The sequence below is a fragment of the Candidatus Amarolinea dominans genome, assembly GCF_016704685.1.
GTDB classification, from domain to species: Bacteria; Chloroflexota; Anaerolineae; order SSC4; family Amarolineaceae; genus Amarolinea; species Amarolinea dominans.
The window spans coordinates 1-57671 of record NZ_JADIZS010000006.1; the positions used below are offsets into that span (position 1 = coordinate 1).

Here is a 57671-nt window from a genome sequence, read left to right on the forward strand (position 1 = left end):
GCGGTGAGTCAATCGGCGTGCCAGGCGTGGTGGACAAGCGGGCGCCGCGGCCGACGATGAATGCGGCCAGCCTGCCATATCCCCACGGCCGCGGTGCTGCCAAAGGCCAATGCGTACAACGCCAGGAAGGGCGCCGCGCCCAGGTTGTGGCGTAGCACGGCCACGACGACGGCCGTCAGCGCGTAGAGTGCCAGCACGATCTCACCCACGGTCGTCCAGTCGAGATGCAGCGCGTAGGCGCTGTCTGTCCACGCATCGGCCTGCTGCTTGACATGAAATTTGGGCGTGCGCTGAAAAGCGCCGCCGCGACCGGTCAGCCCTTCGATGGCGGCCTGCGTGCAGTTGAGCGTCAGGCCGATGCCCAACAGCATCAAGCCGGGAAAATAGGCGAAGCGACGTAACCAGCCCCCGGACTGATCGGCGTAGAGATGACGCTGCGCCAGGGCGAAGAGCAGCGGCGGCCCCAGGCTGGCTAACCCGAACAACCCCAGCGTGGCCTGCGTGGTCTGACCCAGCCACAGCATCGGCAGCGACAAGAGCAGCACCAGCAGCATCAGGGGATGCACCAGGTAGCCGCTCAAATGCAGCAGACCCAGCAGCCGTATTTTGTAGGAAAGCGAGGCCGGCTGTCCGCCGGGCGCGGTGAGGCTGGCGCCTTGCGCCACGCGCCGCCCCAACTTGCGCAGTGTCTGCACGGAGCCTTTGGCCCAGCGGAACTGTTGGCGCTTGAAGGCCAGCAGTTGCGGCGGCAGCTCCGCGGGCACGGCAATGTCGGGCCGATAGACCCCGCGCCAGCCCAACAACTGGGCGCGGTAGCTCAGATCCAGGTCTTCGCACAGGGTATCGGCCTGCCAACCGCCGGCCGCCTCGATGCAGGCGCGCCGCCAGATGCCGGCCGTGCCGTTGAAGCTGATGAACGCGCCGAGCTGTTGCCGCGCCGTTTGCTCGATGACGAAGTGACCGTCCAGCGCCAGCGCCTGCGCGCCCGTCAGGCCCGAATAAGTGGCGTTGAGATGCGCCCAGCGCGTTTGCACAAAGCCCAGGTGAGGATCGGCCAGCAGGAAGGGCAGCGTTCGTTTGAGAAAATCGGGGGTTGGCACAAAGTCGGCGTCGAAGATGGCGACAAAATCAGCCTCAGTCTGCTCCAGGCCCGCGGCCAGGGCGCCGGCCTTGTAACCGCGGCGATCGTCGCGGTGCAGATATTTCACCTGCAGCCCGCGAGCCTGCAGGCGGCGCACCTCGGTCTGCAACAGAGACGTTGTGTCGTCGGTCGAGTCGTCCAGCACCTGGATGTGCAGCGCGTGATGCGGGTAGTCCAGGCTGGCCACGGCCGCCAGCAGCCGGCGCCCGACATGCCGTTCATTGAAGATCGGCAGTTGCACCGTCACCGTCGGCCACGAAGCCGGGGCGGCGGGGGTTGGTTGCGTCCGCGCACGGCGCCCAAAAACCAGGCTGAAGAACAGCGCTTGCAGGCTGTAGAGCGACAGCCACACCACGGCGACCGTGTACAGCACCGTGAGTCCGCGCACAAGAAAAACGGTCATGATGTCAATCAAACGAACCTCGGACAAGAATAGACCTTATCTGGAATAAGCCGAGTTGTAGTCCGAGCCACAACCAGTAGTTTCTCTTGACGATTTGACTACTGCATGTAGTGGCGCGCCGTTATTCCCGATAAGGTCTAATAAGTGCGACGCACAACTCATGCGTCGCACCCGGATGCAAAATTTGGATTCAGATAGCGAGACACGACCCCGTTGGTGGCGCCTCTGTTGACGTCACGCGAGACGCGAGCGGTTCCACCAGGCAAACAACGTGCGCCAGCCCACGAGCATCGGCGCCACCATGCCGAACGTGACCAGGGCAAAGGTGGGAATGATCTCCCGCTGCAGCCAGGCCGAGCGGATGTAAAGGCCCAGGACACAGGCCGCAATCCAGGCAATCAGCGTTTGCATAGCCATGGGCAGCGGCTGCGTCAACAGGCCGGGCCGGTAAGCGCCCAGCAGCGGGGCCACCGCCAACCAGGCCACCAGGAACGGCGCCGCGGTCTCTACAATCGCCAGCAGCGGCAGCGGTTCTGCATGGGTGGCGCGTCCCCACGCCGCAAATAACAAGAACATCAAAACATCGCCCACAACCAGCGCAACCAGCAGGCTTCTCGCCGGCGCCGTCGCCGTCGCGCCCACCTTCGCTTGTCGTTCAACCGCCGCCTGTTTCACAGATTCCCCTTCACCCTTCCTCATTCAGCATTCACCCTTCCCTTCATCCTTCACCCTTCACCCTTCACCCTTCACCCTTCATCCTTCATCATGTTACCACAGGCGTAGTCAAAACTCAAACCGGTGCAGTTCTGATGTTTTTCAGTCAGACGCCGATTTCAAGCGGCTGTGCTATAATGACAGCCTCATTTTCTCACGCGGAGTAGTGTCATGTCCGATCTGTGGACTCCATTCGCCCTGCCGGTTCGCACCTGGTTTCGTGAAACCTTCGCTGAACCGACTTCGCCGCAGGCGGCGGCCTGGCCCGCGATCCAGGCTGGCGAGCACACCCTGATCCTGGCGCCCACCGGTTCCGGCAAGACGCTGGCCGCGTTCCTGTGGGGCATCAACCAGATTGGGACCCATCTGGCGCCGCCTGGCCCCGGCGATGAACTGAACCGCCCGCGCCTGCCGGATGGCGTGCAACTGCTCTACATCTCGCCGCTCAAAGCCCTGAACAACGACATCGAGCGCAACCTGCACGCGCCGCTGACCGGCATCCGCGCGGTGGCCCAACGGATGGGCGTGCCCTGGCCTGAGATTCGCGTCGCGGTGCGCACCGGCGACACTTCCACGCACGCCCGCGCGCTGATGGTCCGGCGGCCGCCGCACATCCTCATCACCACGCCCGAATCGCTCTACCTGCTGTTGAGCAGCCCTCGCGCCCGCGACATCCTGCGCAGCGTGCGTGCGCTGATCGTGGACGAGATTCATACCCTGTGCGGTAACAAACGCGGCGCGCATTTGGCCCTCAGCCTGGAACGACTGCAGCACCTGGCCGGCCATCCCATCCAGCGCATCGGACTGTCCGCAACGATCAAGCCCCTGGCCGAGGTCGCGCGCTTCCTGGGCGGGCAGGTGGAGACCGCGGACCCGGCCGCGCCCGCGGACAGCTACACGCCGCGGCCCGTCACCGTGGTTGATACTGGCTACCGCAAGGCGCTCGATCTCGCGGTCATCACCCCCGTGGCGGAGTTTCGCGCCATGCCCGGCGATTCGGTCTGGCCGTCGGTCATTCCCCAGGTGCTGCAAGATATCTTGCGCCACCGCAGCACCCTGATCTTCTGCAACAACCGCCGCCTGGCCGAGCGCACGGCCGACCGTCTCAACGCGCAGATCGAAGCCGAAATGTCCGAGGAGATTCCGCCCGGCAGCTCGGAGGGGCTGGCGCCCGGCGGGTTGATGCGCGATCGCGGCCTGTTTGCCATCGGCGCGCAAGGCCCCATCCGCGCGCACCACGGCAGCATGTCCAAAGAGGCCCGCCGCGAGATGGAAGAGGCGCTCAAAGCCGGCCGCCTGCCCGCGCTGGTCGGCACCAGTTCCCTGGAGTTGGGCATTGACATCGGCGCGGTGGATTTGGTGGTGCAGTTGCAGTCGCCCAAGAGCGTCAGCCAGGCTCTGCAGCGGGTGGGTCGCGCCGGGCACCTGGTCGGCCAGACCAGCAAAGGACGCATCTACGCCACCTTCCGCGAGGACATCGTCGAGGCCGCGGCCGTGGTGCGCGGCATGTTGGATGGCGATGTGGAGCCGACGCGCACGCCGTCGAATCCGCTGGATGTACTGGCGCAGCAGATCGTGGCCCTGGTGGCGCTGGAGGATTGGGACACCGCCGCGCTGCTGGCCCTGCTGCGCCGCGCCTACCCCTTTGCCAACCTGAGCCGCCACGCGTTCGAGGCCGTGCTCGACATGCTCTCCGGCGGTTTTGCCCAAAGCGCTGGCCCCACCGTCCTACGCGCGCGCTTGGCCTGGGACCGCGTCAACCAACGCCTGCTGGCCCTGCCCGGCGCTCGTTTGCTGGCGGTTTCCAACGCGGGCACCATCTCCGACCGCGGCGCGTTCAGCGTCTACCTGGCCGATGGCAAGACCCGGATTGGCGAATTGGACGAGGAGTTCGTCTTCGAGAGCCGCCCTGGCGATGCCTTCCTGCTGGGCAGCCAGACTTGGCGCGTCCTGAGCATCGAGGACGATCGTATCGTCGTGGGCGAAGCGGCCGGCGCGATGCCGCGCATGCCCTTCTGGCGCGGGGACTATCCCTGGCGCCCCTACGAACTGGGACTGCGCATCGGCCAACTGCGCCGCAGCGTGGCCGAACGCCTGGCCGCCGACAGTGCGCAGCCCGACGCCATCGAGCAGTGGCTGCGCACCGAGTTCTGCCTGGACGCCAACTCGGCGCGCATCCTGCTGGACAGCGTGCGCCGTCAATTGGAAAGCGCCGGCGTCATCGCCAGCGATCGCACCGTGGTGGTCGAAACCTTCAGCGATGCCATCGGCGATCAACGCATGGTCATCCACACGCCCTTTGGTGGGCGCATCAACGGCGCGTGGGCGCTGGCCCTCAGCAGTGCCCTGGCCGACCATCTGCGCATCACCATCGAGGTGCAGGCCAACGATGACGGCATCCTCTTCCGCTTTCCTGCGGCTCTGCAGGCCCCGCTGCCCTCGTTGGTGGCCCTGGTGCGCATGAGCGCCGATGAAGCGCGACGCCGTATCGTCGCCGAACTGCCCAATTCCGCGGTCTTCGGCGCGCATTTCCGTATGAACGCGGCCCGCGCCATGCTGTTACCCAAGGCGCTGGGGCGCAAGCGCACCCCCTTCTGGCTGCAACGCCTCAAAGCCCGCGATCTCCTGGCGGCCACGCGCCAACTGCCCGATTTTCCCATCGTCATCGAAACCTACCGCGAGTGCCTGCAAGATGTTTTCGACATGCCGCACCTGGAAGAACTGCTGACCGCGATCGCGGACGGGACCATCGAAGTCGTCGCCATCGAATCAGTGGCGCCCTCGCCCGTCGCGGCCGGCCTGCTCTTCAACTTCATCAGCGTCTACATGTACGAATGGGACGCGCCTAAAGCTGAACGCCAGTTGCAGGCGCTGGCCTGGCGCAGCGACTTGCTCGACGATCTCCTGCAGAGCAGCGAGATTGCGCGCCTGCTCAAACCCCAGGCCATCGCCGCGGTCACCAGCCAGGCGCAGCACACCGCGCCCGGCTTTCAAGCGCGCACGGTCGAGGAACTGGCGGTCTACCTGCAGCAGGTGGGCGATTTGACCACGGGCGAAGCGGCCGACCGCGCCACGGGTGATGCCACGGCCTGGCTGGCGCAGTTGGCTGGCCAGGATCGCATCGTTGAAACCCATTTGCCCACTGCGCACGGATCAGAACTGCGCTGGATTGCGCAGGAGTTGTTGGCCGAATACCGCGCCGCGCCGGCGCGTGATGGCGACGCCGAAGAAACGGCCGCCGCCTTCCCTGGCGCGGCCGCCATCCTGCGCCGCCTGCTGCGCCACAGTGGCCCCATCAGCCGCGCTGACATCCTGGCCCGCTACGCCTTCGACTCTGCCTGGCTGGATGACGAACTCGCCCGCCTCATCGCGGGCCGCGACATCGTGCAGGCAAATTTCAGTGAGCCGGGCGCTGAGGCCAACTTGCCCGCCGTCTTGCAGGTGCTCGACCGCCACAATCTGGCCTCGATGCACCGGCGCACATTGACCCTGCTGCGCCAGGAGGTGCAGCCGGTGTCGCTGGCCGTCTTCAGCGACTTTCTCCTGCGTTGGCAACACGTCCAGCCGTCCACACGCCTGGTTGGCGCGGCCGGTCTGCGCACCGTGATGCAGCAGTTGCAGGGCTATGCGGCGCCGACTGTGGCCTGGACGCGCGACATCCTGCCGGCCCGCGTGGCCGATTTTGATCCAGATGATCTGAATGCGCTATGTCAGAGCGGCGCCTGGGCCTGGGTGCTGGCCGGACAGGAGGCGCGACGGGCACGCGCGCGCTTCGTTCCACGCGGCGATGGCCGGCTCTTGCTGGCGCCGGCGGACGACCCCGCGGCGAGCGAGTCAACCGCCGCGGTCTACGCTTTTCTGAAGAACGAAGGCGCATCCTTCCTGGCCGATATTCAGAGCGGGCTGGGCCTGGCAGCCACGGCTGTGCAAGGCGCGCTGGTTGAACTGGCGCTGGCCGGCCTGGTGACGAATGACACCCTGGCCGCGCTGCATGTGCTGCAACAGTTCAGCGTGCCCGGCGCGGCCCCATCTGCCCCCGTCAGCGCGCTGGAGGCGGAGTTGGCCGCACGCCTGGGGCCGCGTCCCGTCATGCTGGGTCAGCGGCCCGGCGTTGGCGCCCTGCGCCGGGCGCGTCAGCAGGTGGAACAACGCCTGCGCCGTGAGGAAGATGCCTCCGCCTGGCCGGGCCGCTGGGTGATCGTGCAGCGGGCCGCGCTGCTCGGCCCACCGCTGACCGATGAAGCCCGCGCCGAACGCCTGACGCGCCTGGTGCTGGCGCGCGAGGGCGTCATCCTGCGCGAACGGCTGGAGCGACCGGAGGCGGCCGGCGTCTGGGCGCTCATCTACCCGGTGCTGCAGCGCCTGGAACTGCGCGGGGAGGTGCGCCGCGGCTACTTCGTCAGCGGCCTGGCGGGCATCCAATATGCGCAGCCAGACGCGGTCGAAATGCTGCGCGCGGCCGCGGCGACGCCTGACGAGGCATTGATCGTGATCAGCGCCAGCGACCCGGCCAATGTGTGGAGCGGTGAAACGGGCGACGAGGCCTGGCGGATTGCGCAACTGCCTTCGACTCACCTGGTGTTGAGCGGCGGTCGCCCTGTGCTGGCGGCCGAGGACAGCGGCGAGCGTCTGCGCCCGGCCGCGGACGTTGACCCGGAACTTGTGCGCCGCGCGATCGCCGCGTATTTGGCGCGGCCCTTTGCCCCGCGGCGGCTGCAGGTCAACCTGTGGGACGGCGCGCCGATTCTGGGCAGCGCGGGGCAGCCCATTTTGCAGGCGCTTGGCTTTCAGCGTTTGCCCGCGGGTATGGAGTGGTGGGCCGGGCGCGTGCCCTGAGATCGCTGAACAAATTATGATCGAATTTATTCGCACGTTCTTTCGGGCCAATCAGATCATCATTCTGTCCATCTACGGACAGGTGTTTTTTGTGTTGGGGCTGGCCATCGCCCTGCAATCGTGGCGCCACAGTCGCCTGCGCCTGGCGCGTAGTCTCAACTGGTTGGCCGCGTTTGGAATAACCCATGCGTTGGTGGAATGGGGAGACGTGTTCATCCCCATCCAGGCCGGCTACCTGTCGGCGCCCATCGTCGAATTGCTGCACAGTGTTCATGTCATTCTCCTGGCGTTCTCCTTTGTTTGTCTCTTTCAGTTTGGCGCCGAAGCGCTGCGCCCCTTGCCGGGACGCCGGCGTTGGTTACGCGCCGTGCCCGCCATCGCCTTCGGGCTGTGGCTGCTGTGGAACTGGGGGCCTGGGCCGCTGTTGACGCCGGATATCCGGTCGTGGTTCAACCTGGCCAACATCCTGGCCCGCTACGGCATTGGATTTCCGGCGGCCTTGCTGGCTGCATTCGGACTGTGGCGCCAGTCACGCGACATGGAAGCCAACCTGCACATGCCGCACCTGCAGCGCACCCTGCGCCTCGCGGCCCTGGCCCTCGTTGGCTACAGCGTGTTTGGCGGCTTGGTGACGCCGCGCGCCGATTTTCTGCTGGCTGCCTGGTTGAACACAGAACGCATGGAACAACTACTGATCGTTCCGGTTCCTCTCGTGCGCAGTCTGCTCGGCTTGATTCTCACTGTCTCGATTATCCGCTCCCTGGAAGTCTTTCGTGTCGAGCTTGACCGGCGTCTGAGCAGCATGGAAGAAGAGCAGGTGCTGACTACCGAACGTGAACGCATCGGCCGTGAACTGCACGACGGCACGCTGCAAACCATTTACGCGGCGGGGCTGCTGCTGCAAGCGGTTGAACGTGAGGTTACCCTGCATGACGGCGCGCCAACCGCGGCACACCTGCAGCAGAGTATGCAACTGCTCAACCAAGCCATCGCCGATATTCGCAGCTACATTGGCGCCTTGCGCAGCCAACCGACCGGTGTCAGCCTGGCGGCCGCCCTGCATGACCTGGCCGGCCATCACCACCTGCGTTCCCTGGGCGACCTGGAGGTCAAGCTGGATTTGCCGGATGAGCCACCCCTGGCGCCGGTGCATCTGGGGCACCTGCTGGCCATTGTCAATGAGGCGCTGAGCAATGTGGCCCGCCACGCACAGGCCACACGCGTGCAACTGAGCGCCGCGGTGGTTGAGCAACAACTGCATCTGCAAATCAGCGACAACGGACATGGCCTTTCACCTGATTACGTTGTGGGGTATGGTTTGCGCAACATGCAGGATCGCGCCCGCCTGCTTGGCGGCTCCATGCAGATCGAATCGCACGGTAAGGGCATGACCATTCGGGTGACAGTGCCCTGGGATGAACAGACAAGGTGACCGGGATGAACAGACAAGGTGACCGGGATGAACAGACAAGGCAAAAAAATAACAGGCGGGCAGCATGACACGTCACTTGCGCTTACTGTTGGTGGATGATCATCACATCGTGCGCTTAGGTTTGCGTGCCTTGCTCGGCGCGGAACCCGATCTGGAAGTCGTGGGTGAAGCCGGCGCCGCGGCGCAGGCGATTGAACTGGCCGAGCGCCTGCGCCCCGACATCATTCTGATGGATGTGCGCCTGCCCGATCAAAGCGGCATCAGCGCGTGCCAACGCATCCGGAGCCTGTGGCCGGAGATCCAGGTCCTGATTTTGACCTCATTCGCCGATGAGGCGCTGGTGCTCGAAGCCATCAATGCCGGCGCGGCGGGCTATGTGCTCAAACAAGTGGGGAGCGATGACCTGGTGCGGGCCGTGCGCGCCATTGGGCAAGGCGACGCGGTGCTGGACCCCACGATTACCCGGAAGGTGCTCAACCGCGTGCGGTTGGCCGAACGCGAGGCGCAGTTGACCGCCTTTCGCGACCTGTCCGAGCGTGAAGTGCAGGTGTTGGCGCAGCTAACCGAGGGCAAGACGAATGCTGAAATCGCGGCGGTGTTGATGCTGAGCGAGAAGACCGTGCGCAACCATGTCAGCGCGATCTTCGAGAAACTGGGGCTGACCAATCGCATCGAGGCGGCCACCTATGCGGTGCGTCACCACATCGAACGCTACACAAAATAAACCGTTTGGCCCGCTCGCGGATGGCGGACCAAACGGCAGATTATCCGGGGAGCCTTAGCGGTCGCTGGTGCTATTCACCTGCCAGCCCCTGGAAAATGGGCGGGAAGGTGAGCAGAAAACCGACGCCGATCAAAACGAGCGTGGTGGTGAAAATCCGCTGCCAGGCTGGATTCTTGTCCTTCCACATGTTGTTGAGGACAAACCATGAGATGAGCCAGACTGCCACACCGACGAGGGTCTTGCCCGTCAGCGGGCCGGCCGGATTGTACCAGTTCAGCGCGTTCTTCAGTCCGGCGCTCAATTCGGCGCCCGTGGTCAGGAGACCGATGACGAGATTACCAATACCGGCGGCGATCAAGGCCGCGGCTGCCGGACCATTCGGAACTTTGTTTGTCATTGCTTGCGTTGCCATGTGATTCACTCCCTATATTGTGAGTAGTTTTCTAAAGAATGGGGGCAGCCTTGGTAATCAGGGCGCCAAAGAGACCGGCGATCGCGGCGGCGATGAAGGCCAACATGAAAATCAGCATGACGAAGCGGCGCAGACGATCATCCTCGGCCAGTTGGGCGCCGTATTTCCAGACGATGAAGGCCACGGCGGTTGCCAGGATCGGTGCAAACCAGGCGACATGCTCCTTCCATTCCATGCCAAACCCATGCCAGGCCTTCAGGCTGTCGCTGGCCAGCAAGAAATAGCGTGGATAATCGGCCAGGTTAGCGCCCTCAGGCGGTTTGGCGCGATACCAGGGATAAACGACGAAGGTGCCGGTGATGACCGTGGCCCAGGCCACCAGCGCCATACCCCAGGCGCCCAGATCAAGGCGACGCATGCGCTCACGAATACCCTGCGCTGTCACCAGTTCTGGTCGCAAGCTGTACAGTCCGGCCATCCCGCCGGCAAACGCCAGTAGGAACAGACCACCCAACCCGATACCGTGGACCAAAGCCCACAACTCTCGACCCGTCAGAGACATAAGAAAGAATCCTCCATCCTCGATCATTCGGTAGGGGAATTTCTGGCTCAACGTACAGGGCAATTATCGTTGGCAGCCGATTCGTTTTCCAGGGGCAGATGACCCATTTTTCAGGGGACATAGACGCGATCCCGTCAAATGGCGCACGGCGTTGCGCTCGCAACAGGGTCAAGGGCGCGGCACATGTGGAGCACCTGTCTGCTACTTGGCTTGAATGACAGTTTTGGGATATAATGAATTCATTGTAATCCTGCCCCCTCGTGCTGATTCCTCCCATGAGCACGCCGCTTGCTGTTCTCATCTATTGTTCCAGATCATTCCGACCGGGAAGGAGCATTATGACCAGATCGAGTCCCTCCGTCTTCAATCCACGTCCTCTGCTGCGTGCATTGGCAATTCCTGCCCTTGCCCTTGTGTTAGCCCTGGCATTAGGCGCCATTCTCATGCTGTTGTTTGGCGACGATCCGCTCAAGGCCTACAAAGGCCTCTTCGATGGGGCTTTTGGGACCGGACGCGCCTGGGCCACCACGGTGCGCAAGATGACGCCCGCGATCCTGACCGGCCTCTCGGTGGCGGTCGCGTTCAAGGCCGGACTTTTCAACATCGGCGCCTCCGGCCAATTCATCATCGGCACCGTCTGCTCGGTCGCCATCGGCATCAACTTCCCCGACATGCCTGCGATCATCCATATCCCGCTGGCCCTGCTCGCCGGAATTGCGGGTGGCATGATTTGGGGCGCCATTCCCGGTCTGCTCAAAGTCTACACCGGCGCGCACGAGGTGATCACCACCATCATGCTCAACTACATCGCCAGCCTGTTCGCCAGCTGGACGGTGTACGCCGGCGGCACGCAAGGCCAGACGCCCGGCCCGCTGTGGGACCGCACGGCCGGCCCGATTTCTGAGACGGCCGATGTGGTGGCCAGCGCCCGAATTCCCTGGATCTTCGGCCCGCCCTACCGTGTACACTGGGGCGTACTGATTGCCATTTTGGCTGCCGTCTTCATCTGGTGGCTGCTCTACAAAACCACGATTGGCTTCGAGATTCGCACCGTAGGCGCCAACAGCAAGGCGGCGCGCTATGCCGGCATGCGTGTGGGTTGGACGGTGGTCCTCACGATCATGATCGCCGGCGGTCTGGCCGGGCTGGCCGGCGGCATCGAAACCCTGGGCCTCAATCACAAATTTGCTCCTGAATTTGGCGGGTCCGTCGGGTTCGACGGCATCACCGTGGCCCTGCTGGGGCAGACCCATCCCTTAGGTGTCGTCCTGGCCGCGTTCCTGTTTGGTGCGCTCGATGCCGGCGCGGCCAACATGCAATTTCAATCGGGCGTCGCGGCTGACATCATCCAGGTGATCCAGGGCCTCATCCTGGCCTTCGTGGCCGCACCCACGATCATCCGTTCCATCTTCCGCATCGGCAAGGCAGCCGATGAGGTCGAACAACGCAATCTCAGTTCCAGTTGGGGACGTTCCTAAGCGAGCCAAGAGCCAGCAAAACTGGTTCTTGCATGGATGGAGGAGACACATGTCCACGAATCGAATCTGGAAGACCACGTCCATCATCTCCATGGCACTAGCCGTGCTGCTCGTGGTGATGGTCATCCTGGTCAACACGACCGGACTAAAAAGTGCAACCTGGCTGCGCGTGCTATTTGGCATCAGCGCCCTCAACTTCACCCTGCGTGCGGCCGTTCCCCTGATCCTCGGCGCACTCAGCGGCATTCTGTGCGAACGATCGGGCATCATCAACATCGGCATCGAAGGCATGATGCTGGCCGGCGCCTTTGCCGCCTTTGTGGCCAAGGTCGCGACCAACCACTGGCCATTGCTGCTCAGCCTTCTCTTTGGCGTCCTGATCGCCCTGGCCGTGGGCGGGCTCATGGGCCTGCTGCATGCCACCCTGTCTACCCGTTTCAAGATGGACCAGATTATCTCCGGCACCGTCATGATTATTCTGGCTACCGGCTTTTCTTCGTATCTGTTCGACCGCAACGCGATTGCGGAGGGCAAGTTCTCTGCCGTACACATTCCGTTCCTGGCCGATATTCCTGTGATTGGGCCGGTGCTGTTCAAGAATCCACCGATTACGTTTCTGACCTTGATCCTGGTCTTCGTCGTTCACTACGCGCTTTTCTACACGCGCTGGGGTTTGCGCACACGCGCCGTGGGTGAGCATCCCCGTGCCGCGGACACCGTGGGCATCAACGTCAACCGCTACCGCTATGTCAACACCGTCATTGGCGGCATGTTGGCGGGCCTTGCGGGTGGGTTCCTGGTGCTGGAGGCCGTGGGCCAGTTTCAGGAAGGCATGACCGCCGGTCGCGGCTTCATCTCGCTGGCCGCCATGATCTTTGGCAACTGGAACCCCTTCGGCGCGCTGGGCGCAGCCATCCTGTTCGGCTATACTCAGGCCCTGCAAAACGAGCTGCTGTTGGCCGGCGTCACCACGGTCCCGCGCCAGTTTATCAGTATGTTGCCATACGTGGTCACCATCATCGCCGTATCTGGCTTTGTCGGCCGGGTGCGACCCCCCGCGGCCGAGGGCAAGGTCTACGAAACAGAAGGTGGGAAGGACTAAAGGGGGTGACGCATGGGCCAGAATTTTCAGAACCAAACACCGGTGCTGGAAGTACGCAACATTACCAAACGTTTCCGCGGGGTCGTCGCGAACAGCAATGTCAATCTGAAGCTCTACCAGGGCGAAATCCTGGGCCTGCTGGGCGAAAATGGCGCGGGCAAATCCACCCTGATGAACATCATCTACGGGCTGTACCACCCGACCGAAGGCGAAATCCTGGTCAACGGCAAGGCCGTGCGCATGAATACGCCCAAGGATGCCATCGCCCTGGGCATCGGCATGGTGCATCAGCACTTTCAGTTGGTGCCGGTGATGACGGTGGCTGAAAACATCATGCTCGGCAGCGAGACCACTAAGAACGGTTTCTTGGACACGCGCACCGTTGCCAAACGCATCCAGGAACTATCGGACCGCTACAACCTGTCGGTTGACCCCTACGCGCTGATCGAGGATTTGCCCGTGGGCATTCGCCAGCGCGTGGAAATCGTCAAGGCGCTCTACCGCAACGCCAGCATCCTGATCCTGGATGAGCCGACCGCCGTGCTCACCCCGCAGGAGATCGAGGGCCTCTTCCAGGTGATGGAACTTCTGCGCCAACAGGGCAAATCCATCGTCTTCATCACCCACAAGCTCAAGGAAGTCCTGCGCATCACCGACCGCATTGCGGTGTTACGCGGCGGCAAGACGGTGGGTGAAGCCGATCCCAAAACGGCCACACAGTCCAGCCTGGCCACCATGATGGTCGGGCGCGAGGTGATCCTGGTGGTGAATAAGAAGCCTGCGACCCCCCAACAGGTGGTCCTCAACCTGCAGCAGGTATCGGCGACCAGTGACACCGGCGGCGCCGGGCTGCACAAGGTCTCGTTCGATGTCCGTGCCGGTGAAATCATGGGCGTCGCGGGCGTACAGGGCAACGGTCAGACCGAACTGGTCGAGGTCGTCACTGGCCTGCGCTCGGTAACGGGCGGCAAGATCCAGATTGGCGGCAGCGACATGACCAATGCCAGCCCGCGGCGCGTCACTGAAGATGGGCACAGTTGTCATATTCCCGAAGACCGCCATGCGTACGGCATGGTCGAGTCCTACAGCGTTGCCGACAACATGGTGCTCAACACCTATTACAAGGCGCCCTTTGCCCGCGGCATCAACGTGCAGCCGCAGGCCATTCGTGAAAACGCCGAAGCGCTGGTCAAGAAATTTGATGTGCGCACGCCCTCCGTCGAAAAGGCGGGCGGCGGCCTCTCCGGCGGCAATCAACAGAAGATGGTAGTCGCACGCGAATTCAGCCGCCCCATCAATCTGCTGATTGCCGCACAGCCCACGCGTGGCATTGACGTGGGTTCCATCGAGTTCATCCACAATCAGATTGTGGCCAAGCGCGACGAAGGCGTGGCCGTGCTGCTGGTCAGTGCGGAACTGGACGAGATCATGGCGCTATCGGATCGCATCGCCGTGATGTACAAGGGCGAGATGATTGACATCGTACCACGGGAGAAAGCCACACGCGAGGGCCTGGGTTTACTGATGGCGGGCGTCCACCCGGAGGGAGAAGTCGCAGGCGCCGCTTCCCCAGTGGCACAGGCGCAAGCATGAGGCGCCGTGCCGGGGGCGCGTAGTTGCCTGAGTCGCCTTGCCCTGGTATCGCACATGCGCTATAATCAGGGAGCTGCGGGCAAGCGCCTGGTGGTACCTTCTCAATGATCCAGGGAGACGGCGGTCGCAGACCGCCTACGAGCCTGTTCAAAGGGGATCTGTGACCCCCATCGCCTCCCGCTTCTTGAGAAGATACTCATGAGTTGTTTTACGGGCCGGCGCCAGGGCAGGCATCACTGCCAGCACAAGAAAGAAGATTAGAAAAGAAGATTAGAAAGGAGGAGTTAGAAAGAAGGAGTTAGAAAGAAGGATTGCCCCAGACGCGATCAAGGTTCAAACGGGGACGGCCATGCGCAATGTCCATCATGCAGAGCCGCCCTCTCGATACTTGCCAGTTGCAGAATTACTCAAAGAGGAGACAGAGAAATGCGTAAGCACGTCTTTACTGTGTTTTCGGTGTTAGTCATTGTGGCCATGCTGTTGAGTGCCTGCGGTGGTGGCGCAACGCCCACCGCAGCACCCAAAGCCACTGAAGCGCCCAAAGCCACCGCAGCGCCCAACGCCACCGAGGCGCCCAAGCCGGCGGCCGGTGGATTCAAGATCGGTCTGGTGACCGATGTCGGTCGCGTCAATGACCGCAGCTTCAACCAGTCAGCCTGGGAAGGTGCACAGCAGGTTGCCAAGGAACTGGGTGTGGCCGATGCGGATGTCAAATACGTCGAGACCCAGGACTCCAAGGACTACGCGGACAACATCCAGCAGTTCGTTGACAATGGCTACAACGTCATCATCACCGTGGGCTTTGCCCTGGGTGATGCCACCACGACGGCGGCGAAGGCCAACCCCAAGATCAACTTCGTGGGTGTGGATCAGTTCCAGGGCGCGACCCTGCCCAACCTGACCGGACTGATCTTCCATGAGGATCAGTCGGGCTACCTGGCCGGTGCGCTGGCCGCCAGCCTGACCAAGACCGGCACGATTGCGGCCGTGCTCGGCACGGACCTGATACCGCCGGTTGTGGCCTTCAAGGAAGGTTACGAGGCTGGCGCCAAGGCCATCAAACCTGACATCAAGATCCTCTCGACGTATCATCCGGGCGAGATTTCGCAGGCGTTCGTGGACCCGGAGTGGGGCGCGGCGACGGCGAAGCAGGCGATTGACCAGGGCGCGGACGTGGTCTTCGGCGCCGGCGGGCAGACGGGCAACGGCGCGCTGCAAGAAGTCGCGACGCATGCCGGGCTGTACTGCATCGGTGTGGATACGGACCAGTGGGAAACTGTCCCCGCGGCGCAACCGTGTCTCGTCTCCAGCGCCATGAAGCTGATCACCCCTGGTGTGGTGGATCTGGTCAAGATGGCGAAGGATGCCAAGTTCCCGGGCGGCAACTACTTCGGCGGTTCGGGTCTGGCTGCTTTCCATGATTTCGATGCCAAGCTGCCCAAAGACCTGAAGGACAAGCTGACCCAACTCAAGGCGGACCTGGACAGCGGCAAGGTCAAGACCGGCTATCCCAAGACAGCCAGCACCGAACCGTTCAAGATCGGTCTGGTGACTGATGTCGGTCGCGTCAATGACCGCAGCTTCAACCAGTCGGCCTGGGATGGCGCACAGCAGGTGGCCAAGGAACTGGGCGTAGCCGATGACGACGTCAAGTACGTTGAGACCCAGGACTCCAAGGACTACGCGGACAACATCCAGCAGTTCGTTGACAATGGCTACAACGTCATCATCACCGTGGGCTTTGCCCTGGGCGATGCCACGACCGCGGCGGCCAAGGCCAACCCCAAGATCAACTTCATTGGTGTGGATCAATTCCAGGAGGAGGCGCTGCCGAACCTGACCGGTTTGATGTTCCACGAGGATCAGTCGGGCTACCTGGCCGGTGCGCTGGCTGCCAGCCTGACCAAGAGCGGCACCATCGCCGGCGTCTTCGGCACCGACCTGATTCCGCCCGTCGTCGCCTTCAAGGAAGGCTACGAAGCGGGCGCCAAGGCCACCAAGCCGGACATCAAGATCATCTCCACCTACCACCCTGGCGAGATCTCGCAGGCGTTCGTGGACCCGGAGTGGGGCGCAGCGACGGCCAAGCAGGCCATTGACCAGGGCGCGGACGTCGTCTTCGCCGCTGGCGGCCAAACAGGCAACGGCGCGCTGCAAGAAGTGGCGACCCATGCCGGGCTGTACTGCATCGGTGTGGATACGGACCAGTGGGAGACGGTGCCTGCGGCGCATCCGTGTCTCGTCTCCAGCGCTATGAAGCTGATCACCCCTGGTGTGGTGGATCTGGTCAAGACGGCGAAGGATGCCAAGTTCCCGGGCGGCAACTACTTCGGCGGTTCGGGTCTGGCTGCTTTCCATGATTTCGATGCCAAGCTGCCCAAAGACCTGAAAGACAAGCTGACCCAACTCAAGGCGGACCTGGACAGCGGCAAGGTCAAGACCGGCTATCCCAAGACGGCTGCCCCCGCGACCGATATTGGCACCGAAGCCAACCCCATCAAGGTTTACTTCGTTCCGTCGGTGGACGCCAACGTCATCGTGACCGGCGGTGACATCATGGCCGCTGCGTTGGAAAAGGCGACTGGCCTGAAGTTCAAGGTCTTCGTGCCCACCTCCTACGCCGCCACCATCGAAGAGATGTGCGCCTCGCCCACGGACAGCATCGGCTTCATCCCTGGCCTGGGCTATGTGCTGGCCAACCAGCGCTGTGGCGTGGATGTCTCCATGAAGGCCGTGCGCCGCGGTCTGGACTGGTACGCCGCGCAGTACATCGTGCGGCGCGACAGCACCATCAAGACCCTGAAAGACCTGAATGGCAAGAAGTGGGCTTATCCCGATGCCGGTTCCACCTCGGGCTATCTCTACCCGCTGTACCAGATGCAGACCGAAGGCGTCACGCCCGGTGAAAAACTGGCCGCCGGCGGGCATCCGCAGGCCGTTCAGGCCGTCTATGACGGCAAGGCCGACTTCGCCACCACCTTCTTCAGCCCGCCGGCCAAGCCCGGAAGGCGAGACCGCCTGGAAGTGGGGCGATGCGGCGGACATTCCGGACGACAAGATCAAGGACTGCCAGATCAGCGAAGACAAGAAATCCCTGATTTGCGGCGGTTGGACTGTGCTCGATGCCCGCACCAACGTGCGCGAGCAGGCGCCCGACGTAGTCGAGAAGATCAAGATTCTGGCGCTGACCGTGCAAATCCCGAACGACACGCTGAGCTTTGGCCCGGACTTCCCGGCCGAGCTGCGCGCGCAGATCGAAGCCGCGATCGTGGCATTTGCCAAGACCGACGAGTGGAAGACCTCCATTGGCGACAGCAAGTTCTACGGCTGGTCCAGTGTGACGGCCGCCACCGATAAGGAATACGACCCGATTCGTGGCGCGGTCGTAGCCAGCGGCCTGAAACTGGAAGACCTGGGCAAGAAGTAAGCTGCACAGGCGTTCTGCCAAATGAACGGAATTGGGCAGAGGGAGTTCTCCTTCTGCCCAATTTTGTAGGCCGTCATCAACAAGTGGTACCGAGGGGAGTTTCACCGTGCTTGAAGTGCGCAACCTTACGAAGGTGTATGACGGCAAAGTCCGCGCCCTGGACAATGTCAGCTTCACTGTCCCGGACGGCCAGTTCCTGGTGGTCATCGGCCTGAGCGGATCGGGCAAATCTACCCTCCTGCGCTGCATCAACCGCCTGGTGGAGCCGACCAGCGGGCAGATTCTGTGGAATGGCGTTGATGTCACCGCGGCGCCGGCGGAAGAGCTGCGCCGCATTCGCCGTCGCATCGGTATGGTCTTCCAACATTTCAACCTGGTCAATCGGTCCAGCGTTTTGACCAATGTGCTGGCCGGGCGCCTGGGCTACATCAACCCCGCCTTCAGCCTGATCAACCGTTTTCCCAAAGAGGATATAGACAAGGCGCTGCAGAAGCTGGAGCGGGTGGGGATTCGTGACAAGGCGCAGGTGCGCGCGGACGAGTTGAGCGGCGGTCAACAGCAGCGCGTCGGCATTGCGCGTGCGCTGATGCAAGACCCTGACCTGATTCTGGCCGATGAGCCGGTCGCCAGCCTGGACCCCGTGCTGGCGCACAGCATCATGACCCATCTGGAGCAGATCAACAAGCAGGATGGCATCATGGTCATCTGCAGCCTGCACTTCCTGGACCTGGTGCAACGCTACGCCGATCACGTGATTGCCCTCAACCAGGGCGCGTTGGTCTTCGAAGGTAAAGCGAAGGATATTGACGATCAGCGCTTCAAGGAGATTTACGGTCAGGAAGCAGAGCGCGTCGGCGACGCCAAGCACTGATGCCTGGATGCATCATCTGAGTTCTGACAAATAACGCACCGTGTTGACCATCTCGCTGGCCGAAAAAGGGCCTGCACTAATCGAGCAAGCGGTTTTGGCCAAAAATCCCTCATCTGGTGGGCAGAAGGGGATAGTGGGCGTTGGAGTACATAGAATACCGGCGTGCTGACCCGATTGGCAGCCCCCCCACCTCGTCCCTAGGGACGGCCAGCAAAGCGCAATCCGTCGCATACCCCGAACGGGGAGGATTACGCCCTACGGGCGGATGCGCCGTGCGATGATAGATGGCTAAGGTCAGGTGTCCCTACGGTCTGGCCGGCCACCAGGCGCTTCTGGCGGCGCTGGATGGCCATTTGGAACTGCTGGCGGCGTTGGCGCAGCAACAAGCAAGGATGCTCCGGACAGCGTCTTCATCTGGCCGGAGGCGATGACCAGAGATTCTGGAGCGCTGTTCCAAACCTGGTTGTCGGGTAAGCCAAACGCCCCTCATCATCAAACTCTGCACCGGTGTCTGCCAGGACCTGCGCGATTCGATTCTGACGAATCTCAGCTTCGATCTCTTGGCGGTGATCGAAGTAGTAGCTAATCGCGTCGTAGAGCGCAGCCGGATTGAGATAAGGATAGGCCTGTCCGATGTCGTCGAGGCTGTCGCCGGCCCGCCACATCGCGACGATCAACCAGATCGGGATGTCGCTGCCGCGTATGACGGGACTTCCGCCGCGTTGACCTCCGCGTCGCACCACGTAGGGATGATCCGTAGGTTGAATTTGAGCGCGAAGCAACGTTTCGGCGAATTCATTCAGATCACGCTGGGCCGCGCATGCACGTTGCGACAAATGGTCGTACATTTGTTTTGATATCGTTAGAGCTGTAACCGGCGCCATAAACCACCTCGCAGGCTTATCGGATAGTAGAATCCGACTGCTGGAATCAGGTAATCAGTTCGTTGGTCATTATAGGATGGCGTTCAAGCCATGTCAAGCCTGCGTCAACTCGTAGGGTCATTTCTGGCAAAGTTGCTGCCAGGCTCTTATCAGACACCGAGCGCGTTCGATTGAGCAGATCAAGGAGCGTTGGAGACCGTGAAACCTACACAGAAATCTTTTAGACGTAGCCTCTTGACCGTTGTCATCATCGTGGCTGCCATTGTAATTTATGCCTACGGTTTTCAGGTCACCCAGGTCAACCTGGAAGAGACGGCCAAGCCCCAGCGTCAGCAGCAGTTGGTGCGCATCATTCGCGCCCTGGCGCAACCAGATCTGCTGACCTACCAGCAGGAAGTCACCAAGGCACAGGCGCCTGTTCTGATCCCCTGCCCTGCGACGCTGCCGACCGTACCGGCCGCGGGCGACGGGCCGAGTCTCACGCTCTCCAAACCGTGCGCAAACGGAGGTGAGCAGATCACCATCGTCGGGAGCGGCTTTCCAGCCAATGCCGATGTCGCGGTACGCTTCCGGCCTGAGAGTCTGGCCACCCTGCCGGGTATTTCGATCAGGACCGACGCCAAAGGCGCGTTCAGCACGACCTTTACCCTGCCACGCAATCGCGAGGCCGCGGTGGCCCAAAATATGGAGGCCGAATACAAACGCAACATCGGCCGCCCAGCCTTCTCAGATACGTCGCGTGAGACCTGGAACAAGATCATCGAGACGATCTTCATGGCGCTGCTGGCTACGACTCTCGGCACGGTGCTGGCGTTTCCCATCGGTTTCCTGGCTGCCAACAACCTGATGCGCTCGATCACCTCGCCCTTCACCGCCATCATGCTCTCGTTGTTGACTCTACCCATTGGCCTGCTCGCCGGTTCGCTCCTGGGTGGACAGTTTGGCCGTTGGGGCATCAGCCTGGGAGGCGGCAACGTCCTGCTTGGCGTAGGCGCCCTGGCCGCACTCGGCGCCGTGATGCTCATCGCCCTGCGCGTGGGTGTTGGCGGCGAGGAAGACTCGCTCCCCACCAGGCCGCAGCGCGTAGGCCGCGTGGCCGGCCTGATGATCGCCGGGCTGACCCTGTTCATCAACCTGGGCTTGATCTCCATCTTGAGCCAGAGCCTGGGGGCCTATCTCTCCACGCGTGTCGGCAGCCTGGGCTTCCTGGGCTTGTTCCTGGCCAACGTGGCGCACGTCTTAGAACTTCTGTTGCCCTTGATCGGCGCGGCGGCCGGCATGGCGCTGGTTAGCGCGCTGACCAGACCGCTGGGCGCCAAAGTCCTGCCATCCCTGGCCTATGCCCCGCGGCGCGCGATTGCGGTCGCCCTGGCCGCATTGAACGGCGCGCTCTACGCCAGCCTCATCGGCGCCGCCCTCGGTTGGCTCTACCGACTGGAAAATCCGACGAACTATCTTGTGCTGCCCGCAGTGGCCGGCGCCGTGGTGGGACTGATCATCGGCCTGCGCGCAGACGTGGAGACGCCCACCCCGATCGGCCAAGTGGTCTACTTCATCACGCGTACGGTGCTCAACGCCCTGCGCGCCATCGAGCCGCTCATCATGGTCATCGTCTTCGCCGTCTGGGTCGGCATCGGGCCGTTTGCCGGGGTGTTGGCGTTGTGCCTGCACACCATCGCCTCCCTGGGCAAACTCTACTCCGAGCAGGTTGAAAGTATCCAGTCCGGGCCGTTGGAAGCCATCACCGCCACCGGCGCCACGCGCCTGCAAACGATCGTCTATGCCGTCATCCCGCAAGTCGTTCCGCCCTTCATTTCGTTCACCCTCTACCGTTGGGACATCAACGTGCGTATGAGCACCATCATCGGCTTTGCTGGCGGCGGCGGCATCGGTTTTCTCTTGCAGCAGAATATCAACCTCCTGCAATACCGCCAGGCCAGCGTGCAGATGCTCGCCATCGCGCTGGTGGTCGCGTCGCTCGACTACCTGAGCGCGGCCATTCGCGAACATTACGTCTGAATCTGTACGGGTATACTGCAAGCGGGCACGAATTGCGCCTGTTTCCTTAGGCGAAAAAGTGAAGTCTATTCCCGCTTGCAGTATAGTACCATTCTACTATCCCGCTTTGCACTGCTCCAGGCGCGCCGTTGACTCCCATGCGGCGTCTTGAGTAACGTCAGATTTGCCTTGTGAACCGACGTTACCTGAGGAGCAGCTATGTCCAATTTCTATCACCGCGCAGCCCGAATGCTCTTTCCCCTCGTCTTGACCCTTGCCTTATTGCCGTGGCGGCCAGCCCTGGCCCAAGCCGCGCCGCCCGGCGCTGGCGTGCCCAACGTCTACGCCCAGATCCTGACCCCGGCGACGGGCGCCACCCTCAGCGGCCAGATCACCATCATGGGCATCGCGGCCGCGCTGGAATTCGACCATTATGAAATCTACCTCACGCCGGCCAACAGCCTGCACGGCACCCTGATCGCGCAAGGTCAGGACTCGGTGCGGCGCATGGGCGCGCTCGCCACCTGGAACAGCGCCGATGTGCCCAATGGCGAGTACGACCTGCACCTGTTGGTGCTCAAGGCCAATCGCACCTATGCCGACAGCGCCGTGCGCGGGTTGACGGTGAGCAACCTGACCGCGGCCGCAGCCCCGCGGCCGCAGCCGCTGCCCCGCCCGCCGTCCGCGGCTGCCGGGGCACAGGCCGGGCTGACCGCGCCACACACGGGCGACCGGCTGCAGGGCCAGATTGCCATCAAGGGCACGGCGATGCACCCAGCCTTTGCCCGCTATGAACTGTACGCCGCGCCCAGCGGCAGCAACCGCTGGCAGTTCTTGAGCCAGAACAGCTATGAGGTCAGCAGCGGGGTTTTGTGGGTATGGGACACCTCCACGGTACACGACGCGACCTATGACCTGCGCCTGCGCGTGGTAAAACAGGATAGCAATTATGACGATTACCTGGTCAGCGGCGTGCAAGTCGCCAATCAGGCGGCCGCACGGCGTGCTGTTCCCGCAGCGGCCGACCTGGTAACGGCTACCCCAGTGCTGCCCGCGCCGACGCCGGACATTTCCGGTTTCATGGCGCCTGCCAGTGGCGCGGCCATTACCGGCAACGTGGCCGTGCGTGGCGCCGCATCTGCGGCAAACTTCCTGCGCTACGATCTGCACATGGCGCCCGCCGGCGCCACGCTCTGGACCTGGTTGCACAGCGGCGAAGCGCAGGTCAGCGATGGCATCCTGGCCGATTGGGACACCTCCGCCCTGCCCGACGGACGCTATGATCTGCGCCTGCGGGTGGTGCGGCAGGATGGAAACTATCACGAGTATTACCTGCGCAACCTGGCGCTGGAGAACCGGGGCGCCGACGTGCAGCCCGCTCCATCGGCTGACGACCGTGCCACCACCAGGCTCCTTTCCGGTTTCATTACGCCCGTGGACGGCGCGGCCGTCCACGGGCTGGTCAGCCTGCATGGCTCGGCCACAGATGCGCATTTCAACCGCTATGAAGTCTACGCCGCGCCCAGCGGCAGCGAACGCTGGAGCTACGTAGGCGGTCAGTCGCAAGCGCTGATCGAGGAGGAGTTGTGGCGCTGGGATACGACAGGCTGGCCCGACGGTCAGTATGACCTGCGGCTGCGCGTGGTGCGCGCGGACAGCAACTACAACGAATACTTTGTGCATAATCTGGCGGTGCGCAATGGCCCACGCCCAGGCGCCACGGCCACCCCAACGGCCACGCCCCGCGCGGTGAGCGCGGTTGGGCCGTTGCCCACGCCCAGCCTGGCCCGCTCAGGCATCAGCGCGCCGCAGGCTGGAGCCACGGTGAGCGGGCCAATCACCATCAAGGGCACCGCCACCGATCCGGCTTTTCTGCGCTATGAGCTGTACGTGCGCCCTGCCGGCGACGCGCATCCCTGGTGGTTCTTGAGCGCCACATACGACCAGGTGCATGAAGCGGCGCTGGGGGTGTGGGACACAGCCCTGTTAGCCGACGGCCGTTATGATTTGCGTCTGCGGGTGGTACGCCGCGATAGCAATTACAGCGAGTATTTTGCGGACAACCTGCTCGTGCGCAATGGACAGACCACAGCGGCGCCGACGGTCACACCGACCGCGCCGCCGCTGCCACGCGCCACGGCTACGCCCATCCCTGCGCTGGCGCCCGCGCCAGGCGCCAGCATCAGCAGCCCGGCGCCCTTGAGCACGGTCAACGGCGTGGTGTCCATCCGTGGCCTGGCCGCGCACCCGCAGTTCCAGCGTTATGAAGTGTACATTACGCCGGTGGGACGCGATGAGTGGGTCTTCTTGAGCATGGGCGGCAGTCCGGCGCCGGCCAACGGTGAGCTGCTGCGTTGGGATAGCGCATCTGTGCCCAACGGGCGTTACGACCTGCGCCTGCGCGTGGTGCATCAAGATGGGAACTACGACGAAGCCGTCGTCAGCAACGTGACGGTGGCTAACGCCGCGTCGCGTGCCACCAACACGCCAGTGGCGCCGGTCACCAACACGCCAGCGGCGCCGGCCACCAACACGCCAGCGCCAACGGTTGCCGCGCCGCAACCCACCGGCTCCAGCCCACGCATCAATCAACCCCAGACGCAAGCGCGCCTGAGCGGCGTCGTGACCATCAGCGGCGCGGCCCATCATGCGCAGTTTGTGCGCTACGAGTTGTGGGTGGCAAAGACCACCTTCCCCGGTGCACAAGACTGGCAGTTGATGCTGACTGGCAGTCAACCGGTCAACAGCGGCGTCCTCGGCGCCTGGAACACGGGCGCGTTTGCCGACGGGCTGTATGATCTGCGCCTGCGTGTGGTGAAGGAAGATGGCAATTATGACGAAGTCATCGTCAAGCGCCTGACGATCCAGAATCGTCCTGCTTCGTAACGCCCGCGCCGGCGTCTTTGCCTTGCCCCGTCATCGGTGCTACAATCCCGCCATCTTGGATCGAGACCATAGTAGGGGCATGGCCTTGCGCCTGCCCGTGTGGGCGACCGCAAGGGTGCGCCCCTACTGTGGCCACGGCGGTTTACGGACCCAGCACAAGGCACAGAGCGGGACAGGATGAATGAACGGCCGGACAGCGCCGAAAGATCAAAGGCAGGCCGCGAGCGGCATTATCGCCCGGAATGGCCGCCACCCTGGCCGGAAATCACCGACGAAACAGTGCGCCAGGTGATCGGTCGCGTTCCGCGCGAACAGTTCGTGGCCGAACCGTATGGCGCCTGGGCGCATGACGACCGCCCCTTACCCATCGGTCATGGCCAGACCATCTCCCAACCATTCATCGTGGCACTGATGACCCAGGCCCTGCGCCTGCGCGCCGACGAACGCGTGCTGGAGGTGGGCACCGGTTCCGGCTATCAAACGGCCATCCTGGCCGCCCTCTGCGCTCATGTGGACAGCGTAGAAATCGTGCCGGAACTGGCCGCCGGCGCCGCGGCCCGTCTGCTGAAACTGGACTGCCACAATGTGGACATCCATGTGAGCGACGGCTACCTGGGCTGGCCGGCCGGCGCCCCCTATGACGCCATCATCGTCACGGCCGCGCCGGAGCAGGTACCGCCGGCGCTGGAGGAGCAATTGGCGGTTGGGGGGCGGCTGGTGATCCCGGTAGGCGCCGCCCTGGACGATCAGACCCTGTGGTTGATCGTAAAAAACAACCAGTCCATCAAGCGCACCCCGTTGACGCTGGTGCGCTTTGTGCCCCTGGTTGCCAACCGTCCCGAATAGGCTCACCGATCAAGGCTGTGGCCAGGCCCGTCGCCTGAACCGGCGGGAATCGGTGCGTTGAAAACAGACGTTGAGTATGGAAGACCATCATGAAACTCACATCGCTGCTCGTCCCTGAAAACCCCGTTCCCCACCCCCGTCGTGTGTTGATCACCGGCTGCCTGGGCCAACTGGGCCGTACCCTACAGGCAACCCTCACCGATCATGTACGGCTTGGAATTGACCTGCCGGACTGTGATATCACCGATCCGGCCGTAGTACCGTTCATCGAAGCGCACGCGCCAGACATCATCATTCACACCGCTGCCTACACCAATGTGGACGGCGCGGAAAGCAACCCCGACCTGGTCTTCCGTATCAACATGTGGGGGACGCACAACCTGGCCCTGGCATGCCAACGCACCGGCGCTCCTCTGCTCTACATCAGCACCAACGAGGTCTTCGACGGCACACGCACCACCAGCGCATATTACGAATGGGAGACGATCAACCCGCTCAGCGTGTATGCACGTTCCAAAGCCGCCGGCGAGGCGGTGGTCAGAACCCTCCTGCAACGCTTCTACATCGTGCGCATCGCCTGGCTGTTTGCGCCAGGGGGCAACAACTTCCCACGCAAGATCATCGAAAACGCAGACAAGCATGGCCGCCTGCGCGTGGTCAGCGACGAATTCGGCAATCCCACCTACGCGCCTGACCTGGCTGCCGCGATCAGCCAGTTGATCACAACCGAGCATTTCGGCATCTATCACCTGGTCAACGGCGGCTCTTGTTCGCGCTACGAATTTGCCAGCGAAGTGCTGCGCCAGGCCGGCCGCGGCCATGTGCCGGTGACCCCCGTCGCGCACAGCGAGTGGGAGCGGCCAAGCACGCCGCCACTGCACGCCCTGCTGGCCAACACCAACGCGGCGGCCCTGGGCATCACCTTGCGTCCCTGGCAAGAGGCACTGGCCGCTTTCTTCCAAACATCATGAGTGAAACACTGAACTTTCCGCTGGCTTCGATCATCATCCCCACCTACAACGGCCTGCGCTTCTTACCCACCTGCCTGGAGGCGTTGCACGGACAAACCTACACCCGCCATGAAATCATCGTGGTGGACGACGCGTCCAGCGATGAAACGGCGAGCTATTTGCAGGCCACCGAGCCGGCGGTGCGCGTGGTGCAGATGGTGAACAATCGCGGGCTGGCCGCCGCGTGCAATGCCGGCGCGGCCGCAGCCCAGGGTGACATCCTCGTCATGCTCAACAACGACACCGAGGTCGAACGCCCGTGGCTGGCCGAGCTGATTCTGCCCTTTGCCCATCCTGAGGTGGGCAGTGTGGCCAGCAAGATGCTGCTCTTCGACCGGCGCACGGTGTTACACAATGCCGGCGACATGATGGGCACAGATGGCATCCCGCGCAACCGCGGTGTGTGGGAAGAGGACCGCGGGCAGTACGATCAGGACATGGCGGTATTTGGCGGCTGCGGCGGCGGCGTGGCTTATCGTCGCGCCATGTGGGAACAGGTGCATGGCTTCGACGAAGACCTGTTCATGTACCTGGAAGATGTTGATCTGGCCTGGCAGGCGCGCCTGGCTGGCTGGACCGCCGTCTTCGCGCCGCGCGCACGTGTTTATCATCACCTGAGCGCCACCGGCGGCGGCGTCCTCGCCAGCTACTACACCGGGCGCAATACCATCTGGGTGTTGTACAAGAACATGCCGGCCAGCCTGCTGCGTCGCTATTGGCCGGCCATCATCATGGCCCAACTGCGCATCGCGGGCGCCGCGGCCTGGGCGGGATTACGCGGCGGCGCCGCCGCCCGCGCCCGTCTGCGCGGTCAACTGGACGGCCTGCGCACCCTGCCCCGGCTGCGTGCCAAACGGGCGGTCGTGCAAGCCGCCCGCCGCGCCACCGATGAGGAGATTGACAGCCTGTTGCTGAGATAGGGTTTTTCCGATTTTTCCTATCCCGCGTCCCACCAATCTTCACTCACAACCGAGGTGGGGATGCGGATGGGTTGACGGGCCTCACGAGCTTCGGGCGTGGTGGCCGGATGCACCCAACCCAGGTGACGCAGGCCGACTTCGACAGCCTGGGTGACCGTGGCGAAGTGGTCCAGCCGCTTGAGCAGCGCGAGGGGCGCCCCGGGTTGCAGAGTCGCAGCGGCCGGTACGCGTGCCAGCACCACCTTGCAATTGGCCACGTTGCGCGCCGCCTGGGTGAGGCGCTCGATTTCGGTCGGCGTTACAGGCGTGGAGGTCGCCAGGTCCAGCACCAGCCAGCGTACACCGCTGTTATCGGCCTGACGCCGCAATAGTTTCGCGAGGACTTCGGTCGGCGTCTCGAAGATCGCGTCATTGACCGTCACCACCGTCAGTCCGTTGGCGATGGATGCAGCCGCATCGAAGGGGGTGCGCTGACGTCGTTCTTCCAACACAAACTGGCGTAGAGCCAGCGCCTGCAACCAGATAGCGCCCACAGTCAGGGCGGCCCAGGTCAACAGAACGGGCGCGCCTTCTCCCAGCAACTGCCAGGCCAGCGCCATCGCGGCCACGGTGGCGAGGGTGGCCAGACCGGCGGCTGCCAGGACGGCCACGCCCGAACCGAGAGCCACGGCCGCCACAGCCGGGAGCGGCACATTGAACGCCAGCAGCAGCGGCGCCAGGGCAGGGCGATCATAGAGAGCAGCCAGCACGAGCAGAGCGGTCAACAGCAGCGTGGTCAAAACGGCTGCGACCGGTTGTCTCTGACTAAGCCGTGGATAAAGCAACCAGAGGATGGCGACATCGGCGCTGAGCACGAGCAACGGTAGCCATCCCCACCCCTGCCAAAGTAGCAGCGCGGCGACGAGCAGATCGAAAATTAGCTTGGCCGATCGCAACAGGCCGATACGGCGAATCATCTCTTGACGCGAAAAGAGCATAGCAACTCCCTGACCGAGCCTGGTAACAACGTACCCTGGATTATAACCGACAAACGACGACTGGGCAACGCGCCCCACCGGGCGCAAGCGCAGATGATTCAGCCAACTGGCCATGATAAAAACCTCGAAGCCTGAAAGTGTAATCGTATGAACAAAGATGCCACTGCAACCGCTCCGGACGCTTCTCCGGGAAGCTACAATATCCGCCAGTACCGGCAGGTCTCCGTCACGGTGGACGTCATCCTGTTTCGTTTTGTTGACAACGATCTCAAAGTGCTCCTCATCAAGCGCAAGAACTGGCCTTTCGAGGATCACTGGGCCATTCCCGGCGGCTTCGTTGGCTACGATGAACCGCTGGAAGAGGCCGCCCTGCGCGAACTAGCCGAAGAGACCAACGTCCGTGACGTGTACCTGGAGCAACTGTACACCTTCGGCGATCCCTTGCGTGACCCGCGCACGCGCGTGATCACCGTGGCCTATTTTGCCCTTCTCAGCGCCGAACAGGCCGCCCACATTCAGTTGCGCAGCGCCACCGACGCGTCCGCTGCCGCCTGGTGGTCCATCTACAACCAACCCCCGCTGGCGTTCGATCATGCCAAGATCCTTGAATATGCCTTGCGTCGCCTGCGCTGGAAGCTCGAGTACACCGCGCTCGGCTTCATGCTGCTGCCCAAAGCCTTCACGCTCAGTGAATTGCAGGCCGCCTACGAGATCATCCTGGGCGAGGGCCTGGACAAACGCAATTTCCGCCGCAAGATCCTGGCCGCCGACGTGCTTGAAGAAACAGGTGGCACCAACGAAGGGCCTGGCCGGCCCGCGCGCCTCTATCGCTTCAGCGCACAGGCCATCGAGATGGAGCAGGCCCGCCGCCGTTTCCCGTGATGACCGCTGCCGTGGCGCGTTTGACAATTCCACACGTCTGAGATACAATTAGTGTCATAGATACACAAATCAATCTGACCCAGCTTTTGCTGGTTTTTTTCTCATGAGTCTTCGTGTTAATTTGACACAAAAGGAACGGTTTAGGGTATGACCCATCACCCATGTAACGCATCGGTCAATCGGCCGGTTACGGCGCACGCGCAGGAGGTACTCATATGCCAACGACCCTGATCTTGACCATTCTCGTGGCCCTGTTGCTCATCCAGGTGGCTCGCCAGCAGTTGCATCTGTGGGCCGATCGGCAGGTCATCGCCGCGCTGCAAAGGCACAAACTGGAGGCTGACCTCAAGTCCAGGAAAGCCGCGCTGCCGTTGGCCGATGCGGCCGCCTGGAGCCTCTTGATCGCCGCCCTACTCTGGGCGCTGCGCGGCTGACAGGGCAAGCTCATGACGGCAGATTGACCGCGCCGGCGGCCAATCCGCCGCCCGGCTCCGATGTGCGTGGTATTTGGAGTTGCGGCCTGCTTGGTAGAACGGCCATTTTCGATTATAATGCTGCCAGTCTTTGGCCCGCTGTTGGGCCATGCAGCCTGATGCACGGAGGATTTCATGCGCATCCTGGTCGTTGATGATGATGCACCCAGTGTCAAGATGATCTCGTTCCTACTGCGCGAAGAGGGATACACCGTGCTCACCGCGTCCAATGGCCCCGCGGCACTGGACATTGTCGAGCGCGAGGCGCCTGACCTGGTCATCCTCGATGTCATGATGCCGCACATGGACGGCCTGGAAGTTTGCCGGCGCATCCGGCGCACGATGCAAGTGCCTATCCTGATCCTGTCCGCCAAGGGCGAAACGGCCGATCGCGTGGTTGGCCTTGACGTGGGCGCGGATGATTACCTGTCCAAGCCCTTCGACCCGACCGAGCTTCTGGCTCGCGTGCGCGCCGTACTGCGCCGAGCCGAGGCTTTTGGCTTTGGTGACAGTGACGCCGGTTTTCTCACCGTGGGCAATTTCCGGCTCGATCCGGTGGGCAACAAGGTGTTCATGCCCAGTGGCAAGGTCGCCGAACTGACCCCCATCGAGTTCCGCCTGCTGCACTACCTGGTGCGCAACGCCGGCCGCATTCTCAGTCACGACCAGGTGTTGGACAATGTCTGGGGTTATGGCTACGACGGCTACGCCAATCAGATTGCGGTTTACATGCGCCGCTTGCGCAGCAAAATCGAAGTGGATCCCAACAATCCAACCTGTCTGCTCACCGTGCGCGGGCTTGGCTACAAATTTGACGCAGAGACCGCCTGAGAGGTGATCCGATGCAGAACGCACTGACCGTGACGCAACCGATCTCCCGTCGCGCCCAATTGAGAACCCTGTGGAAAGTGCTCAGGCTGTTGGCACAAGATCCGCGGCGTTTGGGCAATTTGATTGACCATCGCGCCGAAGAACGCGCCTACGTCACGCAGACTTACGGCCTGGGTGACGGCCTGCCGACGGTGGACCTGCTCGATCTGCTGCCCGGTTTCGAGGAGACCGTGGAACCGGTCAGTTTCCTGGAAGGCACCTCCCTCCTGACCGACCTGGCCCTGCTCAAGGCGTTGGCGCGGCGCTTCCCCCAATGTCGTTACCTGGAGATCGGCGCCTGGCGCGGCGAGAGCGTGGCCAATGTGGCGTCGGTAGCCGCCGCCTGTGTCTCGATCAGCCTGTCGGCGGACGAAATGCGGCAGAGCGGCTATCACCAGGAGTTGATTGCAGCCCACGGCTTCTACTCCAAAAGCCTGCCCAACATCACCCACATCGGGCACGACTCGCGCACGTTCGATTACGCCAGCCTGCCGGAGAAATTCGACCTGATCTTTGTGGATGGCGACCACACCCATGATAGTGTGCGCATTGACACCCAAAACGCCTTCAGGATGCTGCGCGGCCCTGACGCCATGATTGTCTGGCATGACTACGGCCATACCCGTTACAGCATCCAATGGCACATCCTGGCCGGCATTCTGGATGGCTGCCCGCCCGCGCAGCGTCCCCATCTCTATCATGTCTCCAACACCCTGTGCGCCATCTATTCCCCGCAGCCGCTGCCGGCCGCCATCGTGCAGACCCCGCAGATTCCCACCAAAACCTTTCGCGTCAGCCTTTCTGCCATCCGCACCTGACGTCAGCACCGTGCTGCCCAGATGATCGGGTCAGCCAGCGCACCACCCCGTTGACCCGCAGCGCAATGCGCTGACCGCCGGCCTGGTAGTACTTCGTGATGGTCGTGCTGCTGCCGGTGGTCGTCTGCTCGTACAGGCTGCCGACGTAGACGGTGGTGCTGCTCCCAATCACCGCCTTGACGCGGGCGCCGTCGGCGTCATAGGTGTAGCTGGCCAGCACCGTGCTTCCCTGCTTCACCTGCTGCACGCCGGTTCTCCGCATCATAGACCAGCGTGTAGGTCACGCCGCCCACCGTGCGCCCGGCTTTCTTTGCCACGAATTTCACTAATTTGCACGAATTCCAGGGGCCTTTCGTGTCAATTTGTGCAATTCGTGGCAAGAATCCGCCCAGCTTTCTCTGCCACGAATTTCACTAATTTGCACGAATTCCAGGGTCTTTTCGTGTCAATTTGTGCAATTCGTGGCAAAGATCCGCCCAGCTTTCTCTGCCACGAATTTCACTAATTTGCGCGAATTCCAGGGTCTTTTCGTGTCAATTCGTGCAATTCGTGGCCGAAAACCGGACCGATGGTCTCCTTGACCCGGTTGCCGTCGCCGTCGTACACATAGCTGGCCGTGACGCCCCCGGTCATCGCAGTCAGCCGGTTTTCTGCACTACAGACCAGCGTGATGTATGATGAGGGCGCACCTCGCTGTAAGCGTAGCGATCACTAATCATCACCTATTGTGCCGGTCATGCGCCAGACAACATCGTTATCCAGGTACCAAATCCCCACAAAAAATACTCGATCACCTTTAAGATCGTAGCTGCAGACGTAATAGGTCAGTTCCGAACTTGGCTCATAAGTGGGTGGTTCACATCCATACTCATAACGCCCTAGTTTGGCTTTGACGTCATCACGCGTGGATACCCCGCGTTCGAATGTCGAAAGAATAATCGGGAAGAAATCAGGAGCATACACGGGCCGATCTTGTGTGCATAAACGGTTGTCCTTGATCTCGAAGTTCATACAGATATCCTGGATCGTTTCCGAGTCCAGGGGCGTGGTGTATTTCGACAAGTCTGGTTTTCGCAACCTGGCGATCGAAATCGGTAGGGTGCATCCGCATGAGATCGCCAGCAACAATGCCAGGTTGACGATGAATAAACGCCTGCTCATGCCGTTCACTGTGGTTTCGCCAGCAGCCATCTGCTTGTTCATGGTGAACCTCGCAATTTTCCGTAGTTCGCTTCCATCTGCTGAAGCCTACCGCGGCTGCCAGGGCCCAGTGGGCCGAGATCTCGTCTGAGTGTGTCACCCAACTCCGCAGGGGATGTAATCAGGCCATAGGTAATCTGGTAACCGATCAATACCACCAGCCCGCGCAGGTCGCGGTCGGCCAGGGTGTTGGTGATGACCACGGTGAATTTAGCTGCAAACCACCAGCAGATGGACGACCAGCAGCGGACGCGCCGTCAGTCGCGAGACAGGAAGGTGTGGTGAAGATAGAAAAGAGAAAGTAGAAGAGCGACGTAACATAACAACGGACTCCTTTCGTGCAGCAATCGAAACGGATGGGGTCAGGGACATTTTCCTGACTGCTGAAGGAGGTCGCGGGCGGGAGAGAGAGAACTCTCGCCAGGGACTTCCGGCGGCGGGGGGCGACTCGGAAGGCGGGGGAACAGAGTTGTTGACTGGTCATAGCATACCACGCGCGCGGCGATCTGTCAAGAGGCAAAATTTGGGGGCAGTTACCAGTAAACTTGACTTTTAGTTTCATGTCTCTATAATTCACCCATCCTTTTCCCCTGCCCCAAGATGAAACCGAATGCGTTTCCCCCTCAAGTTTCCCCCTCAAGAAAGGAGATGGCTGCGCGCACAACGTCTGGTCCCATGTCTCGCTTGAACCTTTGCGAACCTATTTACCCTCACGGAGGAGAACCGATGTCTCGTAAACTCATTCCTGTTCTGTTGGTCCTGGCTATTTTGCTCACCGCATGCAGCAACCCGAGCACTCCCCAAACGGTCGAAGTCACGCGTGTCGTCGAAGTGACACGCATGGTCGAAGTGACGCGCGTGGTCGAAGCTCCCGCGCAGCCCGCGGCAACCGTGGCGCCGGCAACCCCGGCCCCGGCGCCTCCGGCGCCCCAGGCGCCCGGCTTCGGTGAAACACTCAAGAAGGTCACCGCGCGTGGCAAGTTGATCTGTGGCGTCAACTCGCAGGTGCCCGGCTTTGGCTTCGTGGATTCGTCTGGCGCCTATGCCGGCTTCGATGTTGACTTCTGCAAGGCCCTGGCCGCCGCCATCTTCAACGATGTTAGCAAGATCGAGTATCGCCCGGTGACCGCCGAGCAGCGCTTCCCGGCCCTGCAGAGCGGTGAGATTGATGTGCTCATCCGCAATACCACCTGGACGCTCGTGCGCGACACCGACAACGGCGGTAACTTCGTTGCCACCACCTTCTACGACGGCCAGGGCATGATGGTGCCCAAGAGCCTCAACGCCACCAAGCTGGAAGACCTCGCCAGCGGCACCATTTGTGTCCAGAAGGGTACCACCACCGAGCTCAACCTGGCCGACCAAATGACGGCACGTAAGATCCAGTACACACCGGCCGTCTTCGACGATGCCAATTCGACCTTTGCCGCCTACGCCGAAGGCCGCTGTGATGCCGTCACCACCGACAAGTCCGGCCTCATTTCCCGGCGCTCGGTCCTGGCCAACCCCGACGACAATGTCATCCTTGATGTCACGATGTCCAAGGAGCCGCTCGGCCCCATGGTGCGCCAGGGCGACGACCAGTGGTTCGACATCGTCAAGTGGACGGTCTTTGCCACGATCGCCGGCGAGGAGTTTGGCGTCACTACCGCCAATGTGACCGACATGGCAGCCAACCCGAAGACGCCGGAGATGCGGCGCTTGTTGGGCGCGGACGAAAAGGTTGACCTGGGCGCCAAACTCGGTCTCAGCAAAGATTGGGCGGTCAATGTCATCAAGGGCGTGGGCAACTACGGCGAGATCTACGATCGCAATCTTGGCCCTGCGACTAAGACAGCCATTCCCCGTGGCTTGAACAGTCTGTACGCCAACGGTGGTCTGCTCTACAGCCCGCCGTTCCGTTGATTCCCGACCCACTCTGCCAGGAGCAGATGGCCGACTGGTCATCTGCTCCTGGCTTTTTCCACACACGGTGAACCGTCATGTCCGCTCAACCATCGCCTGGCCGCCCGGCTCTCAGTCGCTCGTTTTGGCGCGATGAGCGCTTTCTCAAGGTTGCCACCCAAGTTCTGGTGATGGTCATCATCGCCGGCTTCGCTTTCCTTCTGGCGCGCAACATGGTCGCATCCTTGCGCAAGCAGGGCATCGCCCTCGGCTTCAACTTTCTGAGCGATTCCGCCGGCTTCGACATCGGCGAGATGCTGATCACCTACACCAACACCGACACCTTTGGCCGTGCCCTGCAGGTTGGCCTGCTCAACACGCTGGTGATCTGTGCGGTCGGCGTCCTGCTCGCCACCGTGCTCGGCATCCTCGTGGGCCTGGCTCGCCTGTCCGAAAACTTCCTCGTCAATCGCATGGCGCGCCTCTTCGTCGAAGCCATGCGCAATGTGCCGCTGCTTGTTCTGCTGATTTTCATCTACTCCGCTTTCTTTCTCAAACTGCCCCGCGTCCGTCAGGCCATCGAGTTGCCGGGACCGATCTTTCTTAGCAATCGCGGGGTGTCCATGCCCTGGGGAATTCCCACCGCATCGGCGCGTCTCTATCTGCTCATGCTGATGCTGGCCGTTGTTGGCGCCATCGTCACCGCGCTGATGGTCCGCCAGCGCAGCCGCCGCCTGGACCGTCCGCAGCCGGTTTTCTCTCTCAGTCTGCTCGCCTTCGTCGTGATCGCCGTCCTCGGCTGGTTCGTCATGCCTCAGTCACCCCTGCGCCTTGATCTTCCGGCCGTCCAGGGCCTCAACTTCAGCGGCGGCCGCGTCTTCACCCCCGAATTTCTCGCCCTCCTCTTGGGCCTGGTCATCTACACGGCCGCCTTCATCGGCGAAATCGTGCGCGCCGGCATCCAGGCCGTCTCCAAAGGGCAACGTGAAGCCGCCAGCGCCCTGGGCCTGACTGGCAACCAGATTCTGCGCCTGATTATCTTCCCCCAGGCGCTGCGCGTCATCATCCCGCCGCTCACCAGTCAATATCTCAACTTGATCAAGAACTCAACCCTGGGCGTCGCCATCGGCTACCCCGACTTATTTGCCATCTCAGGCACCGTCATCAATCAAACCGGTCGCGCCGTCGAAATGATCGCCATCATCATGGGCCTTTACCTGGCGGCGAGCCTGCTGACAGCCGCGGCCATGAACTGGTATAACCAACGTGTACGCCTGGTGGAGCGCTGAACCATGAGCTATTCCAACGCGACGACTGCCGTCTTACCGCCGCCTACCGAGCGCTATTCGGCGCTCGGCTGGCTGCGCAAAAATCTGTTTGGCGCCTGGTACGATGCGCTGTTCACCCTGGTCGCGTTCTACCTCGTGTTTACCCTCGGTCGCGGCCTGTTGATCTGGGTCTTCACCCAGGCGCGCTGGGCGGTGATCACCACCAACCTGCGCCTGTTCATGGTGGGCCAATACCCGGCCGCTCACATCTGGCGGGTCTGGCTGTGTATCGCCATCCTGGCCTTCATCATCGGCGTCACCTGGGGCATCTGGGTGTATGGCCGTCGTATTCCCGGCCTGCTGCTGCTGGCGCTTCCCGTCGCATTCATGCTCCTACCCAGTGCCCTGGTCAACCGGATGGCGCTGGCCGCGGTCGGTGGAGCCGGCTTGCTCGGCTTTGGCCTGGGCCGCCTCAGCCCGAGACTGACCCGTCGCGCCGTCCCGTTCATCTGGGCAATCTACTTCCCCCTGGTCATTCTCCTGATCAGCGGCTTTGGCGGTGACAAGAGCGTGCTGCCGCCGGTGCCCACCAACCTGTGGGGCGGCCTGCTGCTGACCTTCCTGCTGACCGTGGTCGGTATCGTGTTTTCGTTTCCCATGGGGGTGCTGCTGGCGCTTGGCCGACGCTCGCAGTTACCCATCATCAGCGCGCTGTCAGTCGCCTTCATCGAACTGGTGCGCGGCGTGCCCTTCGTCAGCATCATCTTCATGTCGCAGTTGATGCTGCCGCTCTTCCTTCCGGAAGGCATGACGATTGACCGCGTGATTCGGGCCATGGCCGGCGTCACGATCTTCAGCGCAGCCTACCTGGCCGAAAACGTGCGCGGCGGCTTGCAGTCCATTCCGCAGGGGCAAGTTGAAGCAGCGCACGCGCTGGGCTTGAGCGGCTTCAAGACGATGCTGCTCATCGTCCTGCCGCAGGCGCTGCGTGCCATCATTCCTGTGCTGGTCGGCCAATTCATCTCCCTGTTCAAAGATACCTCGCTCGTGGTCATCGTCGGCTTGCTGGAACTGCTGGGCATTGCCAAGGCGGTGCTGGCGCAGCCTGACTTCCTGGGCCTGCAGACCGAGGTCTACCTGTTCATCTCTGTGCTGTACGGCATTTTCTGTTATCTGATGTCGGCGGTCAGCCAACGCCTGGAGACGGCGCTGGGCGTGGGCGTGCGCTGAAACGCACACCCCATCAAGGAGTAAGCAAGAGCATGAGTCAAAGCACTGAAGGCACGCACGATCCAATCATTGTCTGTCGGGATGTCCACAAATGGTACGGGCAGTTTCATGTCCTGCGCGGCATCAACATGGAGGTGAGCAAAGGCGAGGTGATTGTCATCTTTGGCCCGTCTGGCTCCGGCAAATCTACCTTCATCCGCACCCTCAACCGCCTGGAGGAGCATCAGCGCGGGCAGATCGCGATAGATGGTGTCGAATTGACTCACGATGTGCGCAATATCGAGCGCATCCGCAGCGACACCGGCATGGTCTTTCAGCAGTTCAATCTGTTTCCCCACCTGACCGTGCTGGACAATGTGGCCCTGGCGCCCGTTTGGGTGCGCCGCTGGCCGCGCGCCAAAGCTGAGGAGACCGCCATGCAGCTGTTGGTGCGCGTCGGCATCCCCGATCAGGCGCGCAAATTCCCCGGCCAACTGTCTGGCGGCCAGCAGCAGCGTGTGGCGATTGCGCGGGCGCTTGCCATGCAGCCCAAGATCATGCTGTTCGACGAACCGACCTCTGCGCTCGACCCGGAGATGATCAAGGAAGTGCTGGATGTGATGGTCGAGCTGGCGCGCAGCGGTATGACCATGTTGGTGGTGACACACGAGATGGGATTTGCGCGGGCCGTTGCCAACCGCATGTTCTTTTTCGACAACGGACAGATTGTGGAGAGCGGCACGCCCGCGGACATCTTCAATCACCCCACCGAAGACCGCACCAAGCTCTTCCTGTCACAGATTCTGTCACACTGATGGCAGGCACGAGGGATTTACCAGTCATGTTTGTCGCACTGACGCTGGCTGTCCATGTATATTGATCGCCGCCGGCGCAAGCGCCGTTCACCTCTACTCCTCCTGGTAGGCCTGATCTTGCTGGTGGGGGCTGCCTACGCCATCAATCAGCAGACCGGCCTGATCGAGCTGCGCAACCCGTTGGTGCCACCCGAGCCGACCCCCACGCCTACCCGTAGTGCGCTCTCGTTCCTGGCGGACGCCGAATCGTTGTACGCCAACGGCCAGATCGTCGAGGCGAGCGAGGCCTACGCCGCGGTCGCCGCGCTGGAACCGGAGAATGACGAAGCCCTGCGCTGGCAGGCCAAGCTGGAGGCGCTGCGCGGCCATGCTGGCAAGGCCGTCGCGCTGGCGCAAAAGGCGGTGGAGATCAATCCGCAGAGCGCCCAGAATCTGGCCGTGCTCAGTATGGCGCAAGACTGGAACAAGCAGTACGATGAGGCCCTGCAGACCGCGCTGGAGGCGTTGGACAACGACCCTAATCTGGCCGAGGCCCATGCCTACCTGGCGGAGATCTACATTGACAAAGGTATCTGGGCGCTGGCGCTGGAGGCGGCGCAGACGGCCGTCAAGCTCGACGAGAAGAGCATCGAAGGCTGGCGCAACCTGGGCTACGTTCTCGATCAACAGGGACGTCGCGAGGAGGCGCTGACCGCGTATCAAAAAGCGATTGATCTCCACCCCAAGCTGGGCTACCTGTACGTGGGCAAGGGCTGGGTTTACCTGGCTTTGAGCGACTACGAAAAGGCGCTGGCCGAGTTTCAACGCGCGGTGAACGTCAACCCCAAGAGCGCAGATGGCTACGATGCCCTGGGCTGGGGGCATATCCTGGCCGGGGCACCAGATCGGGCGGTGATCTCCCTGGAAAGGGCGCTGCAGGTTGACCCGGAGTATGGGCCGGCCTACGGGCATCTCGCGGTGGCCTACTACCTGCGGCGCAATTACGAGAAGGCGGTTGAGTATTTCGAGCGCGCCATCGCCCTGAACCAGGCCACCACCGAGTATTACTATGAATTGGGCCTGTCCTACCTGTACAAGGAGCCGGAAGACTGCCAGAACGCGGTTCCCTGGCTACGCAAGGCTTTGGACATCAACCCTGAGATTCCGCAGGCGCGCCAGGGCTTGGACTACTGCGCCCGCAAGAAATGAGATGAAGAAGAGGAGACGGTTGGATGAAGTATTTGAAGATTCTGCTCGTGTTTGTGCCGCTGGCCATTCTGGGCGAACTGCTGCACTGGAACCCGCTGCTCGTGTTCGCGCTGTCGGCCCTGGGGGTGGTGCCGCTGGCCGGGCTGTTAGGTGAAGCCACAGAGCACCTGGTGGTGCATACCGGGCCGCGCGTGGGCGGTTTGCTCAACGCCACGTTGGGCAATGCCGCTGAACTGATCATTACCATCTTCGCCCTGCGCGCCGGACTGTTCGACCTGGTCAAGGCTTCGATTACCGGCTCGATCATCGGCAACATGCTGCTCATCATGGGCCTTAGCCTGATGGTGGGCGGACTCAAACACGGCCATCAGCGCTTCAACCGCAGCCTGGCCGGGGTCAACGCCACGCAGCTTCTGCTGGCCACGGCCGCGCTGGCAATTCCATCGCTCTTCGCGTTCAGCACCGATCAGGCCCACCCCCTGTCGGTGGACGCGCTCAGCCTCTGGATGGCCGTCGTGATGATCGTCCTTTATCTCTCCGGCGTTCTGTTCAGCTTCCGCCAGAAAGATGAAGGCCATGACCAGCACGATCAGCACAACGGGCCGGTCTGGAGAGTGCGCACCTCGCTGCTGGTCCTGACCGTCGCCACGGTTTTCATCGCCTGGCTGAGCGAAATCCTGGTAGGCGCGGTGGAGCCAACGGTGGCAGTCCTGGGCGTGTCCGAGTTCTTCCTGGGCATCATCATCATCCCGCTCGTGGGCAACATCGCCGAACACCTGGTGGCGGTGCAGGTCGCGTTCAAGAACCAGATGGACCTCAGCCTGGGCATTTCCGTCGGCTCCAGTTTGCAGATTGCGCTTTTCGTGGCGCCCATCCTGGTCTTCATCAGCCTGCTCTTTGGCAATGAGCTGACTCTCGTCTTCAACGCGTTCGAGATCATCACGCTGTTCGCGGCCGCGCTGATCGCGGCCTTCGTCTCGCTCGATGGAGAATCGAACTGGCTGGAGGGCGCACAGCTCCTGGCGCTCTACATCATCGTCGCCCTGGCCTTCTTCTTCCTGCCGTGAGGTAAACCCATCGTAGGTCATGCCTCCGGCGTGACGACGCCGTCGGCCAGGCTTCGGATTAAAACCAGGTCTTCCAATCTGCGCCCAGCGCGCCGCGGCTGCGTGACCCCGCCTGGCTCTGACTGCACGGACAGGTGCGCGGGCCTTGCAGGGCCGTCACAATACCCGGCAGTGCCTCCAACACACGGCGCAAGGCCAGGCGAAATTCGCCGCTGTGCTCGCCGCTGAGGGCCGACTGACCGCCGCCATGACCCACGCCCGGCAGGTGATCGGCGCCCGGCTCCACCACCGTGGTCAAGCCAACGAAGCACATCTCCAGCTCCTTGGCCAAAATGACCTCCGGCACCAGGTTGAGACCCAGGATGTCGGCGCCCCAGGCCCGAAACAGGCGCGCCTCGGCCGCAGTTTCGCGGCGCGGACCGTCGAAGCCCAGGTAAGTGCCCACGGTCGCGGCCTCCGGCAGCGCGTGCAGCAGCGCCTGGCGGCACTGCGGACAGAAGGCCGGCATCTGCGCCAGGTAGCCCAGGCCGCGACGCTCGAAAAAGGTGGTCGGCTGATGGCGCGTCCAATCAATGAAGTCGTCCGGCACGAGCAGGCTGCCCCGGTGCAGCAGCGGGTTGAGACCGATGACCGCGTCCCAACCGATCAGCCGCGTGATGCCCACGTCTTTGGCAGCCCACAACGTGGCCCGGGGGTCGGTGCGGTCAGGCAAACCGGAATAGGGCAGTACGAGGACCTGGTCGCGGCGGGCAAATGGCCCGGCCGGGCCGTAGGGCGTCTGCACCGTGAACTCATCACGCACCGCGCCCAGCATGTCCAAGGCCGGCGGCGGCAAGATGACGCCGATCAGAAGGAGAATATCGCTCATGCCGATTATGATAACACGTTTGGCAGGGGAGAGCAACTCATCATGCTTGGCGATGCTGGCGCTTCGTGCTATACTTGCCGCCGCAATCCAGTACACGGAGACATCATGCACAGATCGAGCCATGCCACCTGGCCCTTGCTTCGCTTACTCACCCTGGTCATTCTGCTCAGTTCCTGTATTCAACCCGCTCAGCCGGTCACGACGCCTGACCGACCGCTGCTGACCCCAACCACCGCCAGCATCGCGCCGACGCCGACTCCAGCGGTGACGCCCACCCCGGCCGCGGCGCCCGCCTCTCGCCCCAACATCCTCTTCATCGTCGCCGATGACCTGGACGCCGCCAGTGTGAGCGCCATGCCGCAGGTGCAGGCTCTGCTGCGAGGGCAGGGGCTGACGTTCACCCAGGCGTTCGTCACCAATTCGGTCTGTTGCCCCTCGCGCACCACGTTTCTGCGCGGTCAGTACACGCACAGCCATCATATCTACACCAACCGCGCTCCCGATGGCGGCTTTGAGTTGGTCTACCAGCTCGGGTTGGAGCAGTCCACAGTGGCTACCTGGCTGCACGATGCTGGCTACCGCACCGCCCTGTTTGGCAAATATCTCAACAACTACCCGGAGACGGCCAGCGAGACCTATGTGCCGCCGGGCTGGGACGAGTGGTATGCGACGGTGCGCAACGGCCCCTATCAGTTCTTCGACTATGATCTCAACGAGAATGGGGCCATCGTGCATCACGGCACGGCGCCGGAGGACTACCTGACCGATGTGCTGGGCCGGCAGGCCACCAGCTTCATCACGCGCAGCGTCGCGTTGGCGCAGGAGATGCCCCAGGGCGCACCCTTTTTCGTCTACCTGGCGCCTTATGCGCCGCATAAGCCGTCCACGCCGGCGCCGCGTCACGCACGCCTCTTCGCCAATGTGCAGGCGCCGCAAGGCCCCTCCTTCGACGAGGAGGATGTCAGCGACAAGCCGGCCTGGGTCAGTACACGACGGCGCCTCAACCGCAGCGATCTTGCCGAAATTGACCGCGAGTATCGCAACCGCCTGCGCTCGCTGCAGGCCGTTGACGAGATGGTCGCCAGCCTCATCGGCGCCTTACAGGCCAGCGGGGCCATCTCCAACACCTACCTCTTTTTCACGTCGGACAATGGCTATCACCAGGGACAACACCGCCTGCCGGCCGGCAAGACCACCGCGTACGAGGAAGACATTCGCGTGCCGCTGTTTGTGATCGGGCCGGGCGTGCCCGCGGGTGCAAGTCGCGCCCATCTGACGCTCAACACCGACCTCGCGCCCACCTTCGCCGCCCTGGCCGGCGTCGTCCCACCCGATTTTGTCGAAGGGCGTTCCCTGCTTCCGCTGTTGGCATCCGATCCGCCGGCTGTGGAGGACTGGCGCGCCTGTGTCCTCATCGAACATAAGACCCTGGAGATTGGCGATCCGCCCACCTATGAGGCTTTGCGCACGCCGCAGTTTTTGTATGTGGAGTACACCACCGGCGAGCACGAGTTCTACGACCTGATCCTCGATCCGTACGAACTGGAAAACCGTTACGCAAGCGCCGATGCCGGCCTGCTGCGCGGGCTGCATCAGCAGTTGAGCGCGCTGCGGCAGTGCCAGGGCGCCGCGTGTGGGCCGTTGGAAGATACACCGCTGCTGGCGCAAAGCTGGTATTTCCCGGTCATTGCCTCCCAGCAAACGGGCAAGTTACCCAGTCAAGCAGCCTGGGTCAATCTCGGTCCGCTGCGGGCATTCAAGCAGATCTGGCTCGGAGAACTGGAGTAATCATGCACCTCGAAGAACTGTTCCTGCTGCGCCCGGACATGACGTTTCTCAATCATGGCTCCTTTGGCGCGTGCCCGCGACCCGTGTTCGCGGCCTATCAGGCCTGGCAACGCCAGCTTGAAGCGCAGCCGGTGGAATTCCTGGGGCGACGTTTCAACGGGCTGATGGCGCAGGCTCGCGCCCGCCTGGCCGCGTACGTGGGCGCGGGCGCAGATGACCTCGTCTTCGTGCCCAACGCCACCACCGGCATCAACATCGTGGCGCGCAGCCTGGCCCTGGCGCCGGGCGACGAGGTGCTGGCGACCGATCACGAGTACGGCGCCATGGATCGCACCTGGCGGCTGCTGTGTCGCAAACAGGGCGCCATCTACCGCAACGCCCCGATCACCCTGCCAACGACCACGCCTGAGGCGATGATCGCGCAACTCTGGGCCGGCGTTACCCCGCGCACGCGCATCATCTTCCTCAGCCACATCACCTCGCCCACCGCGCTGACCTGGCCGGTCAAGGACATTTGTCAGCGGGCGCGCGCGGCCGGCATCCTGACCGTGGTGGATGGCGCGCACGCGCCGGGCCAGATTGCGCTCGACCTGGCCGGCCTGGGCGCGGATTTCTACACCGGCAACTGCCACAAGTGGTTGTGCGCGCCCAAGGGCGCAGGCTTCCTCTTCGGCCGGCCTGAGGTGCAGCATCTGATCGAGCCGTTGGTGGTGAGTTGGGGCTGGGAAAGCGAGACGCCCGGCCCGTCACCGTTCGTGGATTACCTCGAATGGACAGGCACGCAGGACATTGCCGCCTACCTGGCGGTGCCGGCGGCGATTGATTTCCAGGCGACGCACGACTGGGAGCAGATGCGTCTGGCCTGTCACGAACTGGTCAGGGAGGTGCGGCAACGCATCAACGGCCTGACCGGCCTGGCGTCCATCTGCCCGGACGCGCCGGAATGGTTTCGCCAGATGGCGGCGATCCGCCTGCCCGCGTGCGACACGGCCGCGCTCAAGGCGCGCCTGTGGGACGAATGGCGTGTCGAGGCGCCGATCATCACCTGGAATGGGGAGCCTTTCGTGCGTGTGTCGGTGCAGGCGTACAACGACCAGGCCGATATTGAGCGCCTGATCGCGGCGCTGACCGCGCTGCTGCCGGTGGTGCAAGCGCCGGCGCCGAATGGCTAACCCGAGAATAGGCCGCGGATGAACACAGATCGCCACGGATTGCCTGTTTTTATCCCCGGTCGCGCCCGCGGGGCATGGGTAACTGACTTGGAAGCTTCCCTTCAGGAAGAACTGCCATGCGGGCTGAGCGCCTGCGTGACAGCTCTTCCTGAGATTCTGACCACCCGCGGCGCTATGCCTTCCTGGTCAATAGTTGATCCAGCTTCTCATTGATCTCTTTCTGTAGAGTCGCCACCTTGCCCTGCAAATCCGTCAGTTGATCACGCAGCGCCCGGATGTCGTCAGCAGCTTCGTCGCTCTTGACCACACTGCGGCCAAAGCCCATCAGCGCCGGGCGCTCGACATAGGTCACGCGGTGGAGCACCCGCCAGACTTTGTTGGGCCGCGCGCTCTGCGCTTGCCGCAGCGCGCGCGCCTCCTCATCGTTGCTGGCCAGCCATTCGGGGTCTATGACGTAGTTGAAGAAGTCGTGCCAGTGGTTGGTGCTGTTCTCCAGAAAGAAGCTCATAAAGCGGTAGCGATCGACCTTCTCGCCGGGCAGAATCGGGTAGTCGCGATAGTCGGTGATGCCGCGGCTCTCGACGCCGCTCAGATCGACGTGCAGCTCCAGCCCCTTGCTGCCGCGCTCGGTCTTGTTCATCGTCTGGGTCATGCTGACCTTGGCCATGGCAGTCAATCCAACGGCGACCCCACCCACTGCGAATGCCCCTTCACCCCCGATGGCAAAGCCCATATCAAACGACCCGCCCACCGTGTGTTCCACCGTGCTGGCAAACTGCTGCTCTTCGGCGTGGAAACCACCATCGCCATCCCAGACGTAGGTGTTGACGATGTTGCGTTTACCGGCGCGGACTTGCAGATTCTCCATCTTTTTTTGCCAACTGGCAAAGCTCTCCGAGGCATTGGCGCGTGCCGAGAGATCGCTATGTTTCTTGGCGATGTCGTTCTGGCGTTGTTCGCCCTCTTTGGTGCGGCCAGCCTGCTCGTGTTCGCGTCTATTCTGTTGCAGACCCTCTAGTTCTTTTTGCTGTTTGTCCACCTCCGGTTGATTGAGTGGGCTGGCCTTTTTCAGCTCGTCAATCTCCTTCTGCTTGGCTTCGATCTTCTTGTCCAACTCTTTGATCGCATCATCGCTTTCGCCACCGCTGCGATCCGGGCTGTTGACGCCCACCGCGCCGCCATCGCGGCTGGAGTCATCCACCTGGCGGTTGAGCGATGTTTCATCCACCAGGCCGGCGTTGAACTGATTGAAGTAAGCCTGGTGTAATTTGTCCTGCTCATCGATCTGCGCCTTGAGATCATAGGCCTCTTTCAAGCGGAAGTAGCTGGCCGGGTAGAGCGAGCCATACTGGCTGCGCATCTCCGGCACATGGCGGAAGAAGCGCTCGCTGGTGGCGCGGCTGCCGGTCATGCCGTCGAGACTGCCCGCCATGGTGTAGGCCGGGTTGATCAGGAAGGTGATCGTGTTGACATCCATCGGCACCCCTTCCACCGGCAGCACCTGGTAGCCGATCATGCGCCCGCTGCGTTTGAGCTTGCTGACAAACACATCCGCCAGACCGCTGGTGACCACGGCATAACCGATATTCTTGGGGATAAAGCGTTGGCCCAGGTGCGGGAAGTGCGGCTCCGGCTCCTGACTGCCACGCAGTTCCAGCCGGTCACTGCTCATCAGGCTGTGGCTTGCGCCCACCGTGCTGGCGTTCTGCCAATGGTAGGCAAAATCGGCGGCGACATTCATGCCGGCACGCGTATCGAGCAGTTCCGTCTCGACCCCAAGCCCGGCAGTCACCGTAGTATCCACGCCCACAAAGAGCGCTGTCTCCGCCCCCAGGCTGACATCCTGCTCGCGCGTCCAACTGTACTCCACGTCTGAGGACTGGATCAGCTCGACGGAGGTTGCGCCATTGTAGTCCTGCTCTTCGGTCAGGTTTTCGCCGGGCAGCGGCGGCGCGCCTTCGATGTAGCCGATCAGCGTCGGCTTGATCTGGGCGTTGCCGATCCACTGCATCTCCAGCTCTTCGATGCGCTGTTCGTCGACCAGCCGCAGCCCTCCGAACGTGGGCAGCGCCAGGCAGCGCAGCATCATCACCGACTTGCGCCGCTGGGCATCCACACGCACGCGGCTGTACTCGGCGCAGATCACCGAGCGCTCGAAGCTGCCGTCCATCAGCCCCTTGACTTCCTGGCTGCTCAGCGCGTAGGTGTAAAGCCGCACCGCATCCATCTCGCCCTGGAAGATCGGGTTGCCCCAACTGCCCTTGCCCAGGTAGTTGTTGACGCGCTCGACGCGCTCGGGCAGGTCCATCTTGCCCGTGGCGACCTCGACGCCGTCCACATAGAGATGCCCCTGCCCATCCCTCTCGATGGTGGCGGCCACATGCACCCATTGCCCCTGTGGCAGGTCGGTTGGTGATTCGAGGGTGGAGACAACGCCGCCGCCCCGGTGGACCTGAAAGATGAGACGCCGGCTGTCATCTTTGTTTGCCAGCAGGATTGTCTTTGCAGTGGTTGCGTCACACAGATCAATGATGCGCGACCAGGTGCGGAACTGATCGAAGCGCACGCGCGCCTCGATAGAGATGCCCTCGCTGAAGTCTGGGGTCATCCGTGGCAGCGATACGGCGTCAATTCCATCGAATTTCCTAGGCTGGCCGAGCAACACGATGGGAGATTTGTGCAGACGCCCAATCGGCGCAGTGCAAGGCGCCCATGGATTGCCGCCAATGGAGAAATGCAGGCCGCGCCCGCTGTGGTCACGCGCCAGATCGCCCTGCGCTTCGTTGAGCGGGTAGTAGGCGAGCAGCCCCGGTTCGTTGCCACTGAGGGTGAGCACGCTGTTGGCCTCGATCTCCCGTTCGCCCAGCGCCACGTTCCAGATGCGCAGCTCGGCCAACTGCCCATGCCAGTTGGGAGTCTGGCGCGGGAAGCCGCCCAGCGCCGCCTGGCCGATGCCGCTCATCGATTGGGTGCGCGGGCCGCCGCCATCCTTGGCCTTGGGATCGTTCTTCGCCCACAGCTTGCCGTCCACGTAGATGCGCATCTCGCCCGCGTTGCTGTCCTTGACAAAGGCCCAGTGCGTCCAGCGCCCGCGATAGAGGCGGGCATCGGCGAGTTGGGCCAGAGTGTCGATGGCGCCGTTGGCCGGCTTCTGACCGGCTTCCCAGACGACCTCGCCCTTCTCGTTGGGCAGTTGGATGCACAGGCGGCGGTTGCCGCCGCTGTCCAGCGCGCCCAGCAGGGCGTTCACCTTGGGCAGATCGCTGCCGCCCTTGGCCCAGAACTCAATCGTGACCTGGTTGCTCAGGCCGGCAAAGGCGGAAGCGGGCAAGGGCAGCGCCGGGCTGCGGCCATCCAGCGCCAGGGCAGCGCGATAGCCATCGGGCAGCCACTCTTCACCCTTGCCGTCGGCGTCGTAGGCGGCATCGTAATGGGTCTGGCGCAGGTTGCCGTCGCCATCTTGATAACTGAGGGTGACGCGGCCGGTGCAGCTTTCCAGGGCATGCAGGCGCGTGGAAGAGACAGCGAAGGGCAGCAGCGCACCCTGCACCGTCAATCCGCGCGGGTCTTCCTGGTCGGGCAGGTCGGGCATGGTCTGGGCAGTGTTGTTGGCTTTGGCGATCAACTCGAGATAGCTGGTCGTCAATTCGGCGATACGCTGGCGGACCGCCGCGAGCTGGCGGTTGATCTCGTCCAGTTCAGCCTGCCACTGCTGGCGCTGGCCGTCGCTGCTGTTCAGAGCCTGGTTCAAGCGGGCAAGTTCTGCCTGGGCGGCAGAGAGTTCGTAGTTCGCGCTGTTCAGGGCGTTTCTGGTCCGGTTGATCTCCGCTACACTGTAATAGGCCAGTTGCGGCGCGATACGGTTCCCATACTGGCGGATCTGCAACCCGGAGATAACCTGGTCCGCGCCAACCGTCACCGGGTGCAGGTCGATGAAATCGTTCTGTTCGCTGCGGCGCGAGCGAAAGAAACCAGCGTCCGCGTCATTTAGTACCCATTCATCGCCGCCGCCCCACGGATAGCTGCAGCGGATCCTGATGGCGCTGCGGTTCCCCTTCTTGTAGAACTGCACGCCGGTCACCACTTTGTCCTTGGGACACTTGACCGGCGCAGTGTCGACCCAGTCCTGGTGATCGGCGGCATTGCCGTTCAGATCCTCGTTCACGACCCATTCCTCAGCCGAGCCATCGGGATTGGCGCAGCGGATTTTGACGGCCAGCCGGGCGCTCAGATTGTAGAACTGCACGCCCGTCACCCGTTTCCCGGGGGGCGCGAGAATCTCCGCCGTATGGATGTGCCAGTCGATATGGGTGGCATCATTGCCCTCGCCCCACAGGTCGGTCTTCACTTCGCCCTCAGGTGGCGTGGCCATCGCCGCATCGTATTCACGCTGGCGGGCGTCGCGCGCCCAGGTCAGCGACTGCACAAGGCTCTGGTAGTCATTGCGGCGTCGTTCAGTCTCGTTGCGATTGGCGATGTCGCCCAACAGCCGCTCCAGCTCCTTCTGGCGGGTGACGAGCGGCGCTTCTTCTTTTTCCTTGCTGTCGAGTTCGCGCAGCAGCTCGGCGGGTTGGGCAGGGTTGGCCAACGAGCTTGCCAGTGCGGTCAGCTTGGCGCTTTCCTCGAGCGTGCTCAACGTCACCGTGTCGGAGACCAATCTGAGCGTGTGGCGGCGCATCTCCAGCGTGGCCCAATCACCCGTCACACCGGCCACCTCGAAGCAGCGCAGCAGGCGCACGCCTTCGGGGACGATAAAGCGGCAGGCGGCGCGCTGCCAGCCGTCGCCGAGATCCTCGAACAGGAACTTCTCCTGCATGGGGGCAAAGCTCAGTTCTTCCTCCGAGTTGCGGCTCAGGCGCCCCCACAGCGATGGCGCGAAGATGACGCCGTCCTTGCCGTCGGCGTTGGTGGGAGCAACCGGCTTGTCGCTGCGGAACTCGAAGCTTTCGACGTAGACCGCGCCCTCACGCACAGCGAAGAGGTCGCCATTGCTGAGCTTGACGGCTTCAGTCTTGCCGTCACGCAGGGTGCGCCCCAGCGTCACGCCGCCAGCATAGGGAGCGCCTTGCACCTCGCCGTGGTTAGCGTTGACCGAAAAGTCGAAGACGCGCTGGCTGCCATCCTCCTCCAGGGCAACGCCACCCAGCCGCCAGTAACCGGCCAGCCCGGCCTCGCGGCCGGTCAACTGGAGATGCATGGCGTTGGCGATCGCCTTGTCGCTGCGCCCGCTGGTCCAGAGCCGCACATCCGCCAATTCCCCTTGCAGCAGGTCGGCCGGCTGTACCTTGCCCGCTTTGATCTGCGGTGTGGCGGCCAGGCTGATGGTGCTGACGCTGAGGCTGAAAGTGGGTTTGCCCTGGTTGCCCTTGCCTTGCAGTGCATCCAGCGCCGCCTGCACTTCGACGGCCAACGCTGGCCCCACTGTCACCAACCGCCACTGCTGCCAATGGGCGTTGGTGGTCTCCGCCGGCCAGGGATTGCCCACGACGAAGCCGCCGAGATAGCCGTCCAGCACCTTGCCATCCGTCTTGGTGTGGAAGGTGTAGAAATCGTTGGTGTTGGCCTCCAACGTCCACTTTTGGCTGTCGGCGTTGCGCCATTCAGTCTGCTGGACGGGACGGTCTGCGGCCACATACTCCAGCACACGGTTGGTCGCCTTGTTGCGAATGGCAAAGGCGCCATCACCCTGCGGTTCCAAACGCCAGAGTTGCTCGGCGCGGTGATCAACCTGGTCCCGGCTCATACCTGTCTCCATCCCGGCGGTTACCACTTTGCCATCGGCGCGCTGCGCCATCCGGAACCAGTAGTTGGCGGGGTGGTTGGGGTTGGCCGTGTAGGCAGCCCGCAACTCGGCGGCTTCTTTCTCCAGTTGTTTGGCCAGCGCATCCTGGCCGCTCCTGGCTTTGCGGTTCAGTTCCTCGACAGTGACCGTGGCCTTGACCCCGCCATTTTCCAGCAGATGCAATTCCTTGCCGTCGAAGCTGCACGCCACATGCACCCATTCGCGCAGCGGCGCCGGCGTGGCGGATTCAATCCGCAGCGCGCTGGTGCGCCCGAGCAGCGGACGGGTGATAGCAACGGTGAATTTGCCATCTTTCAGCGCCAGGGTCGCTGCGGTTCCTGCCGGGGCTCCCCCGCTCTGTTTGCTGTCCGGCTGGGTCATCAGCAGGGTTTGATCGTCAGCACTGTTCAATTTGACCCAGGCTTCCACCGTGAAACCTGCGCTGAGATTGATCGGCTGCGAAAAGGGCGCGCTGATCCAATCGCGCTTGCCGTCCAACACCAGGCCGCGGCGCTTGCGCGACTCCAGCTTGATGTTGACCGCCTCGCCGCCAGCCCAGAGCCGCTCGATGGTGAAACTGTCTTCGTCGTGCTGGAGCACCGGGTACTCGCCGCTGTAGTCGCCGTCGCCCACGATCTGCACCAGGTCGCCGGCCGCCAGCCCATGGTTGACCGCGTGGACTTTGAGCTTGCCGTCGCCGGTCTTTGCGTAACCGGTCAGCATGCCGTCGAAGATCAGTCCGCTCTCTTCTTCCTCCACCTTCTCCCAGTCGCCCAGTTCGCCGTACTTGAAGGGCGCGTCGATGACAAAACTGCCGTCGTCGGCCTTTGCGACCCGGTAGAGACCGTTATAGCTGGCGGTGTTGCTCAGCTTGACCGTGTCACCGCTCTTGAGCTTACTCACCGCTTGCTTGTCATCGGCGCTCACCTGCACGCGCACCCGGTCAGCGCTGTCGTCGTCGTCGGAGCGGCGCATGCCGGCGATTACGCCGGCCGGCGCGGCTGTGCTGTCGCCCACGGCTCGAATGTTGTCGAGCAGGTTGAGCGGCAGCAGGATCTCGCGCTCCTGGCTGCGCAGCAGCTCGTCCTTGCTGTCGCCGGCAATTTGCGCCAGGCGCCCGTCCACGCCAATCGCAAAGCTGAGGGTCGCCGTGCCCGCAGCTGTGGGCACAGCCAGCAGCACCTTGCTGGCGTCGCGCACCAGCTGCGGCCCATTCTGTGTCTGCTGCTCCCGCTGCACGTCGTATTTGATGACCGCCAGCCCGTTGATCGCGGCTAACGGCGTGCCCGCACTGTCTTGCAGCTCTAGCTGGCGGTGGATGAGTCCGGGAATGCTGTCGTACTGCACCTGGTCGGTGATGGGGTCCATCGTGCGAAACCAGTAGTCTTGCAGGTCGAAGAGCTGCTCGCTGCCCGCGCGCAGCGTCACCAGGTCAACCTTGCCGCTGCTGCGGTTGTGGGCGAAGATGTGCCAGCGGTAATTTTCCTGTTCATTGGTGGGCGTAACCACCACGCCGAACCAGCCATTCTGCAATTGGCTGAGCAGCTCGGGACAGAGCTCCGTGGACGGCTCGGTGAAGGGCCGATTCTGCATGTCTCGGAAGTCCAGCGAATCGAGCGATTCCATCTGGCCGCCGCTGTTGATCTTCATGGCTTTGAGCGGGGTGTACCGTTGGCGGCTGCGTTTGAAGCGCACTTCCAGTTTGGGGGTCAGCGTGTTGGTCATGCCATCGAGCACAAAGCGGTCCACCAGCAGCGTGCCGCGTGTGGATTGGCGGAAGACATAGAGATGGCCGTCGTGCGAGACAAGCTGCACCGGCGCGTCGGCGGTCAACGCGGCGCTGTCGTAGATCGAGCGCAGCAGGTACTTGCCCTGCTTGTCGGTCAATTCCGCCTGCTCCTTGTCCGCAACCGAAGCGTCGCCTAAGCGATCATTAGGCAATTCCAGCGTCTTGAACGCCTCCCAGCCGCTGCCGTTGGGGTTCTGTAGGGCGCTGTCTTCGAAGCCGTCCTGCTTGACGGTATAGCGGAGTGTGGCTGATCCATTTTCAACCACTGTGGCCATGATCAGCACTTTGCCTTCGTGGGTGACGGTGTTGATATGTTTGGTCATTGACTGTGTGAGTAGCATTCGCCCTACCTTGTTTTGCCCGGTTTTCCGGCAACCGGGTCTGTTGGAACTACGAACTGCTGACTATTGATGGTGTCCAGGCCGAGCACGATGAACATCGTCCACAGCATCGGTTCGCCCCGTCCAATATGGTCCGCTTTTTTAACGACGGTGAGTGTTGCCGCCTGGAGATCGAGCATGATCTTCCTCCTGCGCGCTTGAGTCGAGTGTACGTATGGGAATGGGGGGTGACAAGTGGTTTAGAAAGAGGTACTATGCCAACAACGACGTGCCGCGTGCGTAATCTGTATTCCGGTTCATCTGACCGTCTACGAAGGCGGGAGGGCGCCAGTTCACAAGGATATAACCACGTTTAGCGATTCTCAGGCCACATGGCCTACACGAGATGGCGCTCCCTGCCAGGGCTTGATCTTCGCCAGCGTTTCCGCCAGCCTGCTCTCAGCCACCTCTGTATCATGGGCCGCCTGCGCGCGCAGCCAGTAGCCATTAGAGAGACCAAAGAAACGGCACAATCGCAAATCAGTGTCCGCCGTAATCGCGCGCCTACCCGCCACAATGTCACTAATCCGCTGCGCGGGCACACCGATCTCCTTTGCCAAACGATACTGCGAGAGACCCATTGGCTCCAAAAACTCCTCGTACAGCAGCTCTCCAGGCATCATGGGATTAAGTCGCTGCATGGTTTCACTCCTTTAACGCCAACCGCGCCAGTTGATGCTCCATAAACAAAGGGCGCTTGCAGCAGCAAGCGCCCTTTGTGAGTTACTGATTGTTGTTGTTTGGGTCGCGGAAGTGCGCCCCGGGGGTGTGCGTCGCGCTGCGCTTTTGCACAACACGCAGACGCATGATGGAGCGCCGCAGCGCGGCTTCCATCATCTCCCGGCGTTCAGCGCCCTTCGGATGGCTCGTCAGCCACTGCTCGGCGCGCTGACGGGCTTCCTCGGCCCGCGCCGCATCAATGTTCTCCGCGGACTCGCCCGAACGGGCCAACAGCACCACTTTATCGGGCCGCACCTCGATGAAGCCTTCAGCCACCGAGAAGAAGCGGTCCGGGCTGCCGGCCTTCTTGATGACGACTTCGCCGGGCTGAATGAGAGCCATCAGCGGCGCATGTTTGGGTAGGATGCCCAGCACGCCATCGGCGCTCGGCGCAATCACCATATCCACATCATCGCTGAAGATCCGTCCAGACTGCGCCACAAACTCAAAGCGAATCGGCATAATGGCCTCCGCTCAACCGCCGGTCAGGGTCTTCGCCTTGGCCACCACCTGCTCGATGGTGCCCACCATGTAGAACGCCTGCTCCGGCAGCGTGTCATACTTGCCTTCCAGGATTTCTTTGAAGCCCCGCACGGTCTCTTCGATCTTGACATACGCGCCGGGCTGACCGGTGAACTGCTCGGCCACATGCATCGGCTGCGTCAGGAAGCGCTGCATACGGCGCGCGCGCGCCACCACCAACTTGTCATCTTCGCTCAATTCTTCGACACCGAGAATGGCGATGATGTCTTGCAGGTCGCGGTAGCGCTGCAAGGTGCGCTGCACGCCGCGGGTCACGTCGTAGTGTTCCATGCCCACAATCAGTGGATCCAGAACACGGCTGGTCGAGGCCAGCGGATCCACGGCCGGGTAAAGGCCCTGCGCGGCCAGGGCGCGTTCCAGCGAGACGATCGCGTCCAGGTGGGCGAAGGTCGTCGCCGGGGCGGGGTCGGTGTAGTCGTCGGCCGGCACGTAGATGGCCTGCATCGAGGTGATGGAGCCGGTCTTGGTGGACGTGATGCGCTCTTGCAGTTCGCCCATTTCGGTGCCCAGGGTGGGCTGATAACCGACGGCGCTGGGCATACGGCCCAGCAGAGCCGACACTTCAGAGCCGGCTTGCACAAAGCGGAAGATGTTATCAATGAACAAGAGCACGTCGCGGCCCTCGTCACGGAAGTACTCCGCCATCGTCACGCCAGTCAGGCCCACGCGCAAGCGGGCGCCGGGCGGCTCATTCATCTGCCCGAAGACCATGACGGTCTGCGGCAGCACGCCCGATTCCTTCATTTCGTGGTAAAGGTCATTGCCCTCGCGGGAACGCTCGCCCACGCCGGCAAACACCGAATAGCCGCTGTGGAACTTGGCGATGTTGTGAATCAGTTCCTGGATGATGACCGTCTTGCCGACGCCGGCGCCGCCGAAGATGCCGGTCTTCCCCCCCTTGGTGAAGGGCGCGATGAGGTCAACGACCTTCATGCCGGTCTCGAAGACCTGGGTCTGTGTAGACTGCTCGACGAACAGCGGGGCCAGGCGATGAATGGGGTAATAGGTGACGGCCTTGACATCGCCCTTCATGTCAATCGGCTGGCCGAGAACGTTGAAGATACGGCCCAGGGTGTCGGGGCCGACCGGCACGCTGATGGGAGCGCCCGTGTTACGCACAGGCATGCCGCGCCGCAAGCCGTCGGTGCTCGACATGGCGACGGCGCGCACACGGCCATCACCCAAGTGCTGCTGCACTTCGCAGACCAGGGCCGACCCGCTGCCCAGCGGGATTTCGATCGCGTCGTAAATTTGAGGCAGTTGATCAGGCGGAAATTCGACGTCTACCACCGGCCCGACTACCGCGAGGATTCTACCTTCGACTCGCGTTCCGTTATTTCCCATAAATCATTATCCTCCGGTCACGGCATCAGGATCATGTCAGATCTAGGTGCTCGCCTGCGCCAAGGCAGAGGCGCCGCCCACAATATCCATCAGTTCTTTAGTAATTTTTTCCTGGCGCGCCTTATTGGCGCTCAGGGTCAGTTCGCCGATCAGGTCGTTGGCGGCATCGGTCGCGTTGCGCATGGCAACCATGCGTGCCGAATGCTCGCTGGCGATGGCCTCATACAGCCCCTGCAAAATCTGCACTTCGGTAAAGCTCTCCATCACCTGCGTCAAAACCGACTGCGCATCCGGTTCGAAGATGTAATCCTTCGTGATCGGTATCGTCGGCTCATCGGGTTCGATGGGCAGGAGCTTTCGGATAACCGGCTTCTGCACCACAGCGTTGACGAAGTCCATGAAGCCGATGTAAACCGCATCAACGGCCTGACTGACGAACTCGTCAATCACGACGCGTGCAATCGGAGCTACGGTAGCTTCATCTACGCCGACCTTCTGAATGCTGAGCGCCTGGCTGGTTGGCCGATCGCCCACTCTGCTGAACTCCGCTCTACTGGGCGGGCCGTAACGGCGCATGAAGTCACGCCCCTTGCGCCCCACGGTGACCAGCGACACCGTCTTACCCTCTTTTTCCCACTGCCGAATCGTGCGCGAGGCCTCGCGCAGCATGTTGGCATTGAGGCCACCCGCCAGGCCGCGGTCAGAGGTGATGAGCAGAAGGAGCACCTTCTTCTCCGGCCGCGCCTGCAACAGGGCCTGCTGATCGGCGCCGCTGCGCCGGATACGCGCCAGGAAGGTTAGCATCTCCCAGGCCTTTTCCGCATACGGCCGCGTCGCCAGCACCTGGGCTTGCGCACGGCGCATCTTCGACGCGCTGACAGCTTCCATCGCCTTCGTCACCTGGGCGATGTTCTTCACGCTCTTGATGCGTCGTCTGATTTCACGGTCATTGGCCACGATTTATCTCTCCTGCAAAGACGAGAAGCGAAGGACGAAGGCCAGCTCTTGGCCTGAGATCATGCGTCCTTCGTTGCTTACGCCGTGAACGTGGCATTGAAGTCGCCAATGGCCATCTTCAGGCGATCAGCCGTTGTCGCGTCCAGGTCTTTGCTGCGCAGGATGGCATTGCCGACGTCTGCGTGCTGTGCGTCCATGAACTTCATAAACTCATCTTCCCAACGACGCAGCGCGCTGACCGGCAGCTTGTCCAGGAAGCCGTTGGTGGCGGCGAAGATGGTCATCACCTGGTGATCGAGCGACACCGGCAGATACTGCGGCTGCTTGAGCACCTCGGTCAGGCGTTGACCACGATCGAGCTGCGCCTGCGTGGATTTGTCCAGGTCGGAGCCGAACTGGGCAAACGCGGCCAGTTCACGGAACTGTGTCAGTTCCAGCTTCAGGCGACCGGCCACCTTCTTCATGGACTTGGTTTGCGCGGAGCCACCGACGCGCGACACCGAGATGCCGACGTTCAAGGCCGGGCGAATGCCGGCGTAGAACAGGTCGGCCTCGAGGAAGATCTGGCCGTCGGTGATCGAGATGACGTTGGTGGGGATATAGGCCGACACGTCACCGGCCTGCGTCTCGATGATGGGAAGAGCCGTCAGTGAGCCACTGCCGTAATCGGCGTTGAGGCGCGCGGCCCGCTCCAGCAAGCGCGAGTGCAGGTAGAAAACATCGCCGGGATAGGCTTCACGGCCAGGCGGTCGGCGCATGAGCAGCGATACCTGGCGATAGGCCTGGGCGTGCTTGCTCAAGTCGTCGTAGACGATCAACGCGTCCTTGCCCTGTTCCATGAACTCCTCGCCCATGGCACAACCGGCGTAGGGCGCAATGTACTGCAGGGCGGCCGGGTCGGAAGCTGTGGCCGCGACAACGATGGTGTGATCCATCGCACCGTACTTTTCCAGGGTAGCCACCAGTTGCACCACCTGGGCGCGCTTCTGGCCGATGGCTACGTAAATACAGATCAGGTCTTTGCCCTTTTGATTGATGATGGTATCAATCGCAATGGCCGTCTTGCCGGTCTGGCGATCGCCGATGATCAGCTCGCGCTGGCCGCGACCAATGGGAATCAGCGCGTCGATGGCCTTGATGCCGGTTTGCACCGGTGTGTCCACCGACTTGCGGGCGATCACGTTGGGTGCGATGCGCTCCACGGGGCGCATGCCGCTGGCGTTGATGGGGCCTTTGCCGTCAAGGGGCTCGCCCAGCGCGTTGACCACACGGCCGATCAGGGCTTCGCCCACCGGCACCGACACGATACGGCCGGTAGAACGGACGAGGTCGCCTTCTTCGATTTCGGTGTGCTCACCCATGATGATGACACCGACGCTGTTCTCTTCCAGGTTGAAGACGATGCCCATGACACCGTTGGCGAATTCGACCAGCTCGCTGGCCATGGCATTGGCCAAGCCCTTGATGCGGGCGATGCCATCGCCCACCTCGGTGACGGTGCCCACATCCACCATATGCACCGGCGCTTCGAACGCCAGGATTTGCTTCTTGATGAGATCCGCGATGCTCTCAGTATGAGAGGCAGTCATTACCGCCATCTAGTTTCTCCTCATGCCTCTGGGTCACGTTGACGGACGCACAGATAGGACGGTGCTCGTGCATACACTAACGCACCGCGGCGGCCAATTGTTCACGCATGCGACTCAGGCGGCTGGCGACGCTGGTATCAATCAGTTTGTCCCCCACGCGCACGATCATACCGCCCAGGAGCGCCGGGTCCTCAGTGTAGTGAAACTCAAGGCCGGCGCCAAACTGTGCGCTGAACTTGTCCTGCAAGGCGTTGCGGTCGCTCTCGCTCAACGACTGGGCGCTTGTCACCGCCACCGTTTGCGTGCCGGCCACCGTGCGCTGCAGGATCGCATTGAGTTCTGCCACCACCTCGCGCAGCTTGCTCAAGTCGCCACGTGACAACAGCACTTGCAGCAAGTCCACTTCTAACTTGCCGAAGTCGGTTGGTAAAAGACCGGTCAGCGTCGCGTTGCGCCCGGCAAACTCTTGTGCCTGGTCGCTCAGCGGGCGCAGCAACGCATCATTCTCCAGCCGGTCAGCCAAAACCGTCAGGTGCTGTGACCAGTGTTCCACAGCCGCGGCCAGAAAGCCGCTCGCATAGTCGCGTGCGCTGGTTTCGGCTTTCACTGTAGTTTACTCGCTAAGAACTCATTGACCATGCGCTTCTGTTCGGTCGGGCTTGACAGCTCATGGCCCAGGATGCGCTCCGCGGCCAGGACGGCCAGATCGGCCACCTGGCGCTGCATATCGCGCAGCATTTGCGCGCGTTCGGCCGACGCCTCTGCGCGCGCCTTTGTCTTGATGTCCTCAGCTTCCGCTCGCGCCGTTGTCAGGATGCTTTCACGCACCTTTTCGCTGTCGCCGGCCAC

Annotated in this window: 44 protein-coding genes (1 of these 44 running past the window's edge); 25 read left to right on the forward strand and 19 right to left on the reverse strand. The window is 62.5% G+C overall.

Annotation, left to right across the window (positions count from 1 at the left end; genetic code table 11):
* Positions 1 to 8: 8 nt before the first annotated feature.
* Positions 9 to 1571 carry a glycosyltransferase gene (locus IPF85_RS05330; protein ID WP_343407033.1) on the reverse strand — a complete coding sequence of 521 codons (1563 nt, stop codon included), beginning with the start codon at positions 1569 to 1571 and terminating at the stop codon, positions 9 to 11.
* Positions 1572 to 1778: 207 nt separating this feature from the next.
* On the reverse strand, positions 1779 to 2219 hold the full coding sequence (locus IPF85_RS05335) for a DUF3054 domain-containing protein (RefSeq protein WP_343407034.1): 441 nt from the start codon (positions 2217 to 2219) through the stop codon (positions 1779 to 1781).
* A gap of 210 nt (positions 2220 to 2429) precedes the next feature.
* Here IPF85_RS05335 and IPF85_RS05340 point away from each other — a divergent pair, with 210 nt between their 5' ends.
* The 3 genes from IPF85_RS05340 to IPF85_RS05350 all read left to right on the forward strand — a co-directional run bounded on the left by IPF85_RS05340 (position 2430) and on the right by IPF85_RS05350 (position 9250).
* Positions 2430 to 7094: a DEAD/DEAH box helicase gene (locus IPF85_RS05340; protein ID WP_343407035.1), complete on the forward strand. Its 4665-nt coding sequence runs from the start codon at positions 2430 to 2432 to the stop codon at positions 7092 to 7094.
* Positions 7095 to 7110: 16 nt separating this feature from the next.
* Entirely contained in the window at positions 7111 to 8526 is a 1416-nt protein-coding gene (locus IPF85_RS05345) for a sensor histidine kinase (protein WP_343407036.1), read from the forward strand.
* A gap of 64 nt (positions 8527 to 8590) precedes the next feature.
* Positions 8591 to 9250 carry a response regulator transcription factor gene (locus IPF85_RS05350; protein ID WP_343407037.1) on the forward strand — a complete coding sequence of 220 codons (660 nt, stop codon included), beginning with the start codon at positions 8591 to 8593 and terminating at the stop codon, positions 9248 to 9250.
* 70 nt (positions 9251 to 9320) lie between these two features.
* On the opposite strand, the gene IPF85_RS05355 is transcribed toward IPF85_RS05350, so the two are convergent.
* Entirely contained in the window at positions 9321 to 9662 is a 342-nt protein-coding gene (locus IPF85_RS05355; RefSeq protein WP_343407038.1) for a hypothetical protein, read from the reverse strand.
* A gap of 31 nt (positions 9663 to 9693) precedes the next feature.
* On the reverse strand, positions 9694 to 10224 hold the full coding sequence (locus IPF85_RS05360; RefSeq protein WP_343407039.1) for a hypothetical protein: 531 nt from the start codon (positions 10222 to 10224) through the stop codon (positions 9694 to 9696).
* A gap of 338 nt (positions 10225 to 10562) precedes the next feature.
* Between IPF85_RS05360 and IPF85_RS05365 the strand changes: the two genes are divergently transcribed.
* The 5 genes from IPF85_RS05365 to phnC all read left to right on the forward strand — a co-directional run bounded on the left by IPF85_RS05365 (position 10563) and on the right by phnC (position 18695).
* Positions 10563 to 11702 (forward strand): ABC transporter permease, encoded by a 1140-nt coding sequence (locus IPF85_RS05365; RefSeq protein WP_343407040.1) that lies wholly within the window; start codon positions 10563 to 10565, stop codon positions 11700 to 11702.
* A 49-nt stretch (positions 11703 to 11751) separates the two neighbouring features.
* Positions 11752 to 12804 (forward strand): ABC transporter permease, encoded by a 1053-nt coding sequence (locus tag IPF85_RS05370; RefSeq protein WP_343407041.1) that lies wholly within the window; start codon positions 11752 to 11754, stop codon positions 12802 to 12804.
* Between the two features lie 12 nt (positions 12805 to 12816).
* Positions 12817 to 14397, forward strand: a complete 1581-nt coding sequence (locus tag IPF85_RS05375; protein WP_343407042.1) for an ABC transporter ATP-binding protein — start codon at positions 12817 to 12819, stop codon at positions 14395 to 14397.
* Between the two features lie 426 nt (positions 14398 to 14823).
* On the forward strand, positions 14824 to 17754 hold the full coding sequence (gene phnD, locus IPF85_RS05380; protein WP_343407043.1) for a phosphate/phosphite/phosphonate ABC transporter substrate-binding protein: 2931 nt from the start codon (positions 14824 to 14826) through the stop codon (positions 17752 to 17754).
* A 176-nt stretch (positions 17755 to 17930) separates the two neighbouring features.
* Positions 17931 to 18695, forward strand: a complete 765-nt coding sequence (gene phnC, locus IPF85_RS05385) for a phosphonate ABC transporter ATP-binding protein (RefSeq protein WP_343407044.1) — start codon at positions 17931 to 17933, stop codon at positions 18693 to 18695.
* A gap of 410 nt (positions 18696 to 19105) precedes the next feature.
* Here phnC and IPF85_RS05390 read toward each other — a convergent pair whose 3' ends face one another.
* Positions 19106 to 19543 (reverse strand): DUF433 domain-containing protein, encoded by a 438-nt coding sequence (locus IPF85_RS05390; RefSeq protein ID WP_343407045.1) that lies wholly within the window; start codon positions 19541 to 19543, stop codon positions 19106 to 19108.
* A gap of 270 nt (positions 19544 to 19813) precedes the next feature.
* Here IPF85_RS05390 and IPF85_RS05395 point away from each other — a divergent pair, with 270 nt between their 5' ends.
* The 5 genes from IPF85_RS05395 (at position 19814) to IPF85_RS05415 (ending at position 27239) form a co-directional block, all read left to right on the forward strand.
* Complete coding sequence (locus tag IPF85_RS05395; RefSeq protein WP_343407046.1) at positions 19814 to 21598, forward strand: ABC transporter permease subunit; 1785 nt, start codon at positions 19814 to 19816, stop codon at positions 21596 to 21598.
* A gap of 198 nt (positions 21599 to 21796) precedes the next feature.
* Positions 21797 to 24463, forward strand: coding sequence for a hypothetical protein (locus tag IPF85_RS05400; protein WP_343407047.1), 2667 nt, complete (start codon positions 21797 to 21799; stop codon positions 24461 to 24463).
* Between the two features lie 177 nt (positions 24464 to 24640).
* On the forward strand, positions 24641 to 25309 hold the full coding sequence (locus tag IPF85_RS05405; RefSeq protein ID WP_343407048.1) for a protein-L-isoaspartate(D-aspartate) O-methyltransferase: 669 nt from the start codon (positions 24641 to 24643) through the stop codon (positions 25307 to 25309).
* Positions 25310 to 25398: 89 nt separating this feature from the next.
* Positions 25399 to 26280 carry a dTDP-4-dehydrorhamnose reductase gene (rfbD, locus tag IPF85_RS05410; protein ID WP_343407049.1) on the forward strand — a complete coding sequence of 294 codons (882 nt, stop codon included), beginning with the start codon at positions 25399 to 25401 and terminating at the stop codon, positions 26278 to 26280.
* Positions 26277 to 27239, forward strand: coding sequence for a glycosyltransferase family 2 protein (locus IPF85_RS05415; RefSeq protein WP_343407050.1), 963 nt, complete (start codon positions 26277 to 26279; stop codon positions 27237 to 27239). The genes rfbD and IPF85_RS05415 overlap by 4 nt, the downstream gene beginning before the upstream one ends.
* A gap of 17 nt (positions 27240 to 27256) precedes the next feature.
* Here IPF85_RS05415 and IPF85_RS05420 read toward each other — a convergent pair whose 3' ends face one another.
* Positions 27257 to 28216: a hypothetical protein gene (locus IPF85_RS05420; RefSeq protein ID WP_343407051.1), complete on the reverse strand. Its 960-nt coding sequence runs from the start codon at positions 28214 to 28216 to the stop codon at positions 27257 to 27259.
* Positions 28217 to 28363: 147 nt separating this feature from the next.
* On the opposite strand from IPF85_RS05420, the gene IPF85_RS05425 reads away from it, so the two are divergent.
* The 4 genes from IPF85_RS05425 to IPF85_RS05440 all read left to right on the forward strand — a co-directional run bounded on the left by IPF85_RS05425 (position 28364) and on the right by IPF85_RS05440 (position 31259).
* Positions 28364 to 29098, forward strand: coding sequence for an NUDIX domain-containing protein (locus tag IPF85_RS05425; protein ID WP_343407052.1), 735 nt, complete (start codon positions 28364 to 28366; stop codon positions 29096 to 29098).
* 215 nt (positions 29099 to 29313) lie between these two features.
* Positions 29314 to 29532, forward strand: coding sequence for a hypothetical protein (locus IPF85_RS05430; RefSeq protein WP_343407053.1), 219 nt, complete (start codon positions 29314 to 29316; stop codon positions 29530 to 29532).
* 174 nt (positions 29533 to 29706) lie between these two features.
* Positions 29707 to 30402 (forward strand): response regulator transcription factor, encoded by a 696-nt coding sequence (locus tag IPF85_RS05435; RefSeq protein WP_343407054.1) that lies wholly within the window; start codon positions 29707 to 29709, stop codon positions 30400 to 30402.
* Positions 30403 to 30413: 11 nt separating this feature from the next.
* Positions 30414 to 31259: a class I SAM-dependent methyltransferase gene (locus tag IPF85_RS05440; RefSeq protein ID WP_343407055.1), complete on the forward strand. Its 846-nt coding sequence runs from the start codon at positions 30414 to 30416 to the stop codon at positions 31257 to 31259.
* On the opposite strand, the gene IPF85_RS05445 is transcribed toward IPF85_RS05440, so the two are convergent.
* From IPF85_RS05445 to IPF85_RS05455, 3 genes are all read right to left on the reverse strand, one after another.
* Positions 31234 to 31524, reverse strand: a complete 291-nt coding sequence (locus IPF85_RS05445; RefSeq protein ID WP_343407056.1) for a hypothetical protein — start codon at positions 31522 to 31524, stop codon at positions 31234 to 31236. The two genes, IPF85_RS05440 and IPF85_RS05445, sit on opposite strands and share 26 nt — an antisense overlap.
* Positions 31525 to 31970: 446 nt before the next feature.
* Entirely contained in the window at positions 31971 to 32462 is a 492-nt protein-coding gene (locus IPF85_RS05450) for a hypothetical protein (protein ID WP_343407057.1), read from the reverse strand.
* Positions 32459 to 32662, reverse strand: coding sequence for a hypothetical protein (locus IPF85_RS05455; RefSeq protein ID WP_343407058.1), 204 nt, complete (start codon positions 32660 to 32662; stop codon positions 32459 to 32461). Before IPF85_RS05455 ends, IPF85_RS05450 begins: the two co-directional genes overlap by 4 nt.
* Positions 32663 to 33185: 523 nt before the next feature.
* On the opposite strand from IPF85_RS05455, the gene IPF85_RS05460 reads away from it, so the two are divergent.
* From IPF85_RS05460 to cax, 6 genes are all read left to right on the forward strand, one after another.
* A complete protein-coding gene (locus tag IPF85_RS05460) occupies positions 33186 to 34364 on the forward strand; it encodes an amino acid ABC transporter substrate-binding protein (RefSeq protein ID WP_343407059.1) in 1179 nt (392 codons plus the stop codon).
* 77 nt (positions 34365 to 34441) lie between these two features.
* Positions 34442 to 35632 (forward strand): ABC transporter permease subunit, encoded by a 1191-nt coding sequence (locus IPF85_RS05465; RefSeq protein WP_343407060.1) that lies wholly within the window; start codon positions 34442 to 34444, stop codon positions 35630 to 35632.
* A gap of 3 nt (positions 35633 to 35635) precedes the next feature.
* Positions 35636 to 36841, forward strand: coding sequence for an amino acid ABC transporter permease (locus tag IPF85_RS05470; protein ID WP_343407061.1), 1206 nt, complete (start codon positions 35636 to 35638; stop codon positions 36839 to 36841).
* Positions 36842 to 36873: 32 nt separating this feature from the next.
* Complete coding sequence (locus IPF85_RS05475; RefSeq protein WP_343407062.1) at positions 36874 to 37635, forward strand: amino acid ABC transporter ATP-binding protein; 762 nt, start codon at positions 36874 to 36876, stop codon at positions 37633 to 37635.
* Between the two features lie 54 nt (positions 37636 to 37689).
* Complete coding sequence (locus IPF85_RS05480; protein WP_343407063.1) at positions 37690 to 38823, forward strand: tetratricopeptide repeat protein; 1134 nt, start codon at positions 37690 to 37692, stop codon at positions 38821 to 38823.
* A gap of 23 nt (positions 38824 to 38846) precedes the next feature.
* The gene (gene cax / locus IPF85_RS05485) at positions 38847 to 39890 is read left to right on the forward strand and encodes a calcium/proton exchanger (RefSeq protein WP_343407064.1); all 1044 of its coding nucleotides are present in this window, start codon (positions 38847 to 38849) and stop codon (positions 39888 to 39890) included.
* Between the two features lie 58 nt (positions 39891 to 39948).
* On the opposite strand, the gene IPF85_RS05490 is transcribed toward cax, so the two are convergent.
* On the reverse strand, positions 39949 to 40758 hold the full coding sequence (locus IPF85_RS05490) for a hypothetical protein (protein WP_343407065.1): 810 nt from the start codon (positions 40756 to 40758) through the stop codon (positions 39949 to 39951).
* Positions 40759 to 40863: 105 nt separating this feature from the next.
* Here IPF85_RS05490 and IPF85_RS05495 point away from each other — a divergent pair, with 105 nt between their 5' ends.
* Together IPF85_RS05495 and IPF85_RS05500 are read left to right on the forward strand one after the other, a co-directional pair.
* A complete protein-coding gene (locus tag IPF85_RS05495) occupies positions 40864 to 42546 on the forward strand; it encodes a sulfatase (RefSeq protein WP_343407066.1) in 1683 nt (560 codons plus the stop codon).
* Between the two features lie 2 nt (positions 42547 to 42548).
* Complete coding sequence (locus tag IPF85_RS05500) at positions 42549 to 43718, forward strand: aminotransferase class V-fold PLP-dependent enzyme (RefSeq protein WP_343407067.1); 1170 nt, start codon at positions 42549 to 42551, stop codon at positions 43716 to 43718.
* Positions 43719 to 43890: 172 nt separating this feature from the next.
* Here IPF85_RS05500 and IPF85_RS05505 read toward each other — a convergent pair whose 3' ends face one another.
* The 9 genes from IPF85_RS05505 to atpF form a co-directional block, all read right to left on the reverse strand.
* The gene (locus tag IPF85_RS05505) at positions 43891 to 51612 is read right to left on the reverse strand and encodes a LamG-like jellyroll fold domain-containing protein (RefSeq protein ID WP_343407068.1); all 7722 of its coding nucleotides are present in this window, start codon (positions 51610 to 51612) and stop codon (positions 43891 to 43893) included.
* A 23-nt stretch (positions 51613 to 51635) separates the two neighbouring features.
* Positions 51636 to 51809 (reverse strand): hypothetical protein, encoded by a 174-nt coding sequence (locus IPF85_RS05510; protein ID WP_343407069.1) that lies wholly within the window; start codon positions 51807 to 51809, stop codon positions 51636 to 51638.
* A 183-nt stretch (positions 51810 to 51992) separates the two neighbouring features.
* A complete protein-coding gene (locus IPF85_RS05515) occupies positions 51993 to 52310 on the reverse strand; it encodes a HigA family addiction module antitoxin (protein WP_343407070.1) in 318 nt (105 codons plus the stop codon).
* An 82-nt stretch (positions 52311 to 52392) separates the two neighbouring features.
* Complete coding sequence (gene atpC, locus IPF85_RS05520; RefSeq protein WP_343407071.1) at positions 52393 to 52851, reverse strand: ATP synthase F1 subunit epsilon; 459 nt, start codon at positions 52849 to 52851, stop codon at positions 52393 to 52395.
* Between the two features lie 12 nt (positions 52852 to 52863).
* Entirely contained in the window at positions 52864 to 54276 is a 1413-nt protein-coding gene (atpD, locus tag IPF85_RS05525) for a F0F1 ATP synthase subunit beta (RefSeq protein ID WP_343407072.1), read from the reverse strand.
* A 42-nt stretch (positions 54277 to 54318) separates the two neighbouring features.
* Entirely contained in the window at positions 54319 to 55233 is a 915-nt protein-coding gene (atpG, locus tag IPF85_RS05530; RefSeq protein WP_343407073.1) for an ATP synthase F1 subunit gamma, read from the reverse strand.
* Positions 55234 to 55310: 77 nt separating this feature from the next.
* A complete protein-coding gene (atpA, locus tag IPF85_RS05535; RefSeq protein WP_343407215.1) occupies positions 55311 to 56822 on the reverse strand; it encodes a F0F1 ATP synthase subunit alpha in 1512 nt (503 codons plus the stop codon).
* Positions 56823 to 56898: 76 nt separating this feature from the next.
* Positions 56899 to 57429, reverse strand: a complete 531-nt coding sequence (gene atpH / locus IPF85_RS05540; protein WP_343407074.1) for an ATP synthase F1 subunit delta — start codon at positions 57427 to 57429, stop codon at positions 56899 to 56901.
* A protein-coding gene (atpF, locus tag IPF85_RS05545) for a F0F1 ATP synthase subunit B (protein ID WP_343407075.1) crosses the window boundary here: on the reverse strand, positions 57426 to 57671 show its end. It continues 255 nt past the right edge of the window; only the last 246 of its 501 coding nucleotides appear in the window; its start codon lies off the right edge, out of view; the stop codon is at positions 57426 to 57428. The genes atpH and atpF overlap by 4 nt, the downstream gene beginning before the upstream one ends.

Coding starts and splice junctions, on each gene's coding strand:
- IPF85_RS05340 (WP_343407035.1), top strand. CDS start 2,430: ATGTCCGATCTGTGGACTCCATTCGCCCTGCCGGTTCGCACCTGGTTT.
- cax (WP_343407064.1), top strand. CDS start 38,847: ATGAAGTATTTGAAGATTCTGCTCGTGTTTGTGCCGCTGGCCATTCTG.
- IPF85_RS05475 (WP_343407062.1), top strand. CDS start 36,874: ATGAGTCAAAGCACTGAAGGCACGCACGATCCAATCATTGTCTGTCGG.
- rfbD (WP_343407049.1), top strand. CDS start 25,399: ATGAAACTCACATCGCTGCTCGTCCCTGAAAACCCCGTTCCCCACCCC.
- IPF85_RS05355 (WP_343407038.1), bottom strand. CDS start 9,662: ATGGCAACGCAAGCAATGACAAACAAAGTTCCGAATGGTCCGGCAGCC.
- IPF85_RS05515 (WP_343407070.1), bottom strand. CDS start 52,310: ATGCAGCGACTTAATCCCATGATGCCTGGAGAGCTGCTGTACGAGGAG.
- IPF85_RS05490 (WP_343407065.1), bottom strand. CDS start 40,758: ATGAGCGATATTCTCCTTCTGATCGGCGTCATCTTGCCGCCGCCGGCC.
- IPF85_RS05460 (WP_343407059.1), top strand. CDS start 33,186: ATGTCTCGTAAACTCATTCCTGTTCTGTTGGTCCTGGCTATTTTGCTC.
- IPF85_RS05365 (WP_343407040.1), top strand. CDS start 10,563: ATGACCAGATCGAGTCCCTCCGTCTTCAATCCACGTCCTCTGCTGCGT.
- IPF85_RS05345 (WP_343407036.1), top strand. CDS start 7,111: ATGATCGAATTTATTCGCACGTTCTTTCGGGCCAATCAGATCATCATT.
- IPF85_RS05400 (WP_343407047.1), top strand. CDS start 21,797: ATGTCCAATTTCTATCACCGCGCAGCCCGAATGCTCTTTCCCCTCGTC.
- IPF85_RS05480 (WP_343407063.1), top strand. CDS start 37,690: ATGTATATTGATCGCCGCCGGCGCAAGCGCCGTTCACCTCTACTCCTC.
- IPF85_RS05360 (WP_343407039.1), bottom strand. CDS start 10,224: ATGTCTCTGACGGGTCGAGAGTTGTGGGCTTTGGTCCACGGTATCGGG.
- IPF85_RS05415 (WP_343407050.1), top strand. CDS start 26,277: ATGAGTGAAACACTGAACTTTCCGCTGGCTTCGATCATCATCCCCACC.
- IPF85_RS05510 (WP_343407069.1), bottom strand. CDS start 51,809: ATGCTCGATCTCCAGGCGGCAACACTCACCGTCGTTAAAAAAGCGGAC.
- atpD (WP_343407072.1), bottom strand. CDS start 54,276: ATGGGAAATAACGGAACGCGAGTCGAAGGTAGAATCCTCGCGGTAGTC.
- IPF85_RS05425 (WP_343407052.1), top strand. CDS start 28,364: ATGAACAAAGATGCCACTGCAACCGCTCCGGACGCTTCTCCGGGAAGC.
- IPF85_RS05370 (WP_343407041.1), top strand. CDS start 11,752: ATGTCCACGAATCGAATCTGGAAGACCACGTCCATCATCTCCATGGCA.
- IPF85_RS05405 (WP_343407048.1), top strand. CDS start 24,641: ATGAATGAACGGCCGGACAGCGCCGAAAGATCAAAGGCAGGCCGCGAG.
- IPF85_RS05440 (WP_343407055.1), top strand. CDS start 30,414: ATGCAGAACGCACTGACCGTGACGCAACCGATCTCCCGTCGCGCCCAA.
- IPF85_RS05445 (WP_343407056.1), bottom strand. CDS start 31,524: ATGATGCGGAGAACCGGCGTGCAGCAGGTGAAGCAGGGAAGCACGGTG.
- IPF85_RS05375 (WP_343407042.1), top strand. CDS start 12,817: ATGGGCCAGAATTTTCAGAACCAAACACCGGTGCTGGAAGTACGCAAC.
- IPF85_RS05435 (WP_343407054.1), top strand. CDS start 29,707: ATGCGCATCCTGGTCGTTGATGATGATGCACCCAGTGTCAAGATGATC.
- atpC (WP_343407071.1), bottom strand. CDS start 52,851: ATGCCGATTCGCTTTGAGTTTGTGGCGCAGTCTGGACGGATCTTCAGC.
- IPF85_RS05500 (WP_343407067.1), top strand. CDS start 42,549: ATGCACCTCGAAGAACTGTTCCTGCTGCGCCCGGACATGACGTTTCTC.
- IPF85_RS05505 (WP_343407068.1), bottom strand. CDS start 51,612: ATGACCAAACATATCAACACCGTCACCCACGAAGGCAAAGTGCTGATC.
- IPF85_RS05450 (WP_343407057.1), bottom strand. CDS start 32,462: ATGAACAAGCAGATGGCTGCTGGCGAAACCACAGTGAACGGCATGAGC.
- IPF85_RS05430 (WP_343407053.1), top strand. CDS start 29,314: ATGCCAACGACCCTGATCTTGACCATTCTCGTGGCCCTGTTGCTCATC.
- IPF85_RS05465 (WP_343407060.1), top strand. CDS start 34,442: ATGTCCGCTCAACCATCGCCTGGCCGCCCGGCTCTCAGTCGCTCGTTT.
- IPF85_RS05495 (WP_343407066.1), top strand. CDS start 40,864: ATGCACAGATCGAGCCATGCCACCTGGCCCTTGCTTCGCTTACTCACC.
- IPF85_RS05420 (WP_343407051.1), bottom strand. CDS start 28,216: ATGCTCTTTTCGCGTCAAGAGATGATTCGCCGTATCGGCCTGTTGCGA.
- atpA (WP_343407215.1), bottom strand. CDS start 56,822: ATGACTGCCTCTCATACTGAGAGCATCGCGGATCTCATCAAGAAGCAA.
- IPF85_RS05390 (WP_343407045.1), bottom strand. CDS start 19,543: ATGTACGACCATTTGTCGCAACGTGCATGCGCGGCCCAGCGTGATCTG.
- IPF85_RS05350 (WP_343407037.1), top strand. CDS start 8,591: ATGACACGTCACTTGCGCTTACTGTTGGTGGATGATCATCACATCGTG.
- phnD (WP_343407043.1), top strand. CDS start 14,824: ATGCGTAAGCACGTCTTTACTGTGTTTTCGGTGTTAGTCATTGTGGCC.
- IPF85_RS05470 (WP_343407061.1), top strand. CDS start 35,636: ATGAGCTATTCCAACGCGACGACTGCCGTCTTACCGCCGCCTACCGAG.